Origin of the sequence: Mesorhizobium sp. B2-4-17, from assembly GCF_006441275.1 — a bacterium.
Classification (GTDB): domain Bacteria; phylum Pseudomonadota; class Alphaproteobacteria; order Rhizobiales; family Rhizobiaceae; genus Mesorhizobium.
This window is the reverse complement of the sequence record NZ_VFUX01000014.1, coordinates 54,510-109,140: the sequence shown is the minus strand read 5'-3', so window position 1 is coordinate 109,140 and position 54,631 is coordinate 54,510. Positions and strand designations below refer to the sequence as shown.

General features: G+C 64.6%; 61 protein-coding genes and 1 tRNA gene (2 of these 62 only partly in view). 31 read left to right on the top strand and 31 right to left on the bottom strand.

What is annotated here, in order from left to right; translation table 11 throughout:
• The 6 genes from FJ548_RS13410 to FJ548_RS13385 form a co-directional block, all read left to right on the top strand.
• Positions 1–60 carry the 3' portion of a HAMP domain-containing sensor histidine kinase gene (locus tag FJ548_RS13410; protein WP_140778074.1) on the top strand. The gene continues 1,320 nt to the left of window position 1, outside the view, so only the last 60 of its 1,380 coding nucleotides appear in the window; the start codon falls outside the window, past its left edge; the stop codon is at positions 58–60.
• Between the two features lie 131 nt (positions 61–191).
• Positions 192–797, top strand: a complete 606-nt coding sequence (locus tag FJ548_RS13405; RefSeq protein WP_140612866.1) for a hypothetical protein — start codon at positions 192–194, stop codon at positions 795–797.
• A 1-nt stretch (position 798) separates the two neighbouring features.
• Positions 799–1,461 carry an ABC transporter ATP-binding protein gene (locus FJ548_RS13400; RefSeq protein ID WP_140778073.1) on the top strand — a complete coding sequence of 221 codons (663 nt, stop codon included), beginning with the start codon at positions 799–801 and terminating at the stop codon, positions 1,459–1,461.
• On the top strand, positions 1,454–2,137 hold the full coding sequence (locus tag FJ548_RS13395; RefSeq protein ID WP_246678655.1) for an ABC transporter ATP-binding protein: 684 nt from the start codon (positions 1,454–1,456) through the stop codon (positions 2,135–2,137). The genes FJ548_RS13400 and FJ548_RS13395 overlap by 8 nt, the downstream gene beginning before the upstream one ends.
• Positions 2,134–4,788, top strand: coding sequence for an ABC transporter permease (locus tag FJ548_RS13390; protein WP_140778071.1), 2,655 nt, complete (start codon positions 2,134–2,136; stop codon positions 4,786–4,788). The genes FJ548_RS13395 and FJ548_RS13390 overlap by 4 nt, the downstream gene beginning before the upstream one ends.
• A gap of 179 nt (positions 4,789–4,967) precedes the next feature.
• Positions 4,968–5,222, top strand: coding sequence for a DUF1344 domain-containing protein (locus FJ548_RS13385; protein WP_140778070.1), 255 nt, complete (start codon positions 4,968–4,970; stop codon positions 5,220–5,222).
• A 262-nt stretch (positions 5,223–5,484) separates the two neighbouring features.
• Here the strand turns inward: FJ548_RS13385 and FJ548_RS29840 are convergent, their stop codons facing one another.
• Together FJ548_RS29840 and FJ548_RS13380 are read right to left on the bottom strand one after the other, a co-directional pair.
• On the bottom strand, positions 5,485–5,643 hold the full coding sequence (locus FJ548_RS29840; RefSeq protein WP_181168788.1) for a hypothetical protein: 159 nt from the start codon (positions 5,641–5,643) through the stop codon (positions 5,485–5,487).
• Between the two features lie 167 nt (positions 5,644–5,810).
• Positions 5,811–6,239: an Lrp/AsnC family transcriptional regulator gene (locus FJ548_RS13380; protein WP_140778069.1), complete on the bottom strand. Its 429-nt coding sequence runs from the start codon at positions 6,237–6,239 to the stop codon at positions 5,811–5,813.
• Positions 6,240–6,360: 121 nt separating this feature from the next.
• Here FJ548_RS13380 and FJ548_RS13375 point away from each other — a divergent pair, with 121 nt between their 5' ends.
• On the top strand, positions 6,361–7,464 hold the full coding sequence (locus FJ548_RS13375; RefSeq protein ID WP_140778068.1) for a saccharopine dehydrogenase family protein: 1,104 nt from the start codon (positions 6,361–6,363) through the stop codon (positions 7,462–7,464).
• Positions 7,465–7,606: 142 nt separating this feature from the next.
• On the opposite strand, the gene lpdA is transcribed toward FJ548_RS13375, so the two are convergent.
• The 5 genes from lpdA to FJ548_RS13350 form a co-directional block, all read right to left on the bottom strand.
• A complete protein-coding gene (gene lpdA, locus FJ548_RS13370) occupies positions 7,607–9,001 on the bottom strand; it encodes a dihydrolipoyl dehydrogenase (RefSeq protein ID WP_140778067.1) in 1,395 nt (464 codons plus the stop codon).
• Between the two features lie 264 nt (positions 9,002–9,265).
• A complete protein-coding gene (locus FJ548_RS13365) occupies positions 9,266–10,681 on the bottom strand; it encodes a dihydrolipoamide acetyltransferase family protein (protein WP_140778066.1) in 1,416 nt (471 codons plus the stop codon).
• 15 nt (positions 10,682–10,696) lie between these two features.
• Positions 10,697–11,710, bottom strand: a complete 1,014-nt coding sequence (locus FJ548_RS13360) for an alpha-ketoacid dehydrogenase subunit beta (RefSeq protein WP_140766792.1) — start codon at positions 11,708–11,710, stop codon at positions 10,697–10,699.
• A gap of 3 nt (positions 11,711–11,713) precedes the next feature.
• Positions 11,714–12,946, bottom strand: coding sequence for a 3-methyl-2-oxobutanoate dehydrogenase (2-methylpropanoyl-transferring) subunit alpha (locus tag FJ548_RS13355; protein ID WP_140766793.1), 1,233 nt, complete (start codon positions 12,944–12,946; stop codon positions 11,714–11,716).
• Positions 12,947–13,262: 316 nt separating this feature from the next.
• Complete coding sequence (locus FJ548_RS13350) at positions 13,263–13,535, bottom strand: hypothetical protein (RefSeq protein WP_140778065.1); 273 nt, start codon at positions 13,533–13,535, stop codon at positions 13,263–13,265.
• A 318-nt stretch (positions 13,536–13,853) separates the two neighbouring features.
• Here FJ548_RS13350 and FJ548_RS13345 point away from each other — a divergent pair, with 318 nt between their 5' ends.
• Both FJ548_RS13345 and FJ548_RS13340 read left to right on the top strand, forming a co-directional pair.
• On the top strand, positions 13,854–14,657 hold the full coding sequence (locus FJ548_RS13345; protein WP_140778064.1) for a SapC family protein: 804 nt from the start codon (positions 13,854–13,856) through the stop codon (positions 14,655–14,657).
• A 176-nt stretch (positions 14,658–14,833) separates the two neighbouring features.
• Complete coding sequence (locus FJ548_RS13340) at positions 14,834–15,034, top strand: DUF2934 domain-containing protein (RefSeq protein WP_140778063.1); 201 nt, start codon at positions 14,834–14,836, stop codon at positions 15,032–15,034.
• Positions 15,035–15,199: 165 nt separating this feature from the next.
• Here the strand turns inward: FJ548_RS13340 and FJ548_RS13335 are convergent, their stop codons facing one another.
• Complete coding sequence (locus FJ548_RS13335; RefSeq protein ID WP_140778062.1) at positions 15,200–15,763, bottom strand: type 1 glutamine amidotransferase domain-containing protein; 564 nt, start codon at positions 15,761–15,763, stop codon at positions 15,200–15,202.
• A gap of 173 nt (positions 15,764–15,936) precedes the next feature.
• Positions 15,937–16,011 (bottom strand) — tRNA-Gly (locus FJ548_RS13330).
• Positions 16,012–16,224: 213 nt separating this feature from the next.
• Here FJ548_RS13330 and FJ548_RS13325 point away from each other — a divergent pair.
• The 4 genes from FJ548_RS13325 (at position 16,225) to FJ548_RS13310 (ending at position 19,038) form a co-directional block, all read left to right on the top strand.
• Positions 16,225–16,722 carry a prolyl-tRNA synthetase associated domain-containing protein gene (locus FJ548_RS13325; RefSeq protein ID WP_140695865.1) on the top strand — a complete coding sequence of 166 codons (498 nt, stop codon included), beginning with the start codon at positions 16,225–16,227 and terminating at the stop codon, positions 16,720–16,722.
• Between the two features lie 85 nt (positions 16,723–16,807).
• Entirely contained in the window at positions 16,808–17,815 is a 1,008-nt protein-coding gene (gene trxA, locus FJ548_RS13320; protein WP_140778061.1) for a thioredoxin, read from the top strand.
• A 207-nt stretch (positions 17,816–18,022) separates the two neighbouring features.
• A complete protein-coding gene (locus FJ548_RS13315) occupies positions 18,023–18,694 on the top strand; it encodes an LON peptidase substrate-binding domain-containing protein (protein ID WP_140695867.1) in 672 nt (223 codons plus the stop codon).
• A 95-nt stretch (positions 18,695–18,789) separates the two neighbouring features.
• Positions 18,790–19,038 carry a Trm112 family protein gene (locus FJ548_RS13310; RefSeq protein ID WP_140695870.1) on the top strand — a complete coding sequence of 83 codons (249 nt, stop codon included), beginning with the start codon at positions 18,790–18,792 and terminating at the stop codon, positions 19,036–19,038.
• A 384-nt stretch (positions 19,039–19,422) separates the two neighbouring features.
• Here FJ548_RS13310 and FJ548_RS13305 read toward each other — a convergent pair whose 3' ends face one another.
• Genes FJ548_RS13305 through FJ548_RS30415 form a run of 3 tightly spaced genes read right to left on the bottom strand, consistent with a single transcriptional unit; the run spans position 19,423 to position 25,227 of the window.
• Complete coding sequence (locus FJ548_RS13305; protein WP_140778060.1) at positions 19,423–22,767, bottom strand: error-prone DNA polymerase; 3,345 nt, start codon at positions 22,765–22,767, stop codon at positions 19,423–19,425.
• Entirely contained in the window at positions 22,764–24,242 is a 1,479-nt protein-coding gene (locus FJ548_RS13300; protein WP_140778059.1) for a DUF6504 family protein, read from the bottom strand. The genes FJ548_RS13305 and FJ548_RS13300 overlap by 4 nt, the downstream gene beginning before the upstream one ends.
• Entirely contained in the window at positions 24,184–25,227 is a 1,044-nt protein-coding gene (locus FJ548_RS30415) for a hypothetical protein (RefSeq protein ID WP_140778058.1), read from the bottom strand. The genes FJ548_RS13300 and FJ548_RS30415 overlap by 59 nt, the downstream gene beginning before the upstream one ends.
• 182 nt (positions 25,228–25,409) lie before the next feature.
• Here FJ548_RS30415 and FJ548_RS13290 point away from each other — a divergent pair, with 182 nt between their 5' ends.
• A complete protein-coding gene (locus FJ548_RS13290; RefSeq protein ID WP_140610249.1) occupies positions 25,410–25,832 on the top strand; it encodes a metallopeptidase family protein in 423 nt (140 codons plus the stop codon).
• A gap of 93 nt (positions 25,833–25,925) precedes the next feature.
• Here the strand turns inward: FJ548_RS13290 and FJ548_RS13285 are convergent, their stop codons facing one another.
• Together FJ548_RS13285 and FJ548_RS13280 are read right to left on the bottom strand one after the other, a co-directional pair.
• On the bottom strand, positions 25,926–26,132 hold the full coding sequence (locus FJ548_RS13285) for a DUF1737 domain-containing protein (protein ID WP_027145959.1): 207 nt from the start codon (positions 26,130–26,132) through the stop codon (positions 25,926–25,928).
• Between the two features lie 33 nt (positions 26,133–26,165).
• Entirely contained in the window at positions 26,166–27,062 is an 897-nt protein-coding gene (locus FJ548_RS13280; RefSeq protein ID WP_140767313.1) for a CoA ester lyase, read from the bottom strand.
• Positions 27,063–27,357: 295 nt separating this feature from the next.
• On the opposite strand from FJ548_RS13280, the gene FJ548_RS13275 reads away from it, so the two are divergent.
• Genes FJ548_RS13275 through FJ548_RS13260 form a run of 4 tightly spaced genes read left to right on the top strand, consistent with a single transcriptional unit; the run spans position 27,358 to position 31,390 of the window.
• Positions 27,358–27,897: a DUF4153 domain-containing protein gene (locus FJ548_RS13275; protein ID WP_348640935.1), complete on the top strand. Its 540-nt coding sequence runs from the start codon at positions 27,358–27,360 to the stop codon at positions 27,895–27,897.
• Positions 27,898–27,900: 3 nt separating this feature from the next.
• The gene (locus FJ548_RS13270; protein ID WP_140778057.1) at positions 27,901–28,593 is read left to right on the top strand and encodes a response regulator transcription factor; all 693 of its coding nucleotides are present in this window, start codon (positions 27,901–27,903) and stop codon (positions 28,591–28,593) included.
• On the top strand, positions 28,584–30,185 hold the full coding sequence (locus tag FJ548_RS13265; RefSeq protein WP_140778056.1) for an ATP-binding protein: 1,602 nt from the start codon (positions 28,584–28,586) through the stop codon (positions 30,183–30,185). The genes FJ548_RS13270 and FJ548_RS13265 overlap by 10 nt, the downstream gene beginning before the upstream one ends.
• Before the next feature lie 38 nt (positions 30,186–30,223).
• Entirely contained in the window at positions 30,224–31,390 is a 1,167-nt protein-coding gene (locus FJ548_RS13260; protein WP_140778055.1) for an FAD-binding oxidoreductase, read from the top strand.
• 258 nt (positions 31,391–31,648) lie between these two features.
• Here FJ548_RS13260 and FJ548_RS13255 read toward each other — a convergent pair whose 3' ends face one another.
• From FJ548_RS13255 to FJ548_RS13235, 5 genes are all read right to left on the bottom strand, one after another.
• Positions 31,649–32,395, bottom strand: coding sequence for a DUF72 domain-containing protein (locus FJ548_RS13255; RefSeq protein WP_140778054.1), 747 nt, complete (start codon positions 32,393–32,395; stop codon positions 31,649–31,651).
• 67 nt (positions 32,396–32,462) lie between these two features.
• A complete protein-coding gene (locus FJ548_RS13250; protein ID WP_140778053.1) occupies positions 32,463–32,954 on the bottom strand; it encodes an SRPBCC domain-containing protein in 492 nt (163 codons plus the stop codon).
• Between the two features lie 42 nt (positions 32,955–32,996).
• On the bottom strand, positions 32,997–33,443 hold the full coding sequence (locus tag FJ548_RS13245) for an SRPBCC family protein (RefSeq protein WP_140778052.1): 447 nt from the start codon (positions 33,441–33,443) through the stop codon (positions 32,997–32,999).
• A complete protein-coding gene (locus tag FJ548_RS13240) occupies positions 33,440–33,754 on the bottom strand; it encodes a helix-turn-helix domain-containing protein (protein ID WP_210242662.1) in 315 nt (104 codons plus the stop codon). The genes FJ548_RS13245 and FJ548_RS13240 overlap by 4 nt, the downstream gene beginning before the upstream one ends.
• Positions 33,755–33,844: 90 nt before the next feature.
• On the bottom strand, positions 33,845–34,270 hold the full coding sequence (locus FJ548_RS13235; RefSeq protein WP_140696081.1) for a GNAT family N-acetyltransferase: 426 nt from the start codon (positions 34,268–34,270) through the stop codon (positions 33,845–33,847).
• Between the two features lie 149 nt (positions 34,271–34,419).
• Here FJ548_RS13235 and leuD point away from each other — a divergent pair, with 149 nt between their 5' ends.
• From leuD to leuB, 5 genes are all read left to right on the top strand, one after another.
• Positions 34,420–35,025 carry a 3-isopropylmalate dehydratase small subunit gene (leuD, locus tag FJ548_RS13230; protein ID WP_140767320.1) on the top strand — a complete coding sequence of 202 codons (606 nt, stop codon included), beginning with the start codon at positions 34,420–34,422 and terminating at the stop codon, positions 35,023–35,025.
• Positions 35,026–35,095: 70 nt separating this feature from the next.
• A complete protein-coding gene (locus FJ548_RS13225) occupies positions 35,096–36,025 on the top strand; it encodes a hypothetical protein (protein ID WP_140778051.1) in 930 nt (309 codons plus the stop codon).
• Positions 36,026–36,322: 297 nt separating this feature from the next.
• Positions 36,323–36,706 (top strand): RidA family protein, encoded by a 384-nt coding sequence (locus FJ548_RS13220; RefSeq protein WP_140695915.1) that lies wholly within the window; start codon positions 36,323–36,325, stop codon positions 36,704–36,706.
• An 11-nt stretch (positions 36,707–36,717) separates the two neighbouring features.
• Positions 36,718–37,068: a VOC family protein gene (locus tag FJ548_RS13215; RefSeq protein WP_140695918.1), complete on the top strand. Its 351-nt coding sequence runs from the start codon at positions 36,718–36,720 to the stop codon at positions 37,066–37,068.
• 189 nt (positions 37,069–37,257) lie between these two features.
• A complete protein-coding gene (gene leuB / locus FJ548_RS13210) occupies positions 37,258–38,361 on the top strand; it encodes a 3-isopropylmalate dehydrogenase (RefSeq protein WP_140610236.1) in 1,104 nt (367 codons plus the stop codon).
• A 116-nt stretch (positions 38,362–38,477) separates the two neighbouring features.
• On the opposite strand, the gene FJ548_RS13205 is transcribed toward leuB, so the two are convergent.
• The 3 genes from FJ548_RS13205 to FJ548_RS13195 form a co-directional block, all read right to left on the bottom strand.
• Entirely contained in the window at positions 38,478–38,927 is a 450-nt protein-coding gene (locus FJ548_RS13205) for a MarR family winged helix-turn-helix transcriptional regulator (RefSeq protein ID WP_140610235.1), read from the bottom strand.
• The gene (locus FJ548_RS13200; protein ID WP_140778050.1) at positions 38,920–39,345 is read right to left on the bottom strand and encodes a polyketide cyclase; all 426 of its coding nucleotides are present in this window, start codon (positions 39,343–39,345) and stop codon (positions 38,920–38,922) included. The genes FJ548_RS13205 and FJ548_RS13200 overlap by 8 nt, the downstream gene beginning before the upstream one ends.
• A 175-nt stretch (positions 39,346–39,520) precedes the next feature.
• Positions 39,521–39,892 carry a DUF805 domain-containing protein gene (locus FJ548_RS13195; RefSeq protein WP_246678653.1) on the bottom strand — a complete coding sequence of 124 codons (372 nt, stop codon included), beginning with the start codon at positions 39,890–39,892 and terminating at the stop codon, positions 39,521–39,523.
• Between the two features lie 46 nt (positions 39,893–39,938).
• On the opposite strand from FJ548_RS13195, the gene FJ548_RS13190 reads away from it, so the two are divergent.
• Positions 39,939–40,202, top strand: a complete 264-nt coding sequence (locus tag FJ548_RS13190) for a hypothetical protein (protein WP_246678648.1) — start codon at positions 39,939–39,941, stop codon at positions 40,200–40,202.
• 15 nt (positions 40,203–40,217) lie between these two features.
• On the opposite strand, the gene FJ548_RS13185 is transcribed toward FJ548_RS13190, so the two are convergent.
• On the bottom strand, positions 40,218–42,086 hold the full coding sequence (locus tag FJ548_RS13185; RefSeq protein WP_140778049.1) for a DEAD/DEAH box helicase: 1,869 nt from the start codon (positions 42,084–42,086) through the stop codon (positions 40,218–40,220).
• Between the two features lie 454 nt (positions 42,087–42,540).
• On the opposite strand from FJ548_RS13185, the gene FJ548_RS13180 reads away from it, so the two are divergent.
• Both FJ548_RS13180 and FJ548_RS13175 read left to right on the top strand, forming a co-directional pair.
• On the top strand, positions 42,541–43,575 hold the full coding sequence (locus FJ548_RS13180) for an aspartate-semialdehyde dehydrogenase (protein ID WP_140778048.1): 1,035 nt from the start codon (positions 42,541–42,543) through the stop codon (positions 43,573–43,575).
• Between the two features lie 178 nt (positions 43,576–43,753).
• Positions 43,754–44,206: a GNAT family N-acetyltransferase gene (locus FJ548_RS13175; protein ID WP_140767115.1), complete on the top strand. Its 453-nt coding sequence runs from the start codon at positions 43,754–43,756 to the stop codon at positions 44,204–44,206.
• A gap of 2 nt (positions 44,207–44,208) precedes the next feature.
• Here the strand turns inward: FJ548_RS13175 and FJ548_RS13170 are convergent, their stop codons facing one another.
• Positions 44,209–44,616 carry an ACT domain-containing protein gene (locus FJ548_RS13170; RefSeq protein ID WP_140610229.1) on the bottom strand — a complete coding sequence of 136 codons (408 nt, stop codon included), beginning with the start codon at positions 44,614–44,616 and terminating at the stop codon, positions 44,209–44,211.
• 180 nt (positions 44,617–44,796) lie between these two features.
• Here FJ548_RS13170 and FJ548_RS30410 point away from each other — a divergent pair, with 180 nt between their 5' ends.
• From FJ548_RS30410 to FJ548_RS13155, 4 genes are all read left to right on the top strand, one after another.
• Positions 44,797–44,982, top strand: a complete 186-nt coding sequence (locus FJ548_RS30410; protein WP_246678646.1) for a bestrophin family ion channel — start codon at positions 44,797–44,799, stop codon at positions 44,980–44,982.
• Entirely contained in the window at positions 44,907–45,701 is a 795-nt protein-coding gene (locus FJ548_RS13165; protein WP_348640938.1) for a bestrophin family ion channel, read from the top strand. Before FJ548_RS30410 ends, FJ548_RS13165 begins: the two co-directional genes overlap by 76 nt.
• A 110-nt stretch (positions 45,702–45,811) precedes the next feature.
• A complete protein-coding gene (locus FJ548_RS13160; protein WP_140778047.1) occupies positions 45,812–46,222 on the top strand; it encodes a DoxX family protein in 411 nt (136 codons plus the stop codon).
• Between the two features lie 130 nt (positions 46,223–46,352).
• On the top strand, positions 46,353–46,616 hold the full coding sequence (locus FJ548_RS13155) for a YMGG-like glycine zipper-containing protein (protein WP_140740348.1): 264 nt from the start codon (positions 46,353–46,355) through the stop codon (positions 46,614–46,616).
• A 75-nt stretch (positions 46,617–46,691) separates the two neighbouring features.
• On the opposite strand, the gene rpsP is transcribed toward FJ548_RS13155, so the two are convergent.
• The 6 genes from rpsP to FJ548_RS13125 form a co-directional block, all read right to left on the bottom strand.
• Positions 46,692–47,090 (bottom strand): 30S ribosomal protein S16, encoded by a 399-nt coding sequence (gene rpsP, locus FJ548_RS13150; RefSeq protein WP_140695945.1) that lies wholly within the window; start codon positions 47,088–47,090, stop codon positions 46,692–46,694.
• Between the two features lie 48 nt (positions 47,091–47,138).
• Entirely contained in the window at positions 47,139–47,465 is a 327-nt protein-coding gene (locus FJ548_RS13145; protein ID WP_140610224.1) for a chorismate mutase, read from the bottom strand.
• Between the two features lie 10 nt (positions 47,466–47,475).
• Positions 47,476–49,065 carry a signal recognition particle protein gene (ffh, locus tag FJ548_RS13140; RefSeq protein WP_140767117.1) on the bottom strand — a complete coding sequence of 530 codons (1,590 nt, stop codon included), beginning with the start codon at positions 49,063–49,065 and terminating at the stop codon, positions 47,476–47,478.
• Between the two features lie 327 nt (positions 49,066–49,392).
• Positions 49,393–50,352: a type II CAAX endopeptidase family protein gene (locus FJ548_RS13135; RefSeq protein WP_140778046.1), complete on the bottom strand. Its 960-nt coding sequence runs from the start codon at positions 50,350–50,352 to the stop codon at positions 49,393–49,395.
• A 178-nt stretch (positions 50,353–50,530) separates the two neighbouring features.
• Positions 50,531–51,136 carry a DUF1236 domain-containing protein gene (locus FJ548_RS13130; RefSeq protein WP_140610221.1) on the bottom strand — a complete coding sequence of 202 codons (606 nt, stop codon included), beginning with the start codon at positions 51,134–51,136 and terminating at the stop codon, positions 50,531–50,533.
• Positions 51,137–51,199: 63 nt separating this feature from the next.
• A complete protein-coding gene (locus FJ548_RS13125; protein WP_140778045.1) occupies positions 51,200–52,297 on the bottom strand; it encodes a putative zinc-binding metallopeptidase in 1,098 nt (365 codons plus the stop codon).
• Between the two features lie 248 nt (positions 52,298–52,545).
• On the opposite strand from FJ548_RS13125, the gene FJ548_RS13120 reads away from it, so the two are divergent.
• Positions 52,546–53,343 carry a lytic transglycosylase domain-containing protein gene (locus FJ548_RS13120; protein ID WP_140695959.1) on the top strand — a complete coding sequence of 266 codons (798 nt, stop codon included), beginning with the start codon at positions 52,546–52,548 and terminating at the stop codon, positions 53,341–53,343.
• A gap of 108 nt (positions 53,344–53,451) precedes the next feature.
• Here FJ548_RS13120 and FJ548_RS13115 read toward each other — a convergent pair whose 3' ends face one another.
• Positions 53,452–54,631: the 3' portion of an argininosuccinate synthase gene (locus tag FJ548_RS13115; RefSeq protein WP_140778044.1), read on the bottom strand. 44 nt of this gene lie beyond the right edge of the window; only the last 1,180 of its 1,224 coding nucleotides appear in the window; the start codon falls outside the window, past its right edge; its stop codon occupies positions 53,452–53,454.

Sequence of the window (54,631 nt, the reverse complement as noted above, 5' to 3'; positions counted from 1 at the left end):
TGCCGGCCCGGGCTCGCCGTGGTGGTGAGCTTTCCGCTGGTAAAATCGCCGGCGCCATAGAGCCGGAAGCCGAAGCCGAAAGCTTGCCGACGCGCCGATAGCTTACAAAAGCGTATGAGACCGGCGACCCGCCCGTAAGCTTGCAGCGCCATACTGGATGGACTTCACCTTCCATCGAAAGGCTGCGGAAAATGAGAACCCATTTTCGGAAAACCATCGGCGTCCTGCCGGTTCTCGCCTTCACAGCATGCCTGGGAACGACAGCTGTCCTGGCTCCGGTGCTTGGCTGCCTGCCGGCCTCGGCTGCCGAGAAACCCGTCCAACCGGAGAAGAACCCTCCGGGCGACATCCCCGATACGCAGGTCTTCATCGACTATACTTCACCAGAAGGGTTCACCCTGAAGGTGCCGGAGGGTTGGGCACGGTCGGATCGTGCCGACGGCGCCAGCTTCGTCGACAAGCTGGATGGCGTCGTCGTCTCGGTTTCCAAGGCGGATACCGCGCCGACCGTCGACAGTGTCAAGGCGAACGATGTCGTCAAGCTCGAGGCCGCCGGGCGCGCTGTGCGGGTGAGCGCCGTCAAACAGGTCAAGCTGCCGGCCGGGGCCGCGATCCGCATTGTCTACACCTCGAACTCCGAACCGAACGCGGTAACCAACCGGCAGGTTCGCCTCGAGAACGAGCGTTATCTCTATTTCAAGGACGGCAAGCTCGTCGTGCTCGAACTCTACGCGCCCAAGGGCGCCGACAATGTCGATCAGTGGCAGCTGATGTCCAGCTCGTTCCGGTGGAAATGAGATGCACGCGTTGGACGCGCATGAGATCTATCGGTTCTTCCACATAGGCGATGACGAGACAGCCGCGTTGCGGGGCGTCAGTTTCCACGTCGCCGCCGGCGAGATCGTTGCCCTGGTCGGGCCCTCCGGCAGCGGCAAATCCACCTTGCTGGCCTGCGTGACCGGCCTCGATGAACCGGATGGCGGCTATGTCGAGGTGTCCGGCGTCCGGCTGACCCGGCGACCGGAGGCCCATCGCACGCGTGTTCGCGCCGCCAGCTTCGGCATTCTGCTGCAATCGGGAAACCTGTTCGGCCACCTGAATGTCGAGCAGAATCTTCGATTGCAGATGCTTCTGGCGAAGAAGCCGGATGACCGGCGAATGGCCAGCCTGCTGGAAAGCGTCGGCCTTTCGCATCGCGCACGTGCCTTTCCGACCGAGCTGTCCGGCGGCGAGACGGCGCGGGCGGGCCTTGCGGTGACCCTGGCCGCCGACCCGCTGATCCTGGTTGCAGACGAGCCGACCGCCGAGGTCGATAGCGATACCGAATCCAGGCTGATCGCTCATTTCGAGGCGAGGCGCGACACCGGACTGGCGACGCTGCTGGCCACCCATAGCAACGCGCTGGCGCAGCGGGCGGATCGCATCATCCGGCTGAAGGATGGGAGGATCGATCGTGGGTGAAACGCTTGTCGTCGCAAAAGGCCTCGGGCGGGACTTCCGGGATGGCAACGCCGGTCGGATCGAGGTGCTGCGCAATGTCGGCTGCGAGATCGTGTCGGGCGCGCGCATCGCGCTCGTCGGACCTTCCGGCAGCGGCAAGACGACGCTGCTGCATATTCTTGGCGGCCTCGACAGGCCGACCGCCGGCGTTGTCGAATGGCCCGGCCTCGGCACATTCGAGGCCTTGAGGCCGCGCCAGATTGGCTTCGTGTTCCAGTCGCCCAGCCTGTTTCCCGCCCTAACCGCCGTCCAGAATGTCGGCTTGCCCTTGCTGCTGGCCGGCGAGAATGCCGGCGCCGAGGAGATCGGGGCATCGCTTCTGCAATCGTTCGGCCTCGGCGAACTCGGCGACAAACTGCCGGAGGAACTGTCCGGCGGCCAGGCTCAGCGTATTGCCATGGCGCGCGCCCTGGTCATGGCTCCGAAGCTTGTGCTGGCCGACGAACCAACCGGGCAGCTGGACAGCCGAACGGCGCTGCGTTTCTTCGACGCCGTGCTCGACCGCCTGGAAGGAACCGACGTCGCCCTGGTCGTCGCCACGCATGACGAAGCCATGGCCAAGCGCATGGCGACGCGCTGGACGATGGACCATGGCCGGCTCACCACCGGCCTTCGGCCGGGGACCGCGGCGGCATGATGTTCCTGCTGTGGATTCGTGGGGTGCTCGCTCGCCGTTTCATGCGCGCGGCGGGCGCCGCAGCCGGCATCGCGCTGACGGTCGCCCTGCTTGCGGCGATGGCGCTCTTCCTCGCCAATGCCAGTGCATCGATGACCGCCCGCGCCGTGTCGGCGGTCCCGATCGATTGGCAGGTGCAAGTGATTTCCGGTGCCGATCCGGGTCTCGTCGGCAAGGCCTTGACTGAAGCTGCTCCGGTCAAGGCCGTGCATCAGGTCCGCTATGCCGATGTCGCCGGCTTCGAGGCTCGAACCGGCGGCACGACCCAGACCACGGGGCCTGGCCAGGTGGTTGCTTTCGATAGCGGGTATTCGAGCGATTTCCCGGCGGAGACCCGGTTGCTTTCCGGCAGCCCCGATGGCGCGCTGATTGCCCAGCAGACCGCTGCCAACCTCCATGTCGCCCCCGGCGACACGGTCTCGATCCAGCGGATGGGTTTGCCGCCGGCGGAGGTCAGGATTGCCGGCGTGGTCGACCTGCCCGACGCCGACGCCCTGTTCCAGGCTGTCGGTCTGCCGCCGCAGGCAGCGCCACAGGCCCCGCCCGACAACGTCCTCATCCTGCCGCAGGAAGCCTGGCGGCAATCGTTCGACCCGCAGGCCAAGGCCCGCCCCGACACCACCCGGCTGCAATTGCATGTGCGGCTCGCGCACGGGGCGCTGCCGCCGGATCCGGTCGCGGCGTACACCTTTGTCACTGCCGCGCAGCGCAATCTCGAGGCAAGAGTCGCCGGCCAGGCCCTGGTGGCCGATAATCTCGGCTCGCGCCTCGGAGCGGTTCGCGAGGATGCGTTGTACGCCTCCGTGCTGTTTCTGTTCCTCGGACTGCCAGGCATCGCATTGGCGATCGCGCTTACCTTTGCCGTCACCTCGTCCGGCGCGGAACGCCGGCGCACCGAGCAGGCGCTGCTTCGCGTCCGCGGCGCGACGGCCAGGGACATATTGCTTCTGTCCGCGACAGAGGCCGCCGTCGCCGCCATTGGCGGAACCGCCTTCGGCATGGCCGTGGTATTCCTCCTTGGAATCGCCGCTCCAGATATCGACGCTGCGCTTGGCGTGGACCAGCCGAGGCTGCTTCTTGTCGCCTTCTTCGGACTGCTGGTCGGGTTCATCGCCTTTCTCTACCCGGCTTGGCGGGACGCGCGCTGGGCGACCATTATGGCGGCGCGGCGCACCGTAAGCCGGCCACATCCACCGCTGTGGCAGCGCTTGTGGCTGGACGGCCTGCTGCTCGCCGCGGCGGGATTGGTCTTCTGGCAATCGGCGAGCACCGGATACCAGATCGTGCTTGCGCCCGAAGGCGTGGCAGCGACAGCCGTGGACTACAAGGCGTTCGTCGCCCCGGTCCTGTTCTGGCTCGGCATGGCGCTGCTGACCATCAGGCTGTCGGCCACGGTCATCGCCCGCAACGGCACGCTCCTGAGATTGATTGTCGCCCCGGTATCGGGAGCCTTGGCGCCCGTCGTATCGGCCGCCCTGTCGCGGCAATCGGGCCGCCTGACGATCGGCATTGCGATGACCGCGCTGGCCATCTCCTTCGCAACGTCGACGGCCGTCTTCAACACCACCTACAATGCCCAGGCACGCATCGACGCCGAGCTCACCAACGGCTCGGACGTCACCGTCTTCGGCACGACGGACAAGCCCGCCGGAGCCCACCTCGCGGCGCTCGCCTCGCTGCCCGATGCGACGGCGGCCGAACCCATGCAACATCGTTTCGCCTATGTCGGCGCCGACCTGCAGGATCTTTATGGCATCGACCCCAATCGTATCGGACGCGCGACCGGTCTTTCCGACGCCTATTTCAGCGGCGCCAGCGCCGCCGGCACGCTTGCCCTGCTCGCCGCGACGCCGGACGGTGTCCTGGTGTCGGAAGAGACCGTGCAGGACTTCCAGCTCCAGCAAGGCGATACGATCAACCTGCGGCTCGTCGATGCCAGGGATCACCAGTATCATCCCGTGGCCTTCAAGTTCATTGGCGTCGCCCGCGAATTTCCGACCGCGCCAAAGGATTCGTTCCTTGTCGCCAATTCGGCCTATGTCGCCCGCATGACCGGCTCCGATGCATCCGAATACGTGCTTATGCGGGCCAAGGCGGATCCCGCCGAGCTGGCGCGACAGGCTTCTTCGGTGCTCGATTTCGATCGGACGCTGAAGGTGGCCGACATCGGCCAGGCGGCACATCTCATCGGCTCGAGCCTGACTGCGGTCGACCTTGGCGGTTTGACGGCAATCGAACTGGGCTTTGCGGTCGTTATGGCCGCGGCCGCCGCCGGGCTGATGCTGGCACTGGGGTTCTTCGAGCGTCGCCGGCCTTTCGCCATCCTTGCCGCGATCGGCGCCAAACCCCGCCAGCTCGCGGCCTTCCTTTGGGGCGAAGGTCTGCTGATCCTTGTCGGCGGCATGGCTTTCGGCCTCCTTTCGGGGCTGCTGACGGCATGGATGCTGGTGAAGCTGCTGACCGGCGTATTCGATCCGCCACCCGAGGCCTTGTCGATCCCCTGGCTCTATCTGGCAGTCGTGCTCGGCCTTGTCGCCGCTTCGGTGGCTGCCGCCGTTTTGTCCGCCAGGCCATCGGCGGGACAGGCAACGGAACTGCTGCGCGACCTGTGAAGCCGGACATCGATTTACCTATTTGTAAATCTGCGGCCAGATCATCGAAAACTCCACGGTCTAGGCTCGATCCGTCTCTCGTCAGGAGAGACGAATCCGGCGACCAAACGGCCCGGATACGGGAGCCGCTCAACGGCCGACAGCCGGCGGCTCCGCAACCAAGCCAACGGGAAAACAACATGAAAAAATCAGCTATCGCAGCCGCAATGGTACTCGCCGCCTTGTCCTCGACCGGCGCTTTCGCCAAGGCGGCCACCGGCACAATCGCCAGTGTCGACAAGAAGGGCGACTCGATCACGCTTTCCGACGGCAATACCTTCGTCCTGCCGGAAGGCATCGAAGCCGAGACGCTGAAGGTCGGCGAGAAGGTGCTGGTGACCTATTCGACCAAGGCCGGCAAGCTGGCGGCGTCGAGCATCCAGCCGGCTAAATAGGTGCCCTCACCCGGAGCAATTCCGGGAAAGATACGTAGCGTCTTTCCGTGAGACCATGAACCGCTCCGGGCCGGAACCCCCGCCGGCGGCGATGTTGACACTGCCGGCGGGGCCTGCTTCTTCAGGGATAACGCGGTGATCAGGCGCTCGAGCCGGGTGTTTTCAGGGACGCAAGGCGAACCAGGGCCGCGCCCGGCGCTTGACGCGGGCCACGTGGCAGCACCGGTCTTGGCCCAGGTTTTCGTGGAACGGCATCCGCCGACTACCAGAACCAGAGCGGATGGAAGCCGTGGTCGGGCACCGAGCCTTTTCCGGACATGACGATCAGCAGGAGGGCGATGGCCAGCAGGACGACGCTGGTCGTGATCCAGATCCATCGGCTCGGCCAGACGGGAGCACTGCGCGGTACGGTCAAAGCCACCTCTCGGAACACGACAGGCCCTCGGCTTGGGACGATATCAGCCGCAGCGGTTCAAGTGCGACACTGCCGCGTCAATCATACCGGTGTTTTGCCGGGTTCTTACAAATCGGTAAGAGGGTAGAACCGTTCACGACCGGCCCGGGACGGCACACTCTCGGCCGCGCCGTTCAGCGGTCGATCCGCGTCGACAGGATGATCGACGACGAGGTCCGCTCGACCCCGTCCATGGCACCGATCTGGTCGAGCAGCGCGTCGAGGTCGCGGATCGACGGCGCGTCGACGATGACGATCATGTCGAAATTGCCGCTCACCGAGTGCAGCGTCCTGACCGGTGGCAGCGCCTGCAGAGCCCGCACCACCTTGTCGGCGAGCTTTGCCGTGACGGTGAGCAGCACATGCGCCCGGACAAGCCCCTGCTCATAGTCCGGCGACAGCCGGACGCCGTAGCCGGTAATGATGCCGCGCTGTTCCAGCCGCTCGATCCGGCTCTGCACCGTCGTGCGCGATACGCCGAGCCGCCGCGCCAGTTCGGCTGTCGAGGCGCGTGCGTTGGCGCGCAGCAGAGAGAGCAGGGCCTGTTCGGCTTCACTGAGCATTTCGACGAATTCCTTCGGCATATTAGCCAAGAATAGGTTTCACTCTGCCAGATTCCACGCTTCCTTTCGACAGGCAAGCTGCAATGATTCCGCGAATTCGAACTGGCAGGGGTATTTGACCATGAACAACATCGTTATCGTCGGCGCCGGCAAGATCGGCTCGACCATCGCCGAAATGCTGGCCGCGACGGGCGACTACCACGTCACCCTCGTCGACCGCGCGGCGGCGCAGCTCGCAGCCGCCGAAGTGCCTGGCGGCGTCGAGACGCTCGAACTCGATATCGCAGCACCCGGCGCGCTTGAGGCGGCGCTCGCCGGCAAGTTCGCGGTGTTGAGCGCCGCGCCCTTCCACCTTACCACGCGCATCGCCGAGGCGGCGGCCAGCGCCGGCGTGCACTATCTCGATCTCACCGAGGACGTCGTCTCGACCAGGCGGGTCAAGGAGCTTGCCCGTTCCGCCAAGAGCGCCTTCATCCCGCAATGCGGGCTGGCGCCGGGCTTCATCTCGATTGTCGCCAACGATCTCGCCAGCCGTTTCGACACGCTGGAAAGCGTGCGCATGCGCGTCGGCGCCTTGCCGCAATACCCGTCCAACGCGCTGAACTACAATCTGACCTGGAGCACCGACGGCGTCATCAACGAATATTGCGAGCCCTGCGAGGCGATCGTCGAGGGCGAGCTGGTCGAGGTGCCGCCGCTGGAAGAGCGCGAGGAGTTCTCGCTCGACGGCGTCACCTACGAGGCGTTCAACACTTCCGGCGGGCTCGGCACGCTGGCGGAGACGCTGAAGGGCAAGGTGCGCACGCTGAACTATCGCACCATTCGCTATCCGGGCCACGCCGCGATCATGAAGGCGCTGCTCAACGATCTTGGGCTCCGTCACCGCCGCGACGTGCTGAAGGACATTTTCGAGAGCGCCCTGCCGGCAACGCTGCAGGACGTGGTCATCGTCTTCGTCACCGTCTCCGGCCGCAAGAACGGCCGCCTGCTGCAGGAAACCTACGCCAACAAGATCTATTCCAGGCGCGTCGGCCAGACGGTGCGCAGCGCCATCCAGATCACCACGGCATCCGGCATCTGCGCGGTGCTCGACATGCTGGCCGACGGCAGCCTGCCGGCGACCGGCTTCGTCAAGCAGGAAGAGATCGCGCTAGACGCCTTCCTCGCCAACCGCTTCGGCCGCGCCTACGCCCAGCACGAAATGGTGAGCCGGCTGGCGAGCTGAGGCTCCCACCCTCCCCCTTGTGGGGAGGGTCGGCTCGCGGTCGAAGCGAAGCGGAGATTGCGAGACGGGGTGGGGGTGCGCCCTACGAGACCCCCGCTCCGCTTCGCGGATCGACCCTCCCCACAAGGGGGAGGGTGAACTCTCAAACATGCAGCGCGTGTCCCAGCGCCTTCAGCGCGGCTTCCTGGAAGCCCTCGCCTTGCGTCGGGTGGGAATGGATCGTTCCGGCGATATCCTCGAGCCGCGCGCCCATCTCCAGCGCCAGTCCAAAGGCCGCGGACAGTTCCGAGACGCCCTGCCCGACCGCCTGGATGCCGAGCACCAGATGGTTGTCGGCGCGGGCGACGACGCGGACGAAGCCATCTTCGCCGAGCCTGGTCATCGCCCGTCCGTTTGCGGCAAATGGGAACACACCGATCTTGATCTCGCCTCGGGTCTTGGCCTCTTCAGGCGACAGCCCGGCCGTCACCAGCTCCGGATCGGTGAAGCAGACGGCGGGAATGGAACGCTTGTCCCAGCCGCGCTTGTGGCCGGCGACGATCTCGGCGACCATTTCGCCTTGCGCCATCGCCCGGTGCGCCAGCATCGGCTCGCCGGTGACGTCGCCGATGGCGAAGATGCCGCGCATCGATGTGCGGCACTGGTCGTCGATGCGGATGAACTTGCCCGCTTTGTCGAGGTCGATCTGCTCGAGCCCCCAGCTTTCGGTCACCGGCTTGCGCCCCACCGTCACCAGGATCTTGTCCGCAGCGACCTTGGCATTCTTGCCGTCCGATGTCTCGACCAGCAGGGCGTCGCCCTTCGTTGACAGGCCCTTGGCCTTGGCGCCGGTCATCACCTCGATGCCAAGCGCGGAAAGCCGCTTGACCACCGGGCGGGTCAGCTCGGCATCGTACTGCGCCAGCACCCGTGGCAAGGCCTCGACCACGGTCACCCTGGCGCCCATCTTGGCGAAGGCCATGCCGAGTTCCAGGCCGATATAGCCGCCACCGACGACCACGAGCCTCTTGGGCACCTCGCCCAGCGCCAACGCGTCCGTCGACGAAATGACGGGTCCGCCGAACGGCAGGAACGGCAATTCGACCGGCGCCGAGCCGGTGGCAATCACTATCATCTCGGCCCGGATCACCTGCATGCCCGTCTCGGTCTCCACCTCGACGGTCTTGCCGTCGCGGAACGTCGCCCAGCCATGCACGGTCTTGACCCCGGCCTTCTTCAGCAGGCCGGCAACGCCGCTGTTGAGCCGGCTGACGATACCGTCCTTCCAGGCAACGGTTCGGGCCAGGTCAAGCGCCGGTGCCGCAACCGAAATACCGAGCGGGCTGTCGCCGCCGGCCATGTGCGCCACCTTCTCGAATTCTTCCGCCGCATGGATCAGCGCCTTGGAAGGAATACAGCCAACATTGAGGCAGGTGCCACCCGGCTTGCCCGTCTCGACGATGACCGTATCGACGCCGAGCTGCCCGGCGCGGATGGCGCAGACATAGCCGCCCGGACCGGCGCCGATGACGAGGAGCTTGCAGGAGATTTCTTTCATCTTGGCACCTCGCTTGGTCGCGGTGCCTCGGGACCGCATCGCTCATGTTGGAGATTGGCGGAGGCGTTCCTACCTTCGTCATCCTGGGGTGGAGCAAGGAGCGTAGCGACGCGCGTAGACCCCGGGATCCATGCCGTCACGTTAAGGCGTTGCAACGGTCCGGAATTCTGTTCTGCTGCGCGCCCCGGCCGAGGTCGCGGCATGGATCCTCGGGTCAAGCCCGAGGATGACGAAGGTAAGGGGGCAGCGTCCGTATTCATAAACCTAATCCACGAAGATCAGCGCCGGCGTTTCCAGCAGCGTCTTGATGCGCTGGATGAAGATGGCCGCGTCCCAGCCGTCGATGACTCGGTGGTCGAAGCTGGACGACAGGTTCATCATCTTGCGCGGGATGAACTGGGCGCCATCCCATACCGGCCGTACCATCATCTTGTTGACGCCGATGATCGCCACCTCGGGGTGATTGATGACGGGCGTCGTCGCGACACCGCCCATGGCGCCGAGCGAGGTGATGGTTATGGTCGAGCCGGACAGCTCGTCGCGTGTCGCCGTGCCGGACTTCGCCGCCTCGGCCAGCCTGGCGACCTCGGCGCCGCATTCCCAGATGTCGCGCGCCTCGGCATGCTTGACCACCGGCACCACCAGTCCGGACGGCGTCTGCGCGGCGATGCCGATATGGATGCCGCCATGCTGGTGGATGATACCGGCCTCGTCGTCGAACAGCGAATTGAGCTGGGGCTGATCCGCTATCGCCTTGACCATCGCCCGCATCAGGAAGGGGAGCAGCGTCAGCTTGGGCCTTTCCGCGCCCGCCTTGGCAGGGCGCTTCTCCTTGTTGAGCGCGGTGCGCAGCTCTTCCAGCGCGGTGACGTCGATCTCCTCGACATAGGTGATGTGCGGGATGCGCGATTTGGACAGCGTCATCTTCTCGGCGATCTTTCGCCGAAGCCCAACCACCTTGATGTCCTCGACAGCATCGTTGCGGGCAAGGCCCGATGCCTTGGCCATTTGCGGCCCGCGTGCCAGGAACGCCTCGATGTCCTCATGGCCGATGCGTCCGGCCGGGCCGCTTCCCGCGATCTGCCTGAGATCGATGCCGGCCTCCTTCGCCCGCAGGCGAACGGCCGGCGATGCCAACGGCTTTTCGCCTTCAGGGCGTGGGGCGCCCACCGTCGCAGTACCCCCATCCCTAACCCCTCCCCACAAGGGGGAGGGGGATTCGGTCACAGCCGCTCCAACGTTATCGTTTCTTGGATTCGTGGATGACGGTGGCGCGCGCTTTGCTTCGACCTTGGGAGCCGAGGCGCGTTCCCCTCCCCCTTGTGGGGGTCCGGAGGACGGGCGAGACGCGTGGCTCGTCCCGGCACGGTTAGGGGTGGGGGTAGGTGTCGCCGTGACCTCCGGCGATTTCGCGCCTTCCGCCTTCACATTCCCCTCGCCCGCCACCTTCAGCCGCACGATGGGCGAGCCGATGGCCACCGTGTCGCCGATCTCGGCGCCCAGCCACAGGATTTCGCCATCGACGGGCGACGGAATCTCGACCGTCGCCTTGTCGGTCATGACGGCGGCGAGCATTGTGTCCTCGCGTACGATGTCGCCAACCTTGACATGCCATTCGACCAATTCGGCCTCGGCCACGCCCTCGCCGACATCGGGCAGCTTGATGATGTGTTCGCCCATCTCAGGCCTCCCGCTCTACGCTTCCATTGTTTCTAGGAGGGCACGGCCGACGCGGGCCGGTCCCGGAAAATAGTCCCATTCCTGCGCATGCGGATAGGGCGTGTCCCAGCCGGCGACACGCGCCACCGGCGCCTCGAGATGGTAGAAACAGTTTTCCTGAACCAGTGCCGAAAGCTCCGCGCCAAAGCCGGAGGTCAGCGTCGCCTCATGCACGACGACGCAGCGCCCGGTCTTCTTGACCGATGCGACGACCGTATCGAGGTCGAGCGGCAGCAGGGTCCTGAGATCGATGATCTCGGCATTGATGCCGGTCTCCTCGGCAGCGGCCTGTGCGACATAGACCATGGTGCCGTAGGCGAGCACGGTGACGGCGGAGCCCGCCCGGCGGATCGCGGCCTTGCCGAGCGGCACGGTGTAGTGACCGTCGGCGACCTCGCCGAGCTCATGCTTCGCCCAGGGCGTCACCGGCCGGTCGTGATGGCCGTCGAACGGACCGTTGTAGAGCCGTTTCGGCTCCAGGAAGATCACCGGATCGGGATCCTCGATCGCCGCGATCAGCAGCCCCTTGGCGTCATACGGGTTGGATGGCACCACCGTCTTCAGGCCCGAGACATGGGTGAAAAGCGCTTCCGGGCTCTGGCTGTGCGTCTGGCCGCCGAAGATGCCGCCACCGGTCGGCATGCGCACCACGATCGGGCAGGTGAAATCGCCGTTCGAACGGTAGCGCAGCCGCGCTGCTTCCTGGGTCAGCTGATCGTAGGCCGGGTACATGTAGTCGGCAAACTGAATTTCCACGCAAGGTTTCAACCCGTAGGCGGCCATGCCGATGGCCGAGCCGACAATGCCGGATTCGTTGATCGGCGCGTCGAAACAGCGGCTCTTGCCGTATTTGGCCTGCAGGCCCTGCGTGCAGCGGAAGACGCCGCCGAAGAAGCCGACATCCTCGCCGAACACGACGACTTTGTCGTCGCGTCCCATCGACACATCCATGGCGTCGCGGATCGCCTCGATCATGGTCCGTCTCGGCATGACTCAGACTCCCGCCTGCTGGCGCTGGCGCCGGAGATGCGGCGGCATCTCGGCATAGAGGCCTTCGAACATGTCGCGCGTCGATGGCTTGCCGCCGGCATGCAGCGTGCCATGGCTTTCGGCTTCCTTTTGCGCCGCGATCACCGTGTCGAGGATTTCGGCCTCCGCCTGCGCATGCCGCTCATCCGACCAGACACCAAGCTGGATGAGATGGTTCTTCAGCCGCACGATGGGGTCGCCGAGCGGCCAGGCGTCGGATTCGGTCTTTGGCCGGTAGGCCGAGGGATCGTCCGAGCTCGAATGGGCGCCGGCGCGGTAGGTGACATATTCGACGAGCGTCGGCCCGAGATTGCTGCGCGCGCGCTCGGCCGCCCATTTGGCCACCGCATGGACGGCGAGATAATCGTTGCCATCGACGCGCAGCGCCGGAATGCCGAAGCCCAGGCCTCGCGCGGCGAAGGTGCCGGAGCCGCCGCGCGCAATGCCCTGGAAGGTCGAGATCGCCCACTGGTTGTTGACGACGTTGAGGATCACCGGCGCCTTGTAGGTGGAGGCGAACACCAGGGCCGAATGGAAATCCGATTCCGCCGTTGAGCCGTCGCCGATCCAGGCGGCGGCGATCCTGGAATCGTTCGATATCGCCGAGGCCATCGCCCAGCCGACCGCCTGGATGTACTGCGTTGCCAGATTGCCCGAGACCGAGAAGAAACCGTGTTCCTTCGAAGAATACATGATCGGCAGCTGCCGCCCCTTCAGCGGATCGGCCTCGTTGGAATAGATCTGGTTCATCATGGTGACCATCGGATAGCCGTCGGCGATGAGCAGGCCGGCCTGCCGATAGGTCGGAAAATTCATGTCGCCCGGCGCCAGCGCCTTGCGGAATGCGCAGCTCACCGCCTCTTCACCGAGATGCTGCATGTAAAAGGAGGTCTTGCCCTGGCGCTGCGCCATCTGCATGCGGGCATCGAAGGTCCTCAGCGTCATCATGTGGCGCAGGCCGGTCAGCAGTTCTTCGTCGGTGAGCAGTCCGGCCCATGGCCCGACGGCTTCGCCGTTGCGGTTCAACACCCGGATGATCGAGAAGGCCATGTCGCGGATGGTGCGCGGATCGACATCGATTTCCGGGCGCGGCACCGAGCCGGCCTTGGGGATGGGCACATTGGAAAAGTCAGGCGTGCCGCCCGGCCGCACTTCCGGCTCCGGAACGTGAAACCGCAACATTCCAGCATCGGCCATGACCTTTGTCCTCCAATGTTGCCTGGCGCCGATATTTGCACATCCGCGCGGCCAGACCAGTGCGAATTCGCCGGGCAAGCCTTTCGCGCATCGGGCCGGCCATGCCGGCCGATCCAGCCTCCCGCGCACCAAGATGAAGATATGTCGGCGAAATTTCTTGTCGATGTTGCGCGGCGGCGCGCAATTTGGCGAATGGTTGCGGGTGGGTTGCCGCAAGAGGAGGTATTCTGGAGGGTCTGGCTCCGACCTCCCCTTTGTGGCGAGTTCGGACCGCAGGTCCGGTGGGGACCGGCACCAGCCTCGCAAGACTACAAGACTAGTTGAAAACCGCCTCGAAAAGCCGCCCCGCCGCATCGGCCGCGACCGGCACGATGAAGATGTCATGGGCACCACCCTTGCCGGCAAGACTATAGGTCGCCTGCGGCAGCGCCACGTCGCGCGGCCGCCGAAACAGCAGCGAGAATCCGCCGCCGGGGCGCGGGCTGGCAGGGATGGCGCGGACATCGGTCAATTCCAGGGCAATCGACCGCTCGCCGATCGTGATGGTGAAGGCCGTGCCGACCGCTTGTTCGAAATCCGATTTCGTCATGCCATGCGCCTCGACCGCCTGGAGCGTTCAACGCCCAGTTCCCTGGTTCCCGGAATGGCGGCAATGTCGCCGCTTCGCCGCAAGCTGTCCATAGCCGCAAGGCGGGCTCGCCGCACAGCGCGGTGCAAACCCCGGCGTAAATCCGCATCATCCGGCCATGCCTGCTTTTGTCGTGGCGAGGAACGCGGTAGAGCCTTTACTTCAATCCCGCGCACGATCTCTTGCCGACCGAAGATCGGCGCAGAAAAACAGATCCCGGCGGAATCGCGTATAAAGCGGGCCGGCGCGACCGGGTCGCGGCAGAAGAGGGACCGAACGATGGCTGACAGCGGTGCGAGAACGGCAGCGGCGCCGGCGGATGCTTCAATGCCGCTGTTTTATTCGAGGCCCGAGGCGCTCAACCCGGCGCGGCACGGTTTTCTCTGCCTCACCGCGCGCAGCGACTTTTCCTTCGCGCGCTCGGCGCATGCCATTCCGGTGGTAGCGTCGGAAATGCCGGCGGCGATGCGCTCCTATCCGATCGTCTTCATCGGCCCCGGCAAGGCGCCGGTGATCATCACCGGCGTGCGCCAGGGCGAGAACCTGTTCGTCGACGCCGACGGCCGGTGGACGGCACCGCACTATATCCCCGCCTATGTGCGCCGCTATCCTTTCATCCTTGCCGAGGACCCGGCCGCATCAGGCCGGCTGACGCTGTGCGTCGACCGGGCAAGCGAGCGTGTTGTCGACCGGTCCGTCGCGCCACGGCGCGAAGACAAGATCGCGCCATTCTTCAACGGCGCCGAGCCGGCCGAGGCAACCAAGCAGGCGCTCGCCTTCTGCAATCAGTTCCAGATCGACTTCAGAGCCACCCGCGAGATGGTCGAGAAGATCGACGCCCACGGCCTGTTTTCGCCGCGCCAGAGCAAGGTGACGCTGGAAGGCGGTGAAGCGCTCAACCTCACCGATTTCCAGGTGATCGACGAGGAGGCCTTCAACAAATTGAGCGACCAGGCCTTTCTCGACCTGAGAAAATCAGGCGCGCTCGTCCTGGTCTATTGCCACCTTGCCTCGACCAACAGCTGGACATCGCTGGTCCACCAGGCGTCGCTGCGCAAGGCGGACGGCGGAAAGGGCGGCTGAGGGGGGCCTGCGAGACTGAATCGCGATCCTAACTCTTTGTTTCGACGCCATTGCGAACGGAAACCGCTTCAAACTTTCCTGGAATTGCCTGGCTCGGGCATTTCCAGTCGACCCGTGGTGGAACATTTTCAGCACTGTCCTGTTGCCTCCTTTTAAAATCCGGAAGGAATGCAGCTATGGTGATCAGCCAGGAAGAACGCATAGCGCATATCGCGAAGCGGGCCCGCGAGCTCTGGGAACGCGAAGGACTGATGCCCGATCGTGAGAAAGCTTGTTGGGACAAGGCAGTTGAAGAGTTCGAATCAGGCAAGTTGACCGCAGGGCGAAAACAGGCCGGTGCGGACGCCGCCAATCACACTACGGACGCCAAGCACTGAAGTCCGGCCCGCGGCCTTGCAACTCGGAGCATGGCGCCATACCGGCAGCTCCGCCAACCTCAACCTACCGCCTTAAGCGCGCCGGGCCCAAACCGATTCGCGCGACGAGCTTGAGTGCTGTCGTATGTCGTTGCCGAGGACACATTGTGGGCGAGGTGCATCGATCTATGCCGCGGCTCTGTCCTCGTGCAGGCCCTCTCTGATCTCCTCGGCGAGCTTGTCGCAGAAAGCGTCGAGATCGCCGGGGTTGCGACTTGTGACAAGGCCCTGATCGGCGACGACTTTAGTGTCTTCCCAAAGGCCGCCCGCATTGATCACGTCGGTCTTGATGGATTTATAGGACGTAAGCCGGCGTCCCCTGGCGATACCGGTTTCCGCCAGCAGCCAAGGCGCGTGGCAGATGGCGCCGACGACCTTCTTGGCCGACCAGAACGCCTTGATGAAGTCCAGCGCCTTTGTCTCGACCCGCAGGAGGTCGGGATTGATGACTCCGCCGGGCAGGATGATCGCGTCGTAGTCATCCGCGCGCGCCTGATCGAGGGTCTTGTCCACGGGAACCTCGCAGCCCCAGTCCTTGTGGCTCCAGCCTTTGATCTTGCCGCTTTCGAGCGACACGACATCGACCTCCGCGCCCGCTTCGCGCAGCTTCTTCAGCGGCACTTCCAATTCGGACTGTTCGAAACCATTGGTCGCAAGGATAGCGACGCGCTTGCCGGAAATATTCTGCATCATTGTCTCCATGAATTGGTTGGGATGCAGGCCTAACGAGCCGGAGCCGCGAGCGTTCCGAGCTGTAATTTTATGTGACCGACAGAGCTGGGATCACCCTGAAGCACCGCCCGGAAAACGAAAAAGCCGCGGCGGACCGCGGCTTTTCGATGCTTGATTCCCTGGGAGGAAACTGGAGCGGGTGAAGCGATTCGAACGCTCGACCCCAACCTTGGCAAGGTTGTGCTCTACCCCTGAGCTACACCCGCTCACACGGCCCTTGGCCGCAAGCCGGGCCTATATGGCTGAAGAGCGCGGCGATTGCAACAGGGAAATCGCAGCCTTTTTTGACGTAACGCGATGACGCCAGCGAGACTTGCCGGCAAAGGGTCGATTTGTGCGCCCTGACGCGCGGTGGTCTTGTGTCGGGCGCCTCATTGGCCGTAAACGGCATGGCTGGAACCAGCCGAAGAAGAAACCCAATGCCGAAGACCGAAACCGAGCTTCTTGCCTTTCTCGCCGAACTCGGCATCGCCGTTTCGACGAAACGCCATCCGCCGCTCTATACCGTCGCCGATTCGCAGGCGCTGCGCGGCGAGATCACCGGCGAGCACACGAAAAACCTGTTCCTGAAGGACAAGAAGGATAATTTCTTCCTCGTCACCGTCGGCGAGGACGCGGTTGTCGATCTCAAGCAGATCCATCAATTGATCGGCGCCGCCAGCCGTGTTTCCTTCGGCAAGCCGGAGATGCTGATGGAGCTGCTCGGCGTCACGCCGGGCGCGGTCACCGTCTTCGGCGTCATCAACGATACGGCAAACAAGGTCAGGCTGGTGCTCGACAAGGATTTGATGGACCATGCCGTCATCAACGCCCATCCGCTGACCAATGAGGCGACGACATCGATCGCGGCGGCCGATCTCATCAGATTCGTCGAGGCAACCGGGCATGATGCTGCTATCTTGAAAGTCTCGGCATGATCGCCACATGGATGGCGAAACCGACTTCCAATTGAGGACATTGCGCCTGCCCGCTGGCCGGCGGCGCGACCGAAAGGGTGACGAGATGAGCGACAACAATCGGTTTGGCGGGTCATTCGGCAGCAATGGCGGCCAGTATGCCACCACGGTGCAGTATGGCGGAACCGAACCCGCGCGCGCCAACGCCGCGTTTGGGGAGGCGGCGGCCGCCCCTGCAACCGGCGAGATTATCAAGGACACAACGACCGCCGCCTTCGCGGCCGACGTCATCCAGGAATCGCGCCGCCAGCCGGTGCTGGTCGATTTCTGGGCGCCGTGGTGCGGGCCCTGCAAGCAGCTGACCCCGCAGCTGGAAAAGGCGGTCAAGGCGGCCGGCGGCAAGGTCAAGCTGGTCAAGATGAACATCGATGATCACCCCTCGATCGCCGGCCAGCTCGGCATCCAGTCGATTCCGGCGGTCATCGCCTTTAAGGACGGTCAGCCAGTCGACGGCTTCATGGGCGCCATCCCCGAAAGCCAGATCGTCCAGTTCATCGACAAGGTCGGCGGCAAGGGCAATGGCGCGCCGGCCGTGGCCGAGGCGATTGCCGCGGCGACCGAGGCGCGCGACGCCGGCGATATGCAGGCCGCCGCCGACATCTACGACGCCATCCTGGCGCAGGCGCCCGAGACCATCGAGGCGATCGCCGGACTGGGCGAGATCCTGTTCGGGGCCGGTGATGTTGAAGGCGCCGAGGCGCTGCTGGCAACCGCACCCGAGGCCAAGAAGGACGCGCCGGCGCTTGCCGCGCTGCGCGCCAAGATGACGCTCGCCGCACAGGCGGCGGAACTGGGCAACCCGGCCGAGTTCGAGCGCCGGCTGGCCGACAATCCCAACGACCATCAGGCGCGCTTCGACCTGGCCATGATCCAGAACGCCCGGGGCGAGCGCACGGCGGCGGCGGACAATCTCCTGGCCATCATCAAGGCCGACCGCGCGTGGAACGAGGACGGCGCCAAGGCGCAATTGCTGCGTTTCTTCGAAGCCTGGGGCATGACCGACGAGGCGACGCTGGCCGCCCGGCGCAAATTGTCGTCGCTGCTGTTTTCCTGAACCCGAGGCCGTTTCGTCGCACGGGCTTGAGGGCGGCGCCGACTGCGCCAGATTAGGAAGCTGGCTTCGGCGGGCCGGTGATCCCGGCAGGCAAAGGCGGATCGGGCGTGGACACGCACTATGTCTTTGTTTTTATGCATGTCGTCCTCCCAAAACCGAGGTCATTTTTGGGCGACATGCGTTAGGTGAAGCGATCGGAGGAATGAGGTGCAAGCGGGAAACGCGCATTACCGGCTCGCCAAGGATCTGCCGTCAGCGATCCCGATCTTTCCGCTCGAGGGAGCGCTCTTGCTGCCCGGCGGCCGCATGCCGCTCAACATCTTCGAACCACGCTATCTGCAGATGGTGGATCAGGCGGTGGCCGGCTCGCGGCTCATCGGCATCATCCAGCCCAGTCTCGACGGCGCGCTGCGTGAGGATGGCGAGCCGGAGCTGTGCAATGTCGGCTGCGCCGGCCGCATCATCGCCTTTTCCGAGACCGGTGATGGCCGCTACCTGATCTCGCTGCAGGGCGTGTGCCGGTTCCGCATCGGCCAGGAGCTGACGGTCAAGACGCCGTTCCGCCAGGTCAAGCCGGCACCGTTCCTGGCCGATCTCGGTGACGACCAGGCGGCGAACGAGATCGATCGGCCGGCCCTGCTCAAGGCGTTTCGCGCCTATCTGCAAGCCAATGATCTCGAAGCCGACTGGGAAAGCGTCAGCCGTGCCGAAAACGCCATGCTGGTCAATGCCCTGTCGATGATGGCGCCTTACGGGCCGGCCGAGAAACAGGCGCTACTCGAGGCCGCTGACCTGAAGACAAGGGCGGAGACGCTGATCGCCATCACCGAAATGGCGCTGGCGCGCGAGAATGAGGATTTTGGCTCGAGCCTGCAATGAGATGTGCCGATATTCAGGTGATGCCGCTATTTGCAGGCCGGCATTACCCGAATACCAACACATCTCAGGTCGGCAGTTGGTTGAGGGAGGCCGTGATGGCGGCGGATGGACGCGACGGAAGGAAGGCCAGTGTCGACCCGAAGCTGCTGGAGCTTCTGGCGTGCCCGCTGACCAAGGGGCCGCTGGCCTGGGATCCGGAGCGGGGTGAACTGGTCTCGCGGGTCGCCAAGCTCGCCTATCCGGTACGCGACGGCATCCCGATCATGCTGCCCTCGGAAGCGCGGACGTTGTCGGCGGAGGACGTTTTGCCCGTAACGCCGCCGCGGCTGAGCGGGCCGAGCTGAGTGGCGCGCATCGCTGCGATGCAGGTGTTGCCGGAGGCTGGCGGGACAGCGCCCACCTCTGCCCTACCGGGCATCTCCCCTACTTGGGGGGAGATCGGCAGCTTCGCCGTCCAGCCTGGTTTTAAAAGCGGTGATGACGGCCAATCTCCGTTGCGGGCAGGGCAATCGCATATGGGAGACTCAGGCTTTTGCTTTACGAGTACCCCCACCCCTAACCCCTCCCCACAGGGGGGAGGGAGACTCCGTTGACGCCGATCCGGGCAATTGAGCATGTTTTTAGATGGCAAGGCGGAAGCAAAGGCGCGCGGCAGCATTCCCTTCCCCTTGTGGGGAGGGTTAGGGTGGGGTCCTCTTCGCAAGAATCCATATGCCCCTGCCCTGGCTCTATTGAAAATTACGCCCTTTGGGCATGACCCTTTCCGCTTCTTCCGACAGCGTTGCGAGACTTTGATCGGCCGGCGCGTTCCTTAGTCCGGATTGGCTGGTGCGATCCCGACCTTCCCCGGAGGCGTGTCGTGTGGCAGGCGGGCCGGCCGCGCTGACCTTCTCCAGCAGCACGGTCAGCCAGGGTGTCAGATCCTCGATCTTCTCCGCGACGATATGGATGACACCGGATTCCGACTGCAATTTCCCGCTGACCTTCACGAACCGCGCGCCCATGACGATAGGCCGGAAGCGGGTAAAGGTTCTCTCCCAGAAAATGACATTGGCGACAGCCTTGTCGTCTTCCAGCGTCAGGAAGATCGCATTGCCCTTGCCGGGGCGCTGGCGCACCAGCACCAGACCGGCAACCGAAACCCGCCTGCCGTCGCGCACGGAAGGCAGGTTGGCGTTGGGGATGATGCCGGCCCGGTCGAGCCGCTCGCGCAGGAAAGCGACCGGATGCGCCTTCAGGGACAGGCCGAGCGAGCGGTAATCATGGATGACATGCTCGCCGAGCGGCATTTTGGGCAGCTTCGTCTCGGGTTCCAGCTCGCGCAGGCGCAACGCCGGCTGGTCGAACAGCGGCAGCTTTTCGGCCGCACTCTTGCCGTCGAGCGCACGCACCTCCCAAAGTGCGGCACGGCGGTCGAGGCCGAGCGAACGGAAGGCATCGGCCTGCGCCAGCCTCTCGATCTCGCCGACATCGAGGCCGGAGCGCAGCCAGACGTCCCGGACGGTTTCGTAGCCTGCACCGCGCCGCGCGACGAAAGCTTCCATGCGTTCCTGGGAAAGTCCCTTGATCTGCCGGAAGCCGAGCCGCACCGCATGATCCGTCTGGACGACACCGCGCATTTCGGCATGGCGCGGCAGGATGCGGGCCGGATCGAAAGGTGCTTTTTCCAGGGTGCAGTCCCAGACGGAATAATTGACGTCGACCTCGCGGATCTCGACGCCGTGGTCGCGCGCGTCGCGCACCAGCTGCGCCGGCTGGTAGAAGCCCATCGGTTGCGAGTTCAGGATCGCGGCGCAGAATACGTCGGGATAGAAGGTCTTGAACCAGCATGAGGCATAGACGAGGAGCGCAAAGGAGGCGGCATGGCTTTCGGGAAAGCCATATTCGCCAAAACCCTCGATCTGCTTGAAGCAGCGCTCGGCGAACTCCTTTTCGTAGCCCCTGCCCGTCATGCCGTCGATCATCTGCTGGCGATAGTTGCCGATGGTGCCGGTGCGCTTGAAAGTGGCCATGGCGCGGCGCAGTTCGTCGGCCTTGCCTGGCTTGAAGCCACCGGCGACGATGGCGATCTTCATCGCCTGCTCCTGGAACAACGGCACGCCGAGTGTCTTGCCGAGGATCTCTTTCAGTTCCGGCTTGGGATACTCGGGTTTTTCCTTCTCCTGCCGACGGCGCAGATAGGGATGGACCATGTCGCCCTGGATCGGGCCGGGCCGCACGATCGCCACTTCGATGACAAGGTCGTAGAATTCGCGCGGCCTCAGTCGTGGCAGCATCGACATCTGAGCGCGCGATTCGATCTGGAAGACGCCGAGCGTATCGGCACGGCAGATCATGTCGTAGACGCGGGGATCCTCCTTGGCGATCGTATCCAGGGTCAATGGCCTGTCGAACTCGTCCCTGACACCGTAATGAGTCTCAAGCAAAGTGAAGGCACGCTGCAGGCAGGTCAGCATGCCCAGCGCCAGAATATCGACTTTGAGGATCTTCACCGCGTCGAGGTCGTCCTTGTCCCATTCGACCATCTTGCGCTCGTCCATCGCCGTCTTGATGATGGGGACGATCTCGTCGAGCCGGTCCCTGGTGATGACGAAGCCGCCGACATGCTGCGAGAGATGGCGGGGAAAGCCCATGATCTCGTTGGCGCGCTCCAGCACATGCCGCGATACGGGATCGCTGCGGTCGAGCCCCCCGGCCCGGGCTTCCTTCTCGCCAAGCTCGGATGTCGACCAGCCCCAGATCGATCCGGACAGGGACGCCCTGACATCCTCGGACAGGCCCATCGCCTTGGAGACTTCGCGCAGTGCCGAGCGGCCGCGATAGCTGATGACGGCGGCGGCGAGCGCGGTGCGCTTGGCGCTGTATTTCGAATAGATGTACTGCATGACCTCTTCGCGCCGCTCATGCTCGAAGTCGACGTCGATATCGGGCGGCTCGTTGCGCTCCTCGGAAATGAAGCGCTCGAAGAGTGTGTCGATCTTGTCCGGGCCAACCTCGGTGATGCCGATGCAGAAGCAGATGATGGAATTGGCGGCGGAGCCGCGTCCCTGGCAGAGGATGTTCTGGCTACGGGCGAATTTTATGATGTCGTGGACGGTCAGGAAGTAGCGCGCGTAGTTCAGGCGCTCGATCAGGGCGAGTTCTTCCTCGATGCGTTTTATGACGCTGGCGGGGACACCGCCGGGGAAGCGCCTGGCCGCACCTTCCCGCGCCAGCCTTTCCAGTTCGGCCTGCGGGCCAAGGCCCGATTCCGTCGGCTCGTCGGGGTAATTGTACTGGAGGTCGCTGAGCGAGAAGGTGAGTTCTTCCGCGAACCGCAGCGTCTCGGCCAGCGCCCGCGGATGCCTGCGGAACAGGCGGGCCATTTCCAGCGGCGGCTTCAGGTGGCGCTCGGCATTGGCGGTGAGTTGCAGCCCGACTTCGGCGACGGGCGTGTTGAGACGGATCGCGGTCAGCACGTCCTGCAGCGGGCGGCGTTCGGCCGTGTGGTAGAGGACGTCGTTGGTCGCCATCAGCGGGATGCCGGCAGCCTCGGCAAGCGCCGCCGCCTGCTCGATCCGGAAACGGTCATTGCCGGCATAACAGGGCGAGACGCCAAGGCGCAGGGCTCCGCCGAAGCGGTCCTTGAGCTGGCGGAGCAAAGCGAGGCTGTCTTCTCCGCCCGCCGCCAGATCTGGCAGGACCGCCAGCGACATCCGGTCTCCCCACGCGAGCAGGTCGCCGCGCTGGAGAAGGGTGGCGCCCTTTTCGGTCTCGTCGCGCAGATTGGCTTGGGTGAGCATGCGGCACAGATGCCCCCAGCCCGTGCGGTCCCTGGGATAGGCGAGAATGTCGGGCGTGCCGTCGCCAAAGACCAGCCGGCAGCCGGGGTGATAGGAGAGCTTTTCGACCTTGGCCTGCTGCCAGGCGCGCACCACGCCGGCCACCGTGTTGCGGTCGGCAAGCCCGATCGCCGGGAAGCCCAGGAGCTTGGCCGCGACCACCAGCTCCTCCGGCTTGGAGGCGCCGCGCAGGAAGGAGAAATTCGACTGGATGCCGAACTCGGCATAGGGGATGACGGTCAGTGCGTTCATGCGAAGACCCCGTGCATGAACCAGCGCGGCGGGATCTGGGAGACGCTGCCGTAAAGGCCTTGCCGGTAGAGCCAGTAGCGGCGGCCGTCGGCATCCTCGATGCGGAAATAGTCGCGTGTCGATGCCGCTGCGTCGCCTGGCGCTTCGCGCCACCATTCGGCGGCGATGCGTTCCGGCCCTTCGGCACGCGTCACCCGGTAGAGTGCGCGGCGCCAGCGGAAATGCAGCGGCGGCCCCTCGGGCATTTCGGTGGCCGGCACCTCGATGGGCTCGGGCGCGCGGAACAGGCGGATCGGCCGTTCCGGCGGAAAGATGGTCATCGGCGCCTGCATCCTGTCCGGTCTCTTCGGCGGCGTGATCCGGCGCGGCGCTTCGGTGAAAGGAATGATGGCGACGGCGCGTTCCGGCAGATGGCTTTCGACAGCGACGGGCCGCAGGATCGCACCCTCGCCGAGCCGGGCGCGGATGCGGTCGGCGAACAGCGCGATATCGGCGCCGTCGTCGATCGTTTCGCCCGTCAGGTCGGCCTGCGGCATCTCGAAAGCGGCGGCGGCCAGTACCGAAAGCCGCACCAGGTCGAAGCCATAGCCGGCATCGATGTCCTGCTCGAGCGCGGCCAGCCTTTCATGGAACAGTTTCTGGATCAGCATGGGTTCGCGCAGCGGCCGCGAGGTGCCCAAGGCGATGCGGCTGACGGCGCCGTCGACGCGGAAGAGCAGCAGGGCCAGCGAGCGAGCGCCCTCGCCACGGCGCTCGAGATCGGCCTTCAGGGTCGTCGCCAGCAGTCCCACCAGCCGTTCGATGTCCTCGGTCAGGGTGACCGGCTCGGCGAGATGCCGTTCGACCGAAAGCGGCGCGACGGGCAGGCGCGGCGAGACCGCCTCGTCGAGGCGGCCAAGCGCCTGGTCGAGCCGCAGGAGCAGCGAGGCGCCGAAGCGGCGGGCAAGCGGCGCGCGCGGCGCGGCCATGACGGCGCCCGCCGTGCGCAGGCCCACACTTTCCAGGCTGGCGCGGATTTCCGGCGCTATGCGCAATGCGGCGAGCGGCAAGGGCGCGAGCAGCGCTTCCTCCTCGCCGCCATCGACGATGCGGTCGCCGCAGAACCGTGCCGCCGCCCAGGCCGCCCCCGGTGTCGGGGCAAGGCCGGCGCGGACATCGAAACCCTGATGGAAGAAGCGCGACAGGATGTCATCCAGCATGGCGCGTTCGCCGCCGAACAGATGGGTGCAGCCGGTGACGTCGAGAAACAGGCCGTCCGCCCCGTCCAGCGCCACCAGCGGGGTGTAGCGGTCGCACCAGTCGGCAAGGCCTTCGAGCAGGCGGCGATCGGCCTCCGGATCGGCTTCGACGATGTCGATCGACGGATGCATGGCGCGCGCATCGGCAATCCCCATGTCGCGCTTCAGGTGCAGCGCCTCAGCCCGCTCGTCGAGGGCCGAGATGCGCTGCGCGTTCCCCTGGCGATGGCTGATCACGAGTGGTGGGTGATCCGACGGGCGGGAACGCCAGGACCGCCCCAGACGCTGCCGCAGGATCCTTTCGGCCGCGAGATAGGGAAACCACAGGGACAGGATTCTCTGTCCGGTGTTGCCGGACCCGTCTTTCTTCGCCCCATCTTTCGTCGAATACGCGTTCATCGGGGTTCCACTCCAGTGTGAATTGTCCAGGCAGGGCCGTGCGGCTCTTGCCGATGGTGATGGTGAAGGCGGGGCGGCCGATCGAGCCGGCGAGCGGCCCGGCGACCGTGGCGCGCGGCACGGCTGGCGCCGACGAGACGATCAGACGAACAGGTGCCGCCGTCGGTTCGGGCTCGGCCGCCTGCCGCAGCAGGAACACCGGCCGGCCGGCACTTATCGCCCTGGCATGCAGCCGGCGCGTCGCGGTCAGGTCCAGCCGCTGCGGGTTGCCGCGAATTTCGAGGATGACGGCGGCGAGCGCCGTCATCCTTGCGGCCTCCTCGGCGACCCACAGCGCATCGAGAAGCCTCGGCGCCTCGGAAAACAGCAATTGCCCGGGCTCGATGCCGAACGAGGCATGAAGCCCCCTGGCATAGGGAAAGCCCGCCTCGCGAAAGATTTCCGTGGTGCCGATCCACAGCACCGGCAGCCCTTGCGCCTGCTTGAGGATCAGGCTGGTGAGCGATAGGGCGAAGCCGGCGACAGCCCCGGCATCGCGGGTTTCCAGGCCATGGATTTCACTCAGCGCGGCTTTCGGCAGGCCGCCGCTCAGGGCGGCATCGAGGCGCTCGACACCAATGGGCAGAAAGGCATCCGGCAACGCCGCGGCCTTGCCGCGCCGGACGATGGTGAGATCGGCGTTGGACGGGGCATCAGCGCTGGCGTCAGCCCCAAGGGGCGCCGCGACCGGCGCCTGAAGGCGCTCGGGCAGCGTTCCCTCGATCTTCGCGATCTGGCGGCGCAGGGCAAAAACAGTCTCCCGCGCCACGGCGTTCATCGCCATGACGGTCAGCTTCCACTCACAATTGTTCCTGTTATGTTCCCATAGATTCCAGAGGCGACCGGAAGAGTCAAGCAGAGTCAGAAGGAATTTATTCCTTCCAATCCGCGTGATGCGGGCGCGGCGGCCGCTCGATTTGCCTCTACCGGTGCGAAAGCCTATATGCCGGGATCAAAGGATAAAGCATGGCCCGCATCTACAAGACCCGCACCTGGCACGACCAGTTCTCGCCCTCGATGGAGGAATTGGAGTTCCTGGCGCTGGAGTCCTACGCCCATCTGCCGGAGGAATTTCGCAAGCTGACCGGCGAGATCGTCATCCAGATCGCCGAGTTCCCGACCGACGAGATTATGGACGATTTGTCGCTGGAAACGCCGTTCGACCTGCTCGGCCTGTTCGAGGGGCGCGGCATCGCCGAGCGTTGGAACCCGCAGACCGGCGAAGGCCCGAATCGCATCACGCTCTATCGCCGCGCCATGCTCGACTACTGGGCCGAAAACGAGGAAACGCTGGGCGACATCGTCACCCACGTGCTGATCCACGAGATCGGCCACCATTTCGGCCTGTCGGACGATGACATGGAGCGGATCGAGGAAGCTGCGGAGTAACCAACGCTTTCGTCATCCTAGGGTCTGCGCCGCGTCGCTGCGCTCCTTGCTCCGCCCTAGGATGACGAGGAGAGTGAGGGACCCAGGCTTTTCCTACCAATCGCTGAGCTTGGTGTCCGGGCCGTATTCCTGGCCGTCGACATCCTTCACCACCGCCTGGCCGCAGCGCATCGTCTTGGCTTTCTTGTCATAGGCGTAGGTCGGCGAGCCGAACAGGTGCCAGCCCTTGTTCAGCGCCGCCGTCACCTTGTGGCAGAAGCTGGCGTCGTCCGGGGCAGTCAGAAAGCGGTAGAGTTTCATAGTTCAGGTCCTGTCGTGAACAGCTTAGCCGGATCATGCGCCGATGGCGGCGGCCTTCGCCAGCAGTTTTTCGGCCTGCGCCAGATGCAGCCGCTCGATCATCCTGCCGTCCAGCGCGATCACGCCCTTGCCGGCATTTTCGGCAAGCGCGAAGGCGTCCTTCACCGCGCGGGCCTCGGCCATCGCCGCGGCGGATGGCGCAAAGGCGCGGTTCGCCGCCTCGATCTGCGCCGGATGGATCAGCGTCTTGCCGTCGAACCCCATGGCGGCTGCTTCCCCGCATTCCCGAGCGAAGGTTTCCGCGTCGCGAAAATCGTTGAACACCCCGTCAAGCATGTCGAGGCCACCGGCCCGCGCCGCCAGCAGCATCTGCATCAGCCATGGCACGAGATAGCGGCGGTCGGGCGTCGCCAGCACGCCGGTGTCCTTGATCAGATCATTCGTTCCGGCAACGAAACAAGCCAGCCGCGAGCCGGGGTCGCGGCCAAGCTCGGCGATGGCGCCGAGGTTGAGCATGGCCTTGGGGGTTTCGATCATCGCCCATAGTTTCACGCTGTCGGGGGCGAAATTGTCGTCCAGCACATCGCCGACCTCGAGCACGTCGCGCGGCGTGTCGACCTTGGGCAGCAGAATGCCATCCGGCTCCGCCTTCGCCATGGCCATCAGATCGTCTGTGCCCCATTCGCTGGAAAGCGCATTGACGCGCACGATCATCTCGCGGCGCCGGCCACCGGTGCCGGCCTCCGGATGGTTGGCGAAAATACCGGCCAGCCTGTCGCGGGCGGCGGTCTTGTCGGCCGGGGCGACGGCATCCTCAAGGTCGATGATGACAGCATCGCAGGAAAGCTGCTCGATCTTGGCCAGCGCCTTGTCGTTGGAGGCCGGGACGTAGAGCACCGAGCGGCGCGGGCGATAGGGTTTGGTCGTCATGATCCGATCTATGCCGGTTGCGACTGGTCGAGGCAAGCCGCCATATGTCCTGCACGGAAACTGCACGCGATTGCCGAAAATCTCCTCGGATCCGCCCTGCCGCCTCCCGACCGACCTGCCAGACAGGCGGCATGCATAAGCCAGTCAAACTCCCGTGGTCCCTGCCTTACCGGCTGCGCAGCGATGGCTGGTGGCTGGTCGACCCGCCACGCGCGCGGCCTGCGGCGATCCTCATTCCTTTCATCCGCAAACGCCCGCCGACAGCCCGGCTGCAAGTTCTCGGGAAGATCAGACCGTGACGCCACCGTTCACCGCCGCGCCGGGCCATGGCAGCCGCTTGGGCGTCGTCGTGCTGGCCTATCGCGGCCTCGTCTGGATGGGGCTGGTGGCGGCCGGGCTTGCCCTGATCATCGTCCGCATCGCGCTCGGAAAATCCAATGAATGGCTCTCGTCCGCCAATCTTCTGACGCTATCGGCGACGCTTTATGCCTGCTGCTTCATCGATTTCGCGGCAACGATCGCCAATTACAATGTCGACCATTCCCAAGAAATGACCGGACAAGGCATCCCCCTCGACGGCTGGTATCTGGGCTCGCTCGGTCCGGGCGCGTTTCCGGCGCTCGATCGCTTCCTCGATCATCAGGGCAGGACGCCTGGAGCCGGCGCTACACGCGAACTTGCCAGACTGCGTGGCGTCGACGAGGGATGGTACCGCACCGCCCTGGAAAACTGGCGCGCCTGGAGCTTTCGCGACTGGCGGCTGCTCTTCTATCTCGACAGCAGGGCCTTGCCTGTGATTCCCTCCGTTTCCGAACCTTCCCCGCCGGGACGCTGATCCATGCCGCATCACATCCTCGTCGCCGACGACGACCCGCATATCCGCGAAGTGATATGCTTCGCGCTGGAAAAGGCCGGCATGAAGACGGCTGCCGTTTCAGACGGCGCCGCCGCCCTGCAGGCGATCGAGCGGCGCCCGCCCGACCTTGTCGTGCTCGACATCGGCATGCCGGAAATGGACGGGCTGGAGGTCTGCCGGCGGCTGCGCCACACCTCCGATGTGCCGGTGCTGTTCCTGTCCGCGCGCGACGAAGAAATAGACCGCATCCTTGGCCTGGAAATGGGCGGTGACGACTATGTGACAAAGCCGTTCAGCCCACGCGAGCTGGTCGCCCGCGTCAACGTCATCCTGCGCCGCGCCCGCCCGGCGGCGCCCGAACCGGTCGACGACAGGCAGTTCGCCCATGGCAAGCTCGCCTTGGCGCCGGCCAGTCACAGCGCCAGCTTCGACGGCAAGCCGCTCGCCCTGACCGGCATCGAGTTCTCGATCCTGAAAGGGTTTCTGACGCGGCCGACGCATGTGCTCGACCGCGACGCGGTGATGGCCAGTGCCTATGCCGGCAAGATCCATGTCGCCGACCGCACCGTCGACAGCCATATCCGCAACATCCGCGCCAAGCTGGCGGCGTTGGGTTGCCCCGAAGTCATCGAGACCGTGCACGGCGTCGGCTTCCGGCTCGGCCGATGCGGCTGACGGCTTCGCGCAAATGGATGGGCCGCAAATGGCGGCCGCGCCTTGCCACCGTCGTCGTTGCCATCCTGATCCTGGTGATGGCCTTGCCGCTGGTCGGCCTGTTCTTCTTCCGCCTTTATGAAAACCAGCTGATCCGCCAGACCGAGGCGGAGCTGATCGCGCAAGGGGCTGCCATCGCCGCCATCTATGCGCAGGAGGTGCGCGACGCCGGCATTCTACCGGACAATCTCGGCGCGCCGATGCCGCAGGCTGGTGGAAGCGCGAGCCGGGACCCCAATTCCGACGGGCCATACCGGCCGGTCGAGCCGCGCCTCGATCTCGCTTCGGATTATGTGCTTCCGACACGGCCGGCGGCAGTGCAAGCGACCGCCGATCCCGCCTTCGCCGCGATCGGCACGCGCCTGTCCGGCATTCTCGACGCCACGCAGAAAACCACGCTGGCCGGCTTCCGGCTGCTCGATCCCCGAGGTGTCGTCATCGCCGGGCGCGACGAGGTCGGGCAGTCGCTGGCCGAGGTCCAGGAGGTGCGCGCCGCGCTTGACGGCCGCTATGCCAGCGCGCTCCGGCTGCGCATTTCCGACCAGCCGGCGCCGCCGCTCTATTCGGTCAGCCGCGGCACCAGGGTGCGCGTCTTCGTCGCTTTGCCCGTGGCCGTCGACGGCCACGTCGCCGGCGTGGTCTATGTCTCGCGGACGCCCAACAACATCGTCAAGCATCTCTACGGCGAGCGCGGCAAGGTGACGTTGGCGGCCATCGCCATCCTCGGCGGCACGCTGCTGATCGGCCTGGTGTTCCTGCGCACCGTCAGCCGACCGATCTATGCGCTGATCGACCGCACCCAGCGGATCGCCGCCGGCGAGCGCGACGCGATCCGGCCGCTCGACCATCACGGCACCTACGAAATGGCCGAGCTTTCCGCCGCTTTCCTCGACATGGCGGAAAAGCTGCAGGCGCGCTCCGACAGCATCCAGACCTTCGCCACCCATGTCTCGCACGAGCTCAAATCGCCGCTGACGGCGATCCAGGGCGCGGCCGAGCTGCTGCGCGATTCCGGCTCGGCCATGGACGATGACGAGCGGCGGCGCTTCTCCGGCAACATCGTCACCGATGCCGGGCGGCTCAACCTGCTGGTCCGGCGCCTGCTCGACCTGGCGCGCGCCGAAAATCTCGCGCCCAGCGGCGAGAGCACCTCGGTCAGGTCGGCGCTGGCGCTGCTTCCCGTCGACACCAGGCTGGCGGTTCGCGTCGAGGCGGGCGGCGATCTGACCTTGCGCATATCGGCCGAGAACGCGGCAATCGTGCTAGGCAATCTCATCGACAATTCCGCAAGGCACGGCGCGACGCTGGTTTCGATCATCGCCGCAAGCGCCGGCGGCAAGGCCACGGTGCTGGTCGGCGACGACGGCGCCGGCATCTCACCGAGCAACCGGGCGCGCATCTTCGAGCCGTTCTTCACCACGCGGCGTGAGTCCGGTGGCACCGGCATGGGGCTCGGCATCGTGCTGGCCCTCCTGAAAGCGCATGATGGTATGATCCGGCTGGTTGACAGCGAGCGCGGCACGCGCTTCGAGATTGTCTTGCCTGCCGCCTAGCTCCTCGATCGCGGCTCGACTCGGAAAGGGCATAAAGCGTGCGCTACGACATCGTCATCATCGGCGGGGCCATCGTCGGGTCCTCGATCGCCTACTATCTGCGTGAGGAAGGGTTTTCCGGCTCGATCGCGCTGATCGAACGCGATCCGCAATTCTCCCATGCCGCGACGACGCTATCCATGGCCTCGATCCGTCAGCAATTCTCGATTCCGGAAAACATCCGCCTGTCGCAATTCACGCTGCAGCTGTTCCGGCGGCTGAAGGAGGCTTTTGGTTCCGATGCCGATATCGGTTTCCGCGAAGGCGGCTACCTCATCCTTGCCGGCGAGGCGGGACTGCCGATCCTCAAGGCCAACCACGAGGCGCAGGTCGCCGAAGGCGCCGATATCCTTTTCGAGGATGCCGGCCAGCTGACGCGTCGTTTCCCCTGGCTGTCGGCAGAAGGCATCACCGCCGGCGCCTATGGCCGGTCCGGCGAGGGCTGGTTCGACGCGCATGCGATGCTGATGCTGTTTCGCAAGGCGCTGCGGGACAAGAAAATCGATTTCATCACGGCTGATGTCACCGGCATCGTCCGGCAAGGCAATCAGGTTACCGGCGTGAGCCTCGACGATGGCGAGACGCTGGAGGCCGGCATTGTCGTCAACGCCGCCGGGCCGAATGCCGGCAAGGTCGCCGCCCTTGCCGGGCTCGCGCTGCCGGTCGAGCCGCGCAAGCGCAATGTCTTCGTCTTCGAGGCGCGCGAGAAATATGCCGACATGCCGCTGCTGGTCGATCCCTCCGGCATCTATGTCAGGCCGGAAGGCTCGGTCTATCTCACCGGCGGCGCCGAACCGGAAGAGGGCGACGGCCCTGCCGATCCCGGCGATTTCGAGGTCGACTGGCCGCTGTTCGAAGAGGTGATCTGGCCGGTGCTGGCGACCCGCATCCCGGCCTTCGAGGCGATCAAGCCGACCCGCGCCTGGGCCGGCCACTACGACTATAACACGCTCGACCAGAACGCGGTCATCGGTCCGCACCCTGAGGTGCGGAATTTCCTCTTCGCCAACGGTTTTTCCGGCCACGGCTTGCAGCAGGCGCCGGCGGTCGGCAAGGCGCTGGCCGAGCTGATCGTGCATGGCGGCTACCGGACGATCGATTGCTCGGCGTTCGGATACGAGCGTGTCGCCGAAGGGCGCCCCTTCCGGGAATTGAATGTGATCTGAGGCAATACGGGACGATGTTCGGGATTTGCCAAGACGTCTCAGGTTCTTCGTCATTCCAGGGCGGAGCAGGAGCGAAGCGACGTCGCGGAGACCCTGGAATCCATGCCGTGACTGTTGCCGTGGGCTCCAACGGCGCAGAATGAAAAGGCGCACCGATCGGGGCGCATTGCCGGTAAAAATTCTGCACCGCCGTGAAATTCCAACGTCGCGGCATGGATCCTGAGGTCTGCGCCGCGTCGCTTTGCTCCTTGCTTCGCTCTAGCATGGCGACGCTGGACAGATCATCTCGTCGACAGCGATGGCATTGCCAAGGGCATGCCCTTGGGCTGTGTTGTCGAAAATACACCAGACTTCCGCCCCGGAAGCGGCTGCTTCATCAATCTGCCGGCTGATCCGGTCGAGGCTCTCGGCATCGTAGTCCGAATAATAGACACGCGGCACGCCGTGCCAGCGGAAATAGGCAAGGCCCGACCATCCGCCAGGCACCGCGGCTTCCGGCACAGAGGCCGGGTCGGCGGCGACACGCGCGATGCGGCGGTCGGCCAGAAGCGCTTCCGCCTCGGCATCGAACCAGCTGGGATGGCGCGGCTCGCAGGTCAGCCTGACCTCGGTCCGGCTGCGCAGCAGGTCAAAAAAACCCTGCGCGATGTCCGCCTCGAACGGAAGGCTCGGCGGCAACTGGACCAGAAGCACACTCAATTTCTCGCCGAGACCTTCGACCTGTTCGAGAAAGCTTTCCAGGGGATCGTTGCAACCGACAAGGCGGCGCTCATGCGTAACGGCCTTGGGTGTCTTGACGGCAAAGCGAAAATCCCCGGGCACCGAACGCGCCCAGCGTTCATAGGTCTCGCGACGGTGCGGCTTGTAGAAGGAGGTGTCGATTTCGACGATGGGCAGCCGCGTGGCATAGCGCACGAGACGGGAACCGGACTGCGGGAAATCATCCTTGTATGGCGTGGAAATTCCCCAGCCCGCCGTGCCTATGAACGTTCTGCGGTTTGTCATGCCTGGTGATGTGGCTCGACTGACGTGAAGGTCAAGGCAGAACCGTATCGCTGCGGCGCGCGCTATTTTAAGCAGCCGCACGCCCTTGCGAGTCAAAATATCCCGCCAGCCAGGTGAGCACCCGCGCCCAGCCATCGGCATGCTCGGCGGCGGCTTCCGCCAAGCCGGCGAAACCGCCGTGGCAAATGGTGAGCCGCGTGCCGGCGGCGACAGGCTGCAGCAGCCAGGCGACCGTGGTTTGCCGCCGGCCAAGCGTGGGATGGTCCCATGCGTAAGCTCGCGTCTGCACGATCCGGCGCGGCGCTTCGATCTCCAGGAATTCGCCGCCGGCCGGCAGGTCGCTGCCGTCAGACCTGCGGACGACAACCGTCCAGCGGCCGCCGACGCGAAGGTCGGCTGACCAATCGACCATCCGGTAGGTGCCGGCGGATCCCCACCATTGCTCGACCTCCCTGCTGACCAGCGCGCGGAAGATGCGTTCCGCAGACGCTTCGATCTCGGCGGATGCCATGATCGTTTCGCCATTGGTCATGCTCTGCACTGAGGGAACGCGCATCATGGAAGCCTCCGAACAAGTTTGTTTCGGCAGTGAAATGATCCTTCACGCCTTGGATGGCGGGCGCTCAAAACCCTTGCCGGTCTCGAGCAGGCTCTTGAGGCTCGCCAGCACCAGCGGCCACCCCTTGGCGACATTGCCGATCAGTCTGTGTGGCCCATCGGCCTCGTGAGTGACGGCAAGCTTCATCAATTCGCCGTCCTGCTCGATGGTGAAGGTGCAGCGCGTGTAGCCGTCCTCCTTCACCTCTGGCATCCATTCATTGCGCCATTTGATGACGAGGCGCCGCGGCGGGTCGATCTCGAGGATCTCGCCGCTGTCGGCGACGCGACCGTCGGGAAAGATCAGCTTCCAGCTGGAGCCCACTTTCCAATCGCTCTCCTGATAGGAGCAGAGGAAGAACTGCCGGTTGAATTCCGGATCGGTCAGCGCTTCCCACAGCTTCTCGGGCGTGGTGCGGATGTAGGTCACATAAACGAAGGCGGTGCTCATGGTTCGTCCCTTTCAAGGCGTTTCTTCAAGTCGCTGAGGGCGGTCAGCCGTCCCCGCTCGAATTTGCCGATCCAGCGTTCGGCGATCTCGTTGATCGGAACCGGGTTGAGGTAATGCTCCTTCTCACGACCCTTGCGGATGGTGGTGACGAGGTTTGCCTCCTCAAGGACCGTCAGATGCTTGGTCACCGCCTGGCGTGTCATGTCCATCTCCGCGCACAGCGCGTTCAGCGTCTGCCCGTTCCTGGCATGGAGGCTGTCAAGCAATTGCCGGCGTGTTGGGTCGGCCAGGGCGCGAAAGACGGCATCCATGCTCATGGCTTTAATATGCAACCATTTGGTTGCATGTCAAGCGGCAAGATCGTGCGTCTTTGCCGGCCAGATGCGGTCACAGGAGAAAAATCAGCGTTCGCGGGAGAACCAGAAGGCGTCCGGCATGCGTTTCATGCCGATGCGCTCGTAGAAGCCGGCGGCGTCGGGCACGGAAACCAGGCTGATGGCGACGCAGGGTCCGAGCTGTCGCCGCGCCTCGTCCATCAGGCCCTTGCCGACGCCAAGCCCTTGCGCGGCTGGCGAGACGGCGAGATCGGAGATGTAGCAGACCCAGGAAAAGTCCGTCACGGCTCTGATAACACCGATCAGCGGCTTGCCTTCGATGTCGAGACGCGCGGTGAGCACCAGATTGGCGCCCGATAGCATCGCTTGCAGCCTGTCGGCGTCGTCGACGGGGCGGATCTCGCCCAAGCCGGAGTCCACCAGCACGCGGCGGAATTCGGCAACGCCGAGGCCAGTTTCACGGGCGTAGAGGACCTGGGGGTTTTCCGACATCGCGCCAGAGTGCACCATCGTGGCATGGATTCGAAGCCGTTTTTGCTCGGCCCGATGCCGGCGGACAAACAGTTGCCTTTTATTTGCCCGCGGCTTTGTGTAAACCGGGCCCCAGCAAAATCCCCGCAACGAAAACACGGGCCAAAGCCATGGAAAAATTCACCAAGCTCACCGGCGTCGCCGCTCCCATGCCGATCGTCAATGTCGACACCGACATGATCATCCCCAAGGATTATCTCAAGACGATCAAGCGCACCGGGCTTGGCACCGGCCTGTTCGCCGAAATGCGTTACAATGACGACGGTTCGGAAAACCCGGATTTCGTGCTCAACAAGCCGGCCTACCGCAAGGCGCAGATCCTCGTCGCCGGCGACAATTTCGGTTGCGGCTCGAGCCGCGAGCACGCGCCGTGGGCGCTGCTCGATTTCGGCATCCGTTGCGTCATCTCGACCTCGTTCGCCGACATCTTCTACAACAACTGCTTCAAGAACGGCGTGCTGCCGATCACCGTCAGCCCCGAGGACCTGGAGAAGCTGATGGACGACGCCTCGCGCGGCTCCAACGCCACCCTGTCGGTCGACCTCGAAGCCAAGGAAATCCGGGGTCCGGATGGCGGCGTGGTCAAGTTCGACCTCGACGAGTTCAAGCGGCACTGCATGCTCAACGGCCTCGACGACATCGGCCTGACCATGGAGAAGGCCGGCGCCATCGCCTCGTTCGAGAAGCGCAACGCCGAACAGCGCCCCTGGGCCTGAGCGGCATCGTCCGGAACGGATAGCCCGGCCTCGCAGGCCAGGTTCGCGGCGACTGAAGGGAGGGACAGTCATGACACGTTCGCTTCTTGCCGGCACTTGCGGCCTGGCGTTGTTGCTGGCGTCGGCCAGCAGCCTGTTCGCGCAAACACAGACGCCCGCCGCGCAGCCGGCGCCGGCAACGGATCAGCCGGCCGCCGGCCAGGGAACGAACGCCGCCGACGCTACCGACGACGACAAGCAGGCGCCGGTGCCGTTCGAGGGCGGCCAACTGACCATCACCCAGAAAGAACAGTATGGCGAGAAGGTGCTGGCTTTCGACGGCAAGGAGCTCGCCAGCAACTACGACGTCTTCTTCGACAAGATCGTCAAGATCGGCGATGTCAATGTCGCGTTGGTGGATGTCGGCGATGGCGGCAATCAATGCGGCCCTGCCAAGGTCATCGTCTGGAAGCCGAAAGACGGTGAAATCCAGACCACAACGGTCGAGCAGGACCAATGCGGCGCGCCGCCGGCAGCTGTCTCCGACAACGCCATCTATTTTGTTCCCTACCTGTTGCCAGGGGATGAGAAGCCGGCGCTGCAGTGGTCGCCGACATCAGGGCTGACCACATCGGGCAACCTGACCTACATGCCGGAGCCCGGCACCGACTGGAAGGATATCGACCCGTCGAAATACGACAACATCATCGACGCCTTCCACAATGAGGCCGTCTACAAGGAAGCCGAAAAGCTGCTGGGTAAGGATATGTCCGACATGGCGACTAGCCTGCTGGTCAGTGGCGGCACGGAAAAGACCGCTTCGGGCGTCTTCTACGCCAGTGGCTGCGTACCGCATGATTGCGGCGGCAATGACGGCTTCATGGCGGTCGACCCAGCCAAGCACAAGCTCTACTTCGCCCGCCGCGGCGACAATGGCCAGCCGAACGCATGGCCAGCGGTGACGACATGGCCTGCCGACGTGAAGGAAGCGCTGGACAAAGCGCTGGGCTCGCCGAATTAGATTTTCGACGTCATCCTCGGGCTTGACCCGAGGATCCATGCCGTGATCGCGATCACAGGGCGCAGCGGGGTAGAATTCTGAACGGCGGCAACGCCTTGATGTCACGGCATGGATCCTATGGTCTACGCTGCGTCGCTTCGCTCCTTGCTTCGCCACAGGATGACGATGCGGGGGATGCTCTGGCCAATCTCCGAGGTTGCATATCGCCACATGGTGACAACAGTCCGACCGGCTTGGCCCATGGCCGGCTCGGCCTCTTGCCTGCAAAATGACCTGAATAATCCTGCGGAGTCCCCCATGCGTAAACTCATCTCCACCGGTTCGCCTTTCGAAAAGACCGCCGGCTATTCGCGTGCCGTGGTGCAGGGCGACTGGTGCTTCGTCTCCGGGACGACCGGCTACGACTATGCCAGCATGACCATGCCGGAAACGGTCGAGGCGCAGACGCGCAACTGCCTGGCGACGATCGGCAAGGCGCTGAAGGACGGCGGCTTCGACATGGCTGATGTGGTGCGGGCGCATTACTACATCACCGACCAGGCGTTCGTGGACGTGGTCTTCCCCATTCTGGGCAAGACCTTCGGCGACATCAAGCCGGCGGCGACGATGATCGTCTGCCAGCTCAACAAGCCGGAAATGAAGATCGAGATCGAGGTGACGGCGCTGCGGCGAACGGCATAGGGGCCGGAGCAATGGCGGTCCGGCGCATCGTAACCAATATCGCCACAACGGATATCGCGGCGGCGAAGCGCTTCTATCATGACGTGCTCGGCCTCGATCTGCTCATGGACATGGGCTGGATCGCCACCTACGGCTCCGAGGAGCGGATGCATGTGCAGGTGAGCTTCATGGCGCAAGGCGGATCCGGCACGCCGGTGCCGGACCTGTCGATCGAGGTGGACGATGTGGACGCCGCGCTTGCCGACATGAAGAAGGCTGGTTTTGTCATCGAATACGGCCCGGCCGACGAGCCCTGGGGCGTGCGGCGTTTCTATGTGCGCGATCCATTCGGCAGGCTGGTGAATATCCTTTCGCATCGGTAGGCGGCCACGAGTTCTTGCGAAACGCCGGCGGGACAGCGCCCCCCTCTGCCCTGCCGGGCAGAGGGGGGCGAAGGATCACCGACGGTGCCCTGGTTCGCATCGCGGCGTTCTACCTGCCCGTTACGGCTTGCGCAGAGCCCGCTTGGCGTTTAGCAAAGCGCCGGTTCAAATCTTTCTGGGACGGTTTTCATGGCAACGAAGCATCTTTTCCTGCTCCCCGGCGACGGCATCGGCCCCGAGGCCATGGCCGAGGTCAAGAAACTGATCGCAGCCATGAACGAAAAGCTCGGCAGCGGCTTCGTCACCGACGAGGGCCTAGTCGGCGGCTGCGCCTACGACGCGCATGGCGCGGCGATTTCTGATGCCGACATGGAAAAGGCGATGGCAGCGGACGCCGTTCTGTTCGGCGCGGTCGGCGGGCCGAAGTGGGATGCGGTGCCTTACGAGGTGCGCCCCGAAGCCGGCCTGCTGCGGCTGCGCAAGGACATGGAGCTGTTCGCCAATCTGCGCCCCGCCATCTGCTACCCGGCGCTCGCCGCATCGTCCTCGCTCAAGCAGGAGGTGGTCGAAGGCCTCGACATCCTCATCGTGCGCGAGCTGACCGGTGGCGTCTATTTCGGCGAGCCCAAGCAGATCATCGATCTCGGCAACGGCCAGAAGCGCGGCATCGACACGCAGGTCTACGATACGTTCGAGATCGAGCGCATTTCGGGCGTCGCCTTCGAGCTGGCGCGCACCCGCAAGAACCACGTCACGTCGATGGAAAAGCGCAACGTCATGAAGTCGGGCGTGCTGTGGAACGAGGTCGTCACCCAGACCCACAAGGCGCGCTATTCCGACGTCAAGCTCGACCACATGCTGGCCGATGCCGGCGGCATGCAGCTGGTGCGCTGGCCAAAGCAGTTCGACGTCATCGTCACCGACAATCTGTTCGGCGATATGCTGTCCGACATCGCCGCCATGCTGACCGGCTCGATCGGCATGCTGCCGTCGGCCTCGCTGGGCGCGCCGGATGCCAGGACCAAGAAGCGCAAGGCGCTCTATGAGCCGGTGCACGGCTCGGCCCCCGATATCGCCGGCAAGGGCGTCGCCAACCCGATCGCCATGATCGCGTCCTTCGCCATGGGCCTGCGCTATTCCTTCGGCATGGTCGAGGAGGCCGATCGTCTCGAAGCTGCGATCGCCGCCGTGCTCGATGCCGGTCTGCGGACGAAGGACATCATGTCCGAAGGTATGACCGACGTCGGCACGGTCGAGATGGGCGAGGCCATCATCGCCAAGTTCCTGGCTTAGAGCAGTTCACCGTTTCACAGAAACGGCAATCTGCTCTAACTCCTTGTTTTGACGCAATTCCGGACGGAAAACCGTTCACACTTTTCCTGGAATTGCCCTAGCCGAAGGCTTCAGCCTCAGCGGATCTCGCCGGCCAGCCGCTGCAGCAGGCCGACGAGCCGTGCCTCGTCCACCGCTTCGAAAAAGGCCGCGTCGGCGGCCTCTACGGCGACGATAGCGCGCTGTGCCGCCGCCGCTCCGGTTGGAGTGACGCGGATCACCTTGGCGCGGGAATCCTTGGGGTCCGCCTCGCGTGCGATCAATCCCTTGGCCTCGAGCCTGGCAACGACATCCGACGTCATCTTCACTTCTGTCCCCGCCTGGGCTGCGAGTTGCACCTGGTTGGGCGGCTCGCCATCGCGGCCGAGCCACATGGCCGAGGCCAGCAGCACGAACTGGACGTGCGTCAGGTCGAGCGGCGCCAGCGCCGCCGTCATGACGCGCTGCCAGCGCATGGTGGTTCGCCAGAGCAACAATCCCGGGCTCTCCGATGGACCGCCCTTGAAGCGCGTGTCGAGTTCAGCCACGGTTCGCCAACGCCTTCGCCTCTTCAAACAGCCTGGCCATCGAGGTGTCGAAATCGCCGCTGATCTGCGGCCCGAGCTCCGGGCCGACCTCGGCGGCCGGGCCCGAGATTTCGAGCCTATGGGTCACCTGCGTGCCGCCTTCGACCGGCACCAGCGTATGCCGGAACAGCAGCGTCGAATCGCCGAACGAGGTCTGGTCGGCATAGGTGACGTTTTCCACGAGATCGACAATGGTGGATTCGAAGGTGTCCTGGCCCACCGGGGTCACCGAGACACGGGTGCCCTTGGCGAATGGCCCGTGCAGCACGAAGGTATCCGACCCTTCATAGGTCAGGCGGCCTTCATGCAATGCCTTGAGCGCGTTCCAGATAGCGCGAGCCGGTAGCGGCGAAATCGCGGTGTACTCATTGCTCCACATAATCTTGCCTCCATCCGCGTCCTGTCCGATCGATGATTCGATCTGTGCACAGGTTATCTGTGCACGGACTATAATGCAAGCGGAATCTTCAACTCCGACTCTGAACGGCGGATCAGCTATGAGTTATCCCTTGTTTCTCGGCCGAGAACCATTCTCGTCCTTTTGGGGCTGGCCTCTAAACCTCGACCCCTGCCGGCACCGGCCCCCACGTGTTTTCACCGACCTGAGAGGGCGCGAGTCCCAACACCAGCAAGGCCACCCCGCCGATGACCGGGATGAAACAGGGCAAGACAAGCCAGCCGCTCAGACCGACGTCGTGCAGACGCCGCACTGTCAGCGCAATCCATGACAGGCCGAATACCGCCATGAAGATAAGGGCGGGCAGGTATCCTATCGAGCTCTTGCCTGCATTGATGCCGAAGCCGTTGATGGCCAGATTGACGAATATCCCGAAGCCAAGAAGCGCCGCCAACACGACATTAAAGCATAGCCAAAAGGCCCAGAATTCCTTGCGACGGGCGCGTCCATCGAAATTGAAATAGTTCACGCTCACCGTGCGCCTGACGCCGACTGCTACTACAGGTTGTCCACAATTGCAACATGCACGCAAAACTGCGACTGCGCCGTCGCTGATCGAGGCGAGCGGCGGGCTGATGCCGGCGATCGATTCCAACGATCAGGCCGGCTGGTGCGCCGCGATCCGCAGGATGGCGGACGATCACGCCTGGCGATCCTCGCTGGCGGAGCGCATCGCAAAGCAGCACCGGCCGACACCGGCGTCGGCGAGTTGGGCCGCCATCAAGGCCGGCCTGAAGGAAAGCGCGTGCAGGCAGCGCGCCGACCACCAACCGCCCTGATCTGGCAGCCCTGTCCTATGAAGGGCGTTTCTTCGTCTTCTTGTGCTTCGGCGCGCCGGCATTTTCGAATTTCGGGTTGCCCGGTTTTTTCGCCCACGGCTTTGCCTCATGCGCGGCCGCCGGGCGCTGATCGGCTGAAGCCGGTGCACGCTTCTCGAATTTGCGCTTCGGTGCGCTCGGGTCGAACGGCGCCTTGCCGCGATGCGGTTTCTTGTCCGGGCTTGGCGGCTGATAGCCGGCCCGCGACAGGTCCGGCGTGCCCTCGAGCCGCTTGACCGCGATGTTGCCCTGCACTTTGCGGTCCGGACCGATCGCGGCGAGAAAGCGGTCGGCCCAGTCGGCGGCGATCTGCACGAAGGTTTCCTCCGGCTGCATCTTGATGGCGCCGATCTCGCGCTTGGAGATGCTGCCGGCGCGGCACAGCATCGGGATCAGCCAGCGCGGCTCGGCATTCTGCCGGCGACCGACCGACAGCGAAAACCAGACGCTGGCGCCGAAATCATCACGGCGGCTGGGCGCCTCGTCGCGGCGGGCGAATTTTTCGCCCGCCTGGCTGTCACGCGAAGGCGTGAACGGCGCGACATCCATGAGATCCTCGGGCGCCGAGCGGCTGGAACGGCACTGGCGCACGAAAGCGGCCGCCACCTGCTCGGCGCCGTGCCTGGCGAGAAGCGCGTCGATGAAAGCGCGCTCGTCCTCCTTCACCGGTTCGTCGAAGGCCGGATCGGCCAGGATGCGCTCGTCGTCGCGCCGCATCACGTCGTCGGCCGAGGGCGGGCTTGCCCATGTCGCCGTCAGCTTGGCGCTCTGCAGCAGCCGTTCGGTGCGCCTGCGGGCACTGTTAGGCACGATCAGCGCGCTGACGCCCTTGCGCCCGGCGCGCCCGGTTCGGCCGCTGCGGTGCAGCAGCGTTTCGGGATTGGTCGGCAGGTCGGCATGGATCACCAGTTCGAGATTGGGCAGGTCGATGCCGCGCGCCGCGACATCGGTGGCGATGCAGACTTTGGCGCGGCCGTCGCGCATCGCCTGCAGTGCGTGGCTGCGCTCGTTCTGGCTAAGCTCGCCCGAAAGCGCGACGACGGAGAAATTGCGGTTGTTGAAGCGCGCGGTGAGATGGTTGACGGCGGCGCGCGTGTTGCAGAACACCAGCGCGTTCTTGGCTTCGTAATAGCGCAGCACGTTGATGATGGCGTTCTCGCGATCGGCCTGTGCGACGTTGAGCGCCCGGTATTCGATGTCGAGGTGCTGCTTCTCCTCGCCGGCGGCCGAGATGCGCACGGCATCGCGCTGATAGCCCTGGGCGAGTGTGGCGATCGAGCGCGGCACGGTGGCCGAGAACATCAGCGTGCGGCGATCGGTGGGCGCGGCGTCGAGGATGAATTCGAGATCCTCGCGGAAGCCAAGGTCGAGCATCTCGTCGGCCTCGTCGAGCACAACGGCCTTCAATTCCGACATGTCGAGCGAATTGCGGGTGATGTGGTCGCGCAGGCGGCCAGGCGTGCCGACGACGATGTGGGCGCCGCGCTCCAGCGCCCGCCGCTCGGTGCGCATGTCCATGCCGCCGACGCAGGACGCCACCGTGGCTCCGGTCAGCGCGTAGAGCCATTCCAGTTCGCGCGTCACCTGCAGCGCCAGCTCGCGCGTCGGCGCTACTGCCAATGCCAGTGGCGCGGCGGCACCGGAAAAGCGTTCGGCGCCGTCGAGAAGCGTCGGCGCCATGGCGAGGCCGAAGGCCACGGTCTTGCCCGAGCCGGTCTGCGCCGACACCAATGCGTCGGCCTGGCCGAGCTCCAGCACCGCCTTTTGCACCGGCGTCAGCTCGGCATAGCCGCGTTCTTCCAGCGCTTGTGCCAGCGCAGGAACGATACCTTCGAAGTTGGACATCTCGTTCTTTCGGAATTCAGGGTTCCGCGCTCATCATGGAGCACATACCGGGCCTGGCGCAGTGCCAGCCAAAACAATCTTGGCCGTTCGTACTTCCTGGCGCCGCTCTTGTACAGGGCAAGAGGTACCGCGCCGCGTCGCAATTGACTCTTTACGCAAACCGCGTAAAAGCCCGCTTCGAACGGGATCGTTTTTCGATGCGCGGCCTCTCGATGGCTCCTCTTGCATTCGATACCCCCAGCCACGATGTAAACCATTGGGCCGGGCGCGTCGGCGCGTCGCCTCGTTCCAGCAAGACCCCATTCTTGGCCAGGAAAACCACCAAAACCACCACCAAAACGGTGTGATTCCCTTGGCCTAACCACCCTCTCCCGGGTTCGGCCCGGGGGACGGAACCCGCATCGGCCGGCGGGTTTTCTCCAACAAACCAAGCGGAGAGGGACAGGAGATTTCGATGAGTTTCAAGGTTGCAGTCGTCGGCGCCACGGGCAATGTGGGCCGGGAAATGCTCAACATACTGGAAGAGCGCGGCTTTCCGGTGAGCGAAGTGGTGGCGCTGGCCTCGCGGCGCAGCATGGGCACGGAAGTGTCGTTCGGCGACCGCACGCTGAAGGTCAGGCCGCTCGACCAGTATGATTTTTCCGAAACCGACATCTGCATCATGTCGGCCGGCGGCAACGTCTCCAAGGAATGGTCGCCGAAGATCGGCAAGCAGGGTTGCGTGGTCATCGATAATTCGTCGGCCTTCCGCTACGACCAGGACGTGCCGCTCATCGTGCCGGAAGTGAATCCCGACGCGATCTCGCTGTTCACGCGCAAGAACATCATCGCCAACCCGAACTGCTCGACGGCGCAGCTGGTCGTGGCGCTGAAGCCGCTGCATGATGTCGCGACCATCAAGCGCGTCGTCGTCGCCACCTACCAGTCGGTGTCAGGCGCCGGCAAGGAAGGCATGGACGAGCTGTTCACGCAAACGCGTGCCGTGTTCGTCGCCGATCAGGTGGACGTCAAGAAGTTCACCAAGCGCATCGCCTTCAACGTCATTCCGCATATCGACGTCTTCCTCGACGACGGTTTCACCAAGGAAGAGTGGAAGATGGTGGCCGAGACCAAGAAGATGCTCGATCCCAAGATCAAGCTGACGGCGACCTGCGTGCGCGTGCCGGTGTTCATCGGGCATTCGGAAGCGGTCAACATCGAATTCGAAAAGCCGATCACCGCCGACGAGGCACGCGACATCCTGCGCGATGCGCCCGGCTGCCAGGTTTTGGACAAGCGCGAGGACGGCGGCTACATCACGCCGCTCGAATCGGCCGGCGAGGACGCCACCTTCATCTCGCGCATCCGTGAGGATTCGACCGTCGACAACGGGCTGTCGATGTGGGTTGTCTCCGACAATCTGCGCAAGGGCGCGGCGCTCAACGCCGTGCAGATCGCAGAGTTGCTGATCGAGCGCGGCCTGATCCAGCCGAAGCAGAAGGCGGCCTGACGGCTGTTCAATTAGCGCTCACGGGCCGTATCGCCGCTGCCGCGGCGGGCCCTCCGCGGGGGCGCCGGACAACCGGCGGCCCGCCGTCGCGGGCTCGGCCTTCGGCCGTTGGTTTCTTCTCCCCGTCACTATACGGGGAGAAGGTGCCCGAAGGGCGGATGAGGGGCAGCGCCGACCTATGAGCGATCGCACCAAAATCACTCTGCGCCCCGCCACCGGTTCGGATGCTATCGCCATCGCCAAGGTGATGCGGGCGGCGCTCAACTCGTTCGACTGGATGCCGGTCATCCACACGCCGGCTGAGGATCTTGCCTTCATCCGCGACATCCTGCTGCCACGGCAGCAGGCGACGGTCGCCGAAGCCGGCAGCGAGATTGTCGGCTTTATTGCCGTCAGTGGCGATTGGGTGGAACAACTCTACCTCGACCCGGCCTGGACCGGGCAAGGCATAGGCAGCCGGTTGCTGATCGACGCGACCGCTACTTTGCCGGTCGTGAAACTCCATTGCTTCCAGGCCAATACCGGCGCCCGGCGTTTCTACGAGCGCCACGGGTTTCGTGCCGAAGCGTTCGGCGACGGCACGACCAACGAGGAAGGCCTGCCTGACATTCTCTGTGTTCGCAGGTGTTGATTTCAGCCTGCGCTGTCCCTGGCCAACTGGTGCAGCAACCCCAATCCCTCCTGCGCCCGGTCAGCCGGAACGAACAGGTGGTCGTGATAAAAGCCCGAGACCGGATTGACGCCCATGCCGGCCCCGGCGAGCCGCGCGGTGATGGCGGCGAGGAAGCCGACTGCTTCCAGCGATGAGTGGATGTTCAGCGTGATCATCCGGCAGCGGAATGAAGCGGCCAGCCCTGCGGCACTCGCCGCATCCTCAGTTACAATCAGCGTCGTGCCCTCGCGCTCGCGAAATATCATGACCGGATCGAGGCCTTCCGGCTGGAGAACGCCGGGCGCCAGCGTCGCGAAGACATAGGTGCCATCGAGCAATTCCGGCGTCATCGATGCCAGCAGCTTTTTCAGATCGGTCTCGCCGGTCATTTTTCTTGCCTGTACTGGGGGCGGCCCTGCAATTTCCTCAATATCCGCAACTGCCGGATGCCGATAGTCCGCACACGGCGGGCACGACATGGCGATGTCGCTGGCGGCTGAGCTTGCGCATCTGTCCGATCGCACAATAGAGGAGCTGAGGGCCGACGCCGGTCCGTGAAAGGCCCTTCGATGATCGTTCGCCCGCGCCCCACCTTCCTGCAGCTGTTCTTCGTCATGCGCGGCTCCGTGGTGCCGCGCATCCTGCCGCAGATCCTTGGCTTCGCGCTTTATTCGGGGTCATCCTTGTCGTCGCGCGCCAGTTCCATCTCGATCTCGGCGTCTTCAGCATCGCGCCTTTCGGGCTGGTGGGCGTGACCTTGTCGATCTACCTTTCGTTCCGCAACAACGCCGCCTATGACCGGTGGTGGGAGGCGCGCAAGCTGTGGGGCGCGCTGGTCTTCGAAATCCGCAATCTGGCCCGCGCCACCACCAGCCTCATTCCCGACCGGGCCGAGCAGCGCGCGCTGCTGATGGAGGCGCTGGCCTTCTGTCATTTCCTGCGCGGGCAATTACGCAAGATCGACAGCGTGAAGGACGCCGGCGCCTTCATCGATGCCGAGGCGGAGCGGGCCGCAAACTTTGCCAATCCGGCGGACGAGATGGTCAGGCGCATGGGCTGGCGCGCCAATGCCCAACGCCGGGGCGGTGAACTCGACGCGATCGGCTTCCGCATCCTGGACGAGAGGCTGGCATCGATTACCGCCATCCAGGCCGGCTGCGAGCGGATCGCCGGCACGCCCTTGCCCTTCGCCTATACGCTGCTTGTGCATCGCACGGCCTACATCGTCTGCCTGCTTCTGCCCATCGGCCTGATCTCGACCACCGGCTGGGCAACGCCGCTGTTCACGGCGCTGATCGCCTACACCTTCTTCGGTCTCGACGGGCTTTCGGAAGAGATCGAGGATCCTTTCGGCACCGAGGCCAACGACCTCGCCCTCGACGGCCTGTGCCGCGTCTGCGAAATCTCGGTGTTCGAGGCGCTTGGCGAGACGCCGCCGAAGATGATCCCGGCTGAGAAGTTCTATTTTTCCTAGATCCGGCAGAGGACGGATCAAAAGAATCCAGACCCCCTGTAGGATTGCCGCTCTACCCCGCGTCCTTGGTTCGACCATCAAAAGGGACCCGAACCACCGGAGGAAGACCAATGAGCATTTCCGAAACCGCGCCTGTCTCCTCGGGCGCCCTGTGGACCGGCCGCGTGCTCAGCGGCGTCATCGTCCTGTTCATGATCTTCGACGGCGCCATCAAGCTGCCGCCGCTCGATATCGTCACACAGACGATGTCCGAGCTCGGCTGGCCCGCTGACGCCAATGTCGCGCGCGTGCTCGGCGTCATAGGGCTGGTCTCGACCGTGCTCTACGCGCTGCCACGCACATCGGTGCTCGGCGCGATCCTGCTCACCGGCTATATGGGCGGCGCCATCGCCACGCATGTGCGCATCGGCAGCCCGCTGTTCTCACACACGCTGTTCGGCGTCTATCTCGGCATCATCCTGTGGGGCGGCCTCTATCTGCGCGATCCCCGGGTCCGCGCGCTGATCCCGCTCAGCCGATAGTCGAGAGAGAGAATGTTCAGCGCCATCCAGCGGGCACTGTAGCGATCTTCATTCTTCCCGGATCAAATTAGCCGTCTGAGAGTTAAGGACTCGGCGGCGAGACGGCGACCCGCGTGTGAGAGGAGCTAAAATGAAGAAGATATTGACTGTTCTGGTGTTGGCGACGGCGCTCGGTGCATGTTCGCAGACGGAAAAAGGCGCGGCCGTGGGCGGCCTTGGCGGTGCCGCGGTTGGCGCGGCTGTCGCGGGCGATCCGGTCCAGGGCGCGGTGGTCGGTGGCGCCGTCGGCGCCGTGGCGGGCGCCCTGATCGGCCATGCCAGCGAAAGCGGCCAGTGCCGGTACCGCGATCGCCATGGGCGGGTCTACATCGACCGCTGCCCAAGCGGCTATTGAGCGCTCTTGGACCGCAGACAGCAAAACGGCGGGCATAGGCCCGCCGTTCTGGTATCCGCAAGGGATGGGAAGCGATTACTCCGCCGTGGCGGCTTCTTCCGCCGGCGCGGCGGCTGCGGCCGCAACGGCAGCAGCGGCGTCGTCCTGCGCCTTCTTCAGAAGTGCCGCGCGTTCCTGGGCCTTCTTGCCCGGCTCGGCCTTCTTCGGGTTGGAGCGGGCGTCGCGCTTGGCAAGGCCGGCCTCGTCGAGGAAGCGCAGCACGCGGTCGGTCGGCTGGGCGCCGTGCGACAGCCAGTGCTTGACCCGGTCGGCGTCAACCTTGACGCGCTCGCCGTCCTTCGGCAGCAGCGGGTTCCAGGAGCCGAGCGACTCGATGAAACGGCCGTCGCGCGGCGAACGGGCGTCGGCGACGACGACGTGGTAGTAAGGACGCTTCTTCGAGCCCGCACGGGCCAGTCTGATCTTCAGTGCCATTTCTTTTCTCCTAAAAGCTCTGATTTCGTTGATGAGTTTGGGTTGATCTCAACCCGTTTTCGTCACGCCGTTGGCAGCGGCGATCTGTTCGTGGTGCCGGATCACTTCGCGGACGACGAAGTTGAGGAATTTCTCGGCGAAATCCGGATCGAGATGCGCGTCCTTGGCCAGCTGGCGCAGACGGGCGATCTGCTGCTGCTCGCGTGCCGGATCGGCCGGCGGCAGGCCATGCTCGGCCTTCAGGACGCCGACCGCCTTGGTGCAGCGGAAGCGCTCGGCCAGCATATGGATGAGCGCGGCATCGATGTTGTCGATCGAGGCGCGGTAGCCGGCCAGGACAATGCGGGCGTCCGCCATGTCTTTTTCCTCGTTCACAGCGCGCCCCTCACTTCTTCTTGCCAAGGCCCGGCAGCCCGCCGCCGAGGCCCGGAAGCTTCATGCCGCCAGGCAGGCCGGGGAGGCCGCCGCCGGGAAGGCCGCCAGGCAAGCCCTTCATGCCGCCGAGGCCGGCGGCCTGCGCCTGCTTCTGCAACGCTTCGAGCTGCTTGGGATCCATCTTCGACAGGTCGGGCATGCCGCCCATTCCACCGGGCATCATGCCGCCCCCCAAACCACCAAGTCCCATCTTGGAGGCAAGACCGCCCATCATGCCGCGCATCAGGCCGCCGCCTTTGCCCTTGCCGCCCATCGCCTTCATCATGTCGGCCATGCCGCGATGCATCTTCAGGAGCTTGTTGATCTCGGCCGCGTCGGTGCCGGAGCCGGCCGCGATGCGCTTCTTGCGCGAGTGCTTGAGAATATCGGGGTTGGCGCGCTCGGCCTTGGTCATCGAGGAGATGATGGCGAGCTGACGGCCGAACATCTTGTCGTCGAGGCCGGCGGCGGCCATCTGGTCCTTCATCTTGCCCATGCCGGGCATCATACCCATGATGCCGCCCATGCCGCCCATCTTGGACATCTGCTGAAGCTGCTGGGCCAGATCGTTCAGGTCGAACTTGCCCGACTGCATCTTCCTGGCCATCGCCGCCGCCTGCTCGGCGTCGATGTTTTCGGCGGCCTTCTCGACGAGGCTGACGATGTCGCCCATGCCCAGGATGCGGTCGGCGATGCGCTTGGGGTGGAATTCCTCCAGCCCGTCCATCTTCTCGCCGGTGCCGATCAGCTTGATCGGCTTGCCGGTGACGGCGCGCATCGAAAGGGCCGCACCGCCACGGCCGTCGCCGTCCATGCGGGTCAGCACCAGGCCGGTGATGCCGACGCGCTCGTCGAAGCTCTTCGCCAGGTTGACGGCGTCCTGGCCGGTCAGCGAGTCCGCGACCAACAGGATTTCGTGCGGGTTCGACACCTTCTTGATGTCGGCCATCTCGACCATCAGCGGCTCGTCGATATGGGTGCGGCCGGCAGTGTCGAGGATGACGACGTCATGGCCGCCGAGCTTGGCCGCCTGCACGGCGCGCCTGGCGATGTCGACCGGGTTCTGGCCTGATATGATCGGCAGCGTCGCAACCTTGACCTGCTCGCCGAGCTGGCGCAGCTGCTCCTGCGCGGCGGGACGCCGCGTGTCGAGCGAGGCCATCAGGACCTTCTTGTTCTGACGCTCGGTCAGCCGCTTGGCGATCTTGGCCGAAGTGGTGGTCTTGCCGGAGCCCTGCAGGCCGACCATCATCACGACGACGGGGGCGGGCGCATTGAGATCGATGGCGACGCCCTCGGCGCCGAGCATGTCGACCAGCTCGTCATGGACGATCTTGACGACCATCTGGCCGGGCTTGATCGACTTCAGCACCGCGGCGCCGACGGCCTTTTCGCGCACCTTGTCGGTGAAGGAACGCACCACTTCCAGCGCGACGTCGGCCTCGAGCAGCGCACGGCGCACCTCGCGCAGTGCCGCCGAGACATCAGCCTCCGACAGCGCGCCGCGGCCGGTGAGGCCGTTCAGGATGGAGCCAAGGCGCTCCTGCAGCGATTCAAACATTCTTTGTCCTTTTCCCTGACACCCGGATGGTGCCCGAGAGGTAGTGCGTTCGCGCCCCGTCTCCAAGCAAAACCCAGTCCAAGCAAAAGCAAAAGCCCAAAACCAAAAAGCACCCGGGGGCGCACAGCGCTGCCGGGTGTTGGCCTCCAGGATCGATTTACGGCACTTGGCCTCCTAAGAGGCTTCGGCGTCCTGGTCGGCTTGCTCGGAGGGATACTCGTCGCGGAATTCGAGGCGTGTAGACAGGAAATCGGCGCAAGAGTCAAGGCAAGGGCCAGGCAGCAAGGCGTATGGCGGCCCTGCGAGATGATTTTCATCGTGCCCGTGTCAGCTGGCTGGCTCGGCTGTGTCAGCCGCAACCTTGAGCAGCGAGCGGGGATGAAGCAGCAAGACAATCGTCAGCAGGCTGCTGACGATGCCGATCATGGCGATGAGTACCGCGTCCGTCGTTGTCCAGCCCGGCCCTTCGAGCGGCGTGGCGGTGAACAGGGCGAAGGAATTGTAGCTCGCCTGATGCGAGATCAGCAGGAAGCCGGTCAGATTGTTGCCGAGATGGGCGCCAAGCGCAGCACCCAGATTGCCGGTGGCATAGACCACGAGCGTCAGAAGGAGGGCAAAAGCGGCGATCGAGGCCAGCAGGCAGGCGTTGATGGCGGCGGATGAATTGGTGCTCCAGTGCAGCGCGGTGAACAGCAGTCCCGGCAGCAGTGCCCAGATGAACGGACTCCTGAAGCGATAGGCCAGGCCGCGCAGCAGGTAGCCGCGAAACAGCACCTCTTCCGACGATATCTGCAGCAAGGTGAGCGCGACGATCGGAATCAGGAACAGCAACCAGGACGGCAGGCTGATCGTGCCACGCGCGATGCCGGGCTCCAGGAGGTAGAGCAGGATTTCGGATATAAGCGAGGTGATCAGCACCGCGACCAGCCCCTTGAGGAAATCCGGCCGGCAAACACGCCGGCTGTTGCCAAGAAGTGCCGACAAGGGCTCGCCATGGACCCAGCGCATGGCAATCCATAGGCCGATCCAGATTCCGGCGAAGGAGCCAAGCGCGCTGAGGATGCCGATGGGCGAGGCGAGGAAACCCTGCATCCCGCCGGCAGGCGCGGCCCCGCCCTTCGAAGCCTGCCAGGTGAACAAGGCATAGGTCCCGCCAAACAGCACGATCGCGGTGGATACCACCCAGAACAGGACGACGATCCCTGTCCCGAAAAACAGCCGCCACAAGGTGGTTTTGTGGTTTGGCGAATGCCGGTAACGGTCGAAGGCGGCAGGGTCAGATATCACGACGGTTCCTTTGCCGAATCCACCACCTGCTGACTAGCCGATGGGCCTAAAGATCGGAATCGATTTCGCAAAGGAGCGGCGCGCGCCTGCACTTCCGATCCAAGCGCGCGCCAGAAACATCGACTGGCCCTGCATGCTCAAGCGGCGGTGCTGTCGCGGCCGCTTGAGAAAGCCTATGTCAACGCATCACGTACATGACGCGCCGTGTCTGCGGATCGATCAGCGCCGGCTGACCGTTCACATAGACATAGCGGTAGTTGTAATCCGGAATTGGGCGCAGTTCGATGGTGTCGGGCAAGATCGCGCCGGTCACCACCTCGCCGTCGAGATAGACCGGGTCGAGGCGGTGGCTGTCGACATAGGTCCGGACCTCGGCTGGAGGCGCAGGAAAGTCGCCCACGACCGGGTCGCTGGAGATGATCGCGCCGGTATAATCATTCGAGTAGTTGCCGATGTCTTCCGGCGGCGAGACGATCGCGACGCTGGAACCGTGCGGCCGCTGCGTCAGCACCACCCGGCTGCCGCCGAAATCGGCCGTCACATAGTCGGAATAGACCCAGCCCTGGCCGCCCGCTTCGGCAATGGTGCACCATTTGCTGTTCTCGATGCAGCCATTGAGCGTTGCCGACTGGCCAGCGGCGAGCACGCCGATGACTGGATATTGCGGGCCGGGGCCGGCGCGCACGTTGAGATCGGTGACGGCCGAGACGGCTGTGTCGGCAAGCGCGGCACCCGACATCACGGCCAACATCCCGGCGACCGCGGGCAACAACAGGGATTTCATGGGTTCTCTCCGTTTTCATGGTCCCTCGGCGGTGAAAACGGCGCAGCGGCGCATGCGTTCCGACTAAAGCGCCGTTGCCAACTCACGATTTGTTCCGACGTCTTTCGGCAAACCGGTCAGAAGGTCGTGAACGAAGGCCAGTTTTCGAGCCGTGACGTCCGAAATGACGAAGGGGTAGAGATCCGGCAGACCCATGCAGCGGTTGATCGAATTGGAGGCTTCCGACAGCACCAGCCAGCGGGCGAGGACCTTGTCGAAAGGCTCGGGTCTGTTCGCAGGCTCGGAAGGGGCTGCCTGCAGCCGGCCGCCAGTGTCGCCCCGCGGCAAGTCGTTGGCCTCCACGGTCTCCAGCCGCCCAAGCGGGAAGTTCAGCGCATGGACCATCTCCAGCGTGTCGGTGATGTGCAGATGGTGGGCCCATGTCTCCGCCCAGTCCTCCCACGGATGCGAGGTCGCATAGGCCGAGATGTGGTCTTGCTGCCAGTCGGGCGCGGCACCATTGGCGTAGTAAGTCTTCAGCGCCTGTTCGTAGTCGGCGCGCTCGTCGCCGAACAAGGCGCGGAAGGCTTCCAGCCTTTGCGGATCGTCGCGGATCAGGCGATCCCAGTAGTAATGGCCGAGTTCGTGCCGGAAATGGCCGAGCAGCGTGCGGTAATTCTCGCCCATCTCGACGCGACGCTTTTCGCGCTCGGCCGAATCGGCCTCGGCCACGTTGAGCGTGATCAGGCCATTGTCGTGGCCGGTCAGGATGCGTTCGCCGCCGGGGCCGCCGCCGATCGGCTCGGCAAGGAAGTCGAAAGCCAGGCCCACCTCGTCGGCGGGCGCATGCTTGGGCGCGACCGGCAGGCCGAAGGCGAGCAGCGAATAGACGGCACGCTTCTTCGCCGCCTCGACCCGGATCCAGCGGCGGCGGTTGCCGTCGACGGAGAGATCGGGGATCAACTGGTTCAGCGCGCAGGCACGGCAGAAAACCCGGCCCGGCTCGGCCATCCAGTTGCAGGCGCATTCATCGGCATTGGTGCATTGGATGATGCCGTCGACGCCGGACAGGACAAAGCGCGCATATTCGGGGTCGTAGAGCACGCTGCTGGAGCAGTTCAGGCACTGGGCGTTCTCGAAATACAGGCGGTGGCCGCATTGCGGGCAGTCGAAGAGTTTCATATCGGTCTCGGCGTGCGGGGAGGTGTCGCTTCGAAAACGCGGGCCTTCAAACGTCGTTCCGTACGGTGACGCCAATCAGCAACACGGCAGGTGGATCAGCCGGCTCTCGGCCGCGTTCGCCACAATAATTACTTGATCGTAGGTAAATTCCCCGGCATTCGCCAGCACGGCGCCGCGGACGGTGACAAATGTGCGTTTCGCTGGCAAATTCGCAACTGGGACGTGAATCAGGCAACCAGGAGAACAATATGGCGTTTCTTGCCAAGGGTAGGATTTTAGCCGCCGCGGTGGTGGCTGTGCTTGGGCTTGCGACGACCGCGCAAGCGGCGCCAAGCTGTGGCAAGAACGGCGCCGGCTTCGATGCCTGGAAACAGGATTTTGCCGCGGAGGCCAAGGCTGAAGGTGTAGGCTCGAGGGGTCTGGCGGCTCTTGCTGGCGCGACCTACGCGACAAGGACGATCGCCGCCGACCGCGCCATCCATAAGGCTTTCAGCGGCTCGGTGGACGATTTCATGAAGCGCCGTGGCGGGGCGGCGATCATTTCCAAGGGCCGTGCGCTGAAGAAGTCGAACGCGGCGCTGTTCGACCAGATCGAGCGGAACTATGGCGTATCGCCGGGTGTGCTGCTCGCCATCTGGGGCATGGAGACCGGCTTCGGTGCCTCCATGGGCAACCAGAACACGATCTCGGCCATTTTGACGCTGACCTATGATTGCCGCCGTCCGGACTACTTTCACCCGCATGCCATTGCGGCCTTGAAACTGGTTGATCGCGGAACGTTGACCGCCTCGTCGGTCGGCGCCATGCATGGCGAGATCGGCCACACACAGTTCCTGCCCGGGAATGTCCTGAAATATGGCGTGGGGAGCGGAAACCTCCGCGACAAGGCCACTGCGCTGGCTTCCACCGCCAACTTCCTCAAGGGGCATGGCTGGCAGGCCGGCGCGAGCGCGGAGGCGAACATGGGCGCAATTGCCGGCTGGAATTCCGCGAGCGTCTATCAGCAGGCCATTGCCCGGATCGCGACCGCGATCGACGCCGACTGACGTGATCGCTCGTTCGCAGCAAGTGCCCGGCCATGCGCCGGGCTTTTGTTTGGTCGTAAGGAAAGCCGACGCCGGCGTCGCCTTTCTATTTCCGGTCGAGCCCGGATATCAGCAGTTGCGATTGCGCGCCGCCAACGTGCGCAGCCTGAGCGCGTTGAGGCGGATGAAGCCGGCGGCGTCCTTCTGGTCATAGGCGCCGCGGTCATCCTCGAAGGTGACCAGCGCATCCGAATAGAGCGTCTTCTTCGACTTGCGGCCGGTGACCATGACATTGCCCTTGTAGAGATTCAGCCGCACCGTGCCTTCGACATCTTCCTGGCTCTTGTCGATCATCGCCTGCAGCATCAGCCGCTCGGGCGCGAACCAGAAGCCGTTGTAGATGAGTTCCGCGTAGCGCGGCATGAACTCGTCCTTGAGGTGCGCGGCACCGCGGTCGAGCGTGATCGATTCGATGGCGCGGTGGGCCGCGATCAGGATGGTGCCGCCGGGCGTCTCGTAGACGCCGCGCGACTTCATGCCGACGAAGCGGTTCTCGACCAGGTCGAGCCGGCCGATGCCATTGTCGCGGCCGAGATCGTTGAGCGCCGCCAGCATGGTTGCCGGCGACAGCTTCTTGCCGTCGAGCGCGATCGGATCGCCCTTCAGGAATTCGATCTCGATCTCGGTGACCTTGTCCGGCGCATCCATCGGCGAAACGGTGCGCTGGTGGACGAATTCCGGCGGCTCGCTCCACGGGTCTTCCAGCACCTTGCCCTCGGAAGAGGAATGCAGGAGGTTGGCGTCGACCGAGAACGGCGCGTCGCCCTTCTTGTCCTTCGGCACCGGAATCTGGTGCTGCTCGGCGAAATTGATCAGGTCGGTGCGCGACTTGAACGACCAGTCGCGCCAGGGGGCGATGACCTTGATGTCGGGGTTCAGCGCGTAAGCCGACAATTCGAACCGGACCTGGTCGTTGCCCTTGCCGGTGGCGCCGTGCGCGATGGCGTCGGCGCCGGTTTCCCTGGCGATCTCGACAAGATGCTTGGAGATCAGCGGCCGCGCGATCGAGGTGCCGAGCAGGTAGGTGCCTTCATAGACGGCGTTGGCGCGGAACATCGGGAAGACGAAGTCGGAGACGAATTCCTCGCGCACATCGACGACGCGGATATCCTTGATGCCCATCATTTCGGCTTTGCGGCGCGCCGGCTCCAATTCGCCGCCCTGACCGAGATCGGCGGTGAAGGTGACGACCTCCGCGCCGAGTTCGGTCTGCAGCCATTTCAGGATGATGGAGGTGTCGAGGCCGCCG

Coding starts and splice junctions, on each gene's coding strand:
- FJ548_RS13405 (WP_140612866.1), top strand. CDS start 192: ATGAGAACCCATTTTCGGAAAACCATCGGCGTCCTGCCGGTTCTCGCC.
- FJ548_RS13400 (WP_140778073.1), top strand. CDS start 799: ATGCACGCGTTGGACGCGCATGAGATCTATCGGTTCTTCCACATAGGC.
- FJ548_RS13390 (WP_140778071.1), top strand. CDS start 2,134: ATGATGTTCCTGCTGTGGATTCGTGGGGTGCTCGCTCGCCGTTTCATG.
- FJ548_RS13385 (WP_140778070.1), top strand. CDS start 4,968: ATGAAAAAATCAGCTATCGCAGCCGCAATGGTACTCGCCGCCTTGTCC.
- FJ548_RS13380 (WP_140778069.1), bottom strand. CDS start 6,239: ATGCTCAGTGAAGCCGAACAGGCCCTGCTCTCTCTGCTGCGCGCCAAC.
- FJ548_RS13375 (WP_140778068.1), top strand. CDS start 6,361: ATGAACAACATCGTTATCGTCGGCGCCGGCAAGATCGGCTCGACCATC.
- lpdA (WP_140778067.1), bottom strand. CDS start 9,001: ATGAAAGAAATCTCCTGCAAGCTCCTCGTCATCGGCGCCGGTCCGGGC.
- FJ548_RS13365 (WP_140778066.1), bottom strand. CDS start 10,681: ATGGGCGAACACATCATCAAGCTGCCCGATGTCGGCGAGGGCGTGGCC.
- FJ548_RS13360 (WP_140766792.1), bottom strand. CDS start 11,710: ATGCCGAGACGGACCATGATCGAGGCGATCCGCGACGCCATGGATGTG.
- FJ548_RS13355 (WP_140766793.1), bottom strand. CDS start 12,946: ATGGCCGATGCTGGAATGTTGCGGTTTCACGTTCCGGAGCCGGAAGTG.
- FJ548_RS13350 (WP_140778065.1), bottom strand. CDS start 13,535: ATGACGAAATCGGATTTCGAACAAGCGGTCGGCACGGCCTTCACCATC.
- FJ548_RS13345 (WP_140778064.1), top strand. CDS start 13,854: ATGGCTGACAGCGGTGCGAGAACGGCAGCGGCGCCGGCGGATGCTTCA.
- FJ548_RS13340 (WP_140778063.1), top strand. CDS start 14,834: ATGGTGATCAGCCAGGAAGAACGCATAGCGCATATCGCGAAGCGGGCC.
- FJ548_RS13335 (WP_140778062.1), bottom strand. CDS start 15,763: ATGCAGAATATTTCCGGCAAGCGCGTCGCTATCCTTGCGACCAATGGT.
- FJ548_RS13325 (WP_140695865.1), top strand. CDS start 16,225: ATGCCGAAGACCGAAACCGAGCTTCTTGCCTTTCTCGCCGAACTCGGC.
- trxA (WP_140778061.1), top strand. CDS start 16,808: ATGAGCGACAACAATCGGTTTGGCGGGTCATTCGGCAGCAATGGCGGC.
- FJ548_RS13310 (WP_140695870.1), top strand. CDS start 18,790: ATGGCGGCGGATGGACGCGACGGAAGGAAGGCCAGTGTCGACCCGAAG.
- FJ548_RS13305 (WP_140778060.1), bottom strand. CDS start 22,767: ATGAACGCACTGACCGTCATCCCCTATGCCGAGTTCGGCATCCAGTCG.
- FJ548_RS30415 (WP_140778058.1), bottom strand. CDS start 25,227: ATGGCGATGAACGCCGTGGCGCGGGAGACTGTTTTTGCCCTGCGCCGC.
- FJ548_RS13290 (WP_140610249.1), top strand. CDS start 25,410: ATGGCCCGCATCTACAAGACCCGCACCTGGCACGACCAGTTCTCGCCC.
- FJ548_RS13285 (WP_027145959.1), bottom strand. CDS start 26,132: ATGAAACTCTACCGCTTTCTGACTGCCCCGGACGACGCCAGCTTCTGC.
- FJ548_RS13280 (WP_140767313.1), bottom strand. CDS start 27,062: ATGACGACCAAACCCTATCGCCCGCGCCGCTCGGTGCTCTACGTCCCG.
- FJ548_RS13270 (WP_140778057.1), top strand. CDS start 27,901: ATGCCGCATCACATCCTCGTCGCCGACGACGACCCGCATATCCGCGAA.
- FJ548_RS13265 (WP_140778056.1), top strand. CDS start 28,584: ATGCGGCTGACGGCTTCGCGCAAATGGATGGGCCGCAAATGGCGGCCG.
- FJ548_RS13255 (WP_140778054.1), bottom strand. CDS start 32,395: ATGACAAACCGCAGAACGTTCATAGGCACGGCGGGCTGGGGAATTTCC.
- FJ548_RS13250 (WP_140778053.1), bottom strand. CDS start 32,954: ATGATGCGCGTTCCCTCAGTGCAGAGCATGACCAATGGCGAAACGATC.
- FJ548_RS13245 (WP_140778052.1), bottom strand. CDS start 33,443: ATGAGCACCGCCTTCGTTTATGTGACCTACATCCGCACCACGCCCGAG.
- FJ548_RS13240 (WP_210242662.1), bottom strand. CDS start 33,754: ATGGATGCCGTCTTTCGCGCCCTGGCCGACCCAACACGCCGGCAATTG.
- FJ548_RS13235 (WP_140696081.1), bottom strand. CDS start 34,270: ATGTCGGAAAACCCCCAGGTCCTCTACGCCCGTGAAACTGGCCTCGGC.
- leuD (WP_140767320.1), top strand. CDS start 34,420: ATGGAAAAATTCACCAAGCTCACCGGCGTCGCCGCTCCCATGCCGATC.
- FJ548_RS13225 (WP_140778051.1), top strand. CDS start 35,096: ATGACACGTTCGCTTCTTGCCGGCACTTGCGGCCTGGCGTTGTTGCTG.
- FJ548_RS13220 (WP_140695915.1), top strand. CDS start 36,323: ATGCGTAAACTCATCTCCACCGGTTCGCCTTTCGAAAAGACCGCCGGC.
- FJ548_RS13215 (WP_140695918.1), top strand. CDS start 36,718: ATGGCGGTCCGGCGCATCGTAACCAATATCGCCACAACGGATATCGCG.
- leuB (WP_140610236.1), top strand. CDS start 37,258: ATGGCAACGAAGCATCTTTTCCTGCTCCCCGGCGACGGCATCGGCCCC.
- FJ548_RS13200 (WP_140778050.1), bottom strand. CDS start 39,345: ATGTGGAGCAATGAGTACACCGCGATTTCGCCGCTACCGGCTCGCGCT.
- FJ548_RS13185 (WP_140778049.1), bottom strand. CDS start 42,086: ATGTCCAACTTCGAAGGTATCGTTCCTGCGCTGGCACAAGCGCTGGAA.
- FJ548_RS13180 (WP_140778048.1), top strand. CDS start 42,541: ATGAGTTTCAAGGTTGCAGTCGTCGGCGCCACGGGCAATGTGGGCCGG.
- FJ548_RS13175 (WP_140767115.1), top strand. CDS start 43,754: ATGAGCGATCGCACCAAAATCACTCTGCGCCCCGCCACCGGTTCGGAT.
- FJ548_RS13170 (WP_140610229.1), bottom strand. CDS start 44,616: ATGACCGGCGAGACCGATCTGAAAAAGCTGCTGGCATCGATGACGCCG.
- FJ548_RS30410 (WP_246678646.1), top strand. CDS start 44,797: ATGATCGTTCGCCCGCGCCCCACCTTCCTGCAGCTGTTCTTCGTCATG.
- FJ548_RS13160 (WP_140778047.1), top strand. CDS start 45,812: ATGAGCATTTCCGAAACCGCGCCTGTCTCCTCGGGCGCCCTGTGGACC.
- FJ548_RS13155 (WP_140740348.1), top strand. CDS start 46,353: ATGAAGAAGATATTGACTGTTCTGGTGTTGGCGACGGCGCTCGGTGCA.
- rpsP (WP_140695945.1), bottom strand. CDS start 47,090: ATGGCACTGAAGATCAGACTGGCCCGTGCGGGCTCGAAGAAGCGTCCT.
- ffh (WP_140767117.1), bottom strand. CDS start 49,065: ATGTTTGAATCGCTGCAGGAGCGCCTTGGCTCCATCCTGAACGGCCTC.
- FJ548_RS13130 (WP_140610221.1), bottom strand. CDS start 51,136: ATGAAATCCCTGTTGTTGCCCGCGGTCGCCGGGATGTTGGCCGTGATG.
- FJ548_RS13125 (WP_140778045.1), bottom strand. CDS start 52,297: ATGAAACTCTTCGACTGCCCGCAATGCGGCCACCGCCTGTATTTCGAG.
- FJ548_RS13120 (WP_140695959.1), top strand. CDS start 52,546: ATGGCGTTTCTTGCCAAGGGTAGGATTTTAGCCGCCGCGGTGGTGGCT.